Source organism: Desulfurobacterium atlanticum (assembly GCF_900188395.1).
Lineage (GTDB): Bacteria > Aquificota > Aquificia > Desulfurobacteriales > Desulfurobacteriaceae > Desulfurobacterium_A > Desulfurobacterium_A atlanticum.
The window spans coordinates 115344-173014 of the sequence record NZ_FZOB01000002.1; the positions used below are offsets into that span (position 1 = coordinate 115344).

A 57671-nucleotide genomic window follows, 5' to 3' on the forward strand; every position below is an offset into this window, starting at 1 on the left:
CTTTGTATTGGCAGACCTTATACGCTCTATCATCTTTTCAAGTCTGACACCAAGATGCCTTACATACTCAGGGTCTTTATCGGTCCTTATGGTAAATCTCCTGCCGGAGACAATTATATCTACAGTATTAGGCAAATTTGCCACTTTCCACTTCCTCTTATGCCCTTAAATGGATATTTTCTTTTTCAAGATTTTTTACAACTTTCTCTATTATACGTGAAACTTCTTCATCTGACAATGTTTTTTCCGAAGAACGGAAAGTCAGGGAAAACGCAAGGCTTTTCTTGCCTTCAGGTATATTTTCCCCTTCATATATATCAAAAAGCTTAATTTTTTCTAAAAGTTTACCGGCAGACTTAACAATTATCTTTTCAACATCTTTTGCAAAAACATCTTTATCCACAAGAACAGCAATATCCCTTGTAACAGGTGGAAACTTCGGAAGCTTTTTAAATTTAGCAACTTTCCCCTTTGCAAGTTCAAGGAGAAGTTCAAGGTCAATTTCAGCAATATAAACAGGTTGCTTTATCTCAAACTTTTCATCAATATCAGGATGGAGTCTTCCTAAAAACCCTGCATATTTTCCGTCAATAATCAATTTTGCTGCCTGTCCGGGATGGAGAAAAGATTTATCCTCTTCTCTCTCAAACTCAGGAGTAAGATTCAGAAAATCCACAAGTTCTTCAACAAATCCTTTCAGGTCATAGAAATCAACTTTTCTCTCTCTGAACATTCCTTCGGAAACTTTCCCAGAAAGAAGAATTGAAAGGTGCAACCTTTCTTCAGGTAAGTCTTTACCAGTATCTTCAAATGTCACAGCCGTTTCAAAAATCGCAATATCTTTTTCGTTTCTTTTGATATTTTGAACACAGTTATTTATAAGAGAAGGGAAAAGAACATCTCTCATACCAACCCACTCTTCTGAAAGCGGATTGGAAATTTTAACAAGGGAATCAAAATCAAGACCAAAAGTTTCATACAATTTTTTACTTATAAAACTGTAATTTATAACTTCTGTAAGACCTTTAGCTGCAAGAAACTCTTTTATCTCAACAATGTTAAAAAAGTCTCTGGGTCTTTCAACATCTGAATGCATAAGAGGATAGGTGCTCTTTACATTCTTCATTCCATAAATGCGAACAATCTCTTCTATAATATCAACTTCCCTTGAAATATCATATTTTCGCCAGGAAGGAACCTTAACAACAATATAATCCTGCTCTTTCTTAACAGGGAAACCAAGAGAAGCAAGAATCTCAAAAGATTTTCTTGGCGGAATATCAACACCTATAAGCTTTTTAACTTTATCCGGATTAAAGACTATAACCTTAGGAGTATAAGGTTTCGGGTAAAACTCAACTTTTCCAGATAAAATATTAGCATCAGCATATTTCTGTAAAAGGTGTAAAGCTCTTTCAGCGGCAAAAATTGTAGCTTCAATATCAGCACCCCTTTCAAACCTGTAAGACGCATCGGTTGAAAGACCAAGTCTTTTTGCCGTTTTCCTTATGGTAAATGGGTCAAAATGGGCACTTTCAAGAACAACATCTGTAGTATTATAAGTAACTCCTGAATCCTCTCCACCCATAATGCCTGCAAGAGCAAGAGGTTTTTCAGTATCAGCAATAACAAGGTCTGAAGATGTAAGAGTTCTCTCAACACCATCAAGAGTTACAATTTTTTCTCCATCTTTTGCCTTTCTAACAACAATCGTTTTATCTTTTATTTTACTTTCATCAAAAGCGTGTAAAGGCTGTCCAATCTCATACAAAACGTAGTTTGTAATATCAACAACGTTATTAATAGGCCTTAAACCCACAAGATAAAGTCTTATCTGCATAAAAAGTGGAGAGTGCTTTACTTTCACATCTTTGGCAACAAAACCATCATACCTTGGACATCCCTTTTCATCTTCAACAACAAGCTCAAGCTCTTCAGAAGCTTTCTTTTCAATGGTAGTGTAGGAAATTTCCGGAAGAACAATCTCCCTTCCGAGAACAGCTTTTAATTCCCTTGCTATTCCAAGGATACTGAGAGCATCTGGACGGTTTGTTGTTATTTCATACTCTATAATCCAGTCATCAAGACCAAGAGCCTTAACAGCATCAGCACCAAGCTCAAGATTGGCATCTTCAGGAAGAATCATTATCCCGTCTGAATGGGTAGTAAGACCCAGTTCCTCTTCAGAACAGAGCATTCCGTTTGATTCAACACCTCTTAACTTGCTCTTCTTTATTCTTATTCCTATTGGAAGCTTTGAGCCGTGAAGAGCAACAGGAACAACAGCTCCCTCAAAAATATTATCAGCACCTGTTACTATTTGTAAAACGGTATCTCCAATATCCACCTGACAGATTTTAAGCTTATCAGCATTTGGATGTTTCTCAATCGTAAGGATTTTACCTATAACAACCTTTTCAATATCTTTTCCAGCGTAGTAAACAGAATCAACTTCTATACCTATATCTGTAAGAATATCAGCTATCTCTTCAGCTGAGTAATCTTCAATGTTTATAAATTCTTTAAGCCAGTTATATGTTATCCTCATATTTCCAACCCTTTAAACTGTTTTATAAATCTTAAATCGTTTTCAAAGAACAATCTTAAATCATCAATACCGTATTTGAGCATCGTAAGCCTTTCAACACCCATTCCAAAGGCAAACCCCTGATATGTTTCCGGGTCTATATTAACAGAGCGGAAAACTGCAGGATCAACCATACCGCAACCAAGCACTTCAAGCCAACCTGTTCCTTTACAAACTTTACAGCCACTTCCACCGCAAATAACACACCCTATATCAACTTCAGCACTGGGCTCTGTAAAAGGGAAAAAACTCGGTCTGAACCTGACCTTTGTGTCAGAACCAAAAAACTCTTTAAGGAAAAGCTCAAGAACACCTTTAAGGTCGGCAAAAGTTACAGAAGTATCTACCATCAATCCTTCAACCTGATGAAACATTGGAGTGTGAGTAACATCAGCATCTTTTCTGTAAACTTTACCCGGTGCAATTATCTGAACAGGAGGTTGTGTTGATTCCATAACCCTTATCTGAACAGGAGAAGTGTGTGTTCTTAAAACAGTTTCTTCATTTATATAAAAAGTATCCTGCATCTCTCTTGCTGGATGTCCTTTAGGAATGTTTAAAGCTTCAAAGTTGTAAAAATCGGTTTCTATCTCAGGACCTTTAGCAACGGCAAAACCCATAGAAGTAAATATGTTAACAATTTCCGTTAACGTTTTTGTTATTGGATGAAGAGCACCCGAAGAAACTTTTCTGCCTGGAAGTGTTATATCTATATATTCCTGCCTTATTTTCCTTTGTTTTTCTATTTCCTTAAGCCTTTGAACCTTTTCTTCAATAAAAGACTCTATCTCTTTTTTTAGTTCATTACACGCCTTTCCAAAATCCTTTCTTTTTTCAGGAGGAAGTTCCGGTATTCTTTTCAAAAGAGAAGTTATCTCACCTTTTCTCCCAAGATACTTTACCCGCAGTTCTTCAACTGCTTTTAAAGAAGAAATTTTTGATAACTCTTCCTGAACTTTTTTCTTTATATCATTTAAAATTCCAATATCCATTTTCCCCTCTTAAAATTCACTTCCTTAAAATGAAAAAGGGGAGGCTTAACCTCCCCACAGATTATAGCAGTTTTAAATAACCGCCTTCACTCTTTCAACAATAGCTTTGAAACCTTCAGGGTCTCTTACAGCAATATCTGCAAGAACTTTTCTGTCAAGCTCAATTCCAGCTTTTTTAAGACCATTGATAAATCTGCTGTAATTGAGACCAAACTGCCTAACTGCCGCATTAATTCTTGCAATCCAGAGTCTTCTGAACTCTCTTTTTCTCTCTCTTCTATGCTTGTAAGCATAAAAGAGAGACTTCATTACCTGAATTTTCATAGTTCTGTAAAGCTTATGTTTTGCACCAAAGTAGCCTTTGGTCATCTTCTTCAATTTCTTTCTTCTGTACCTTCTTCTACTTGTTTTAACTCTCATCTTCTCTCCTCCTTTTTTGCGAGCTACGGGCGCCTTCTAAGGCTTTATGCCCGATTGCATCACTTACTTGTAAAGCACAAGTTCTCTGTAGTTTGCAGCCTGAGCACCTGAAAGATAGCCAGCTTTCCTGAGCCTTCTTTTTCTCTTTCTACTCTTTTTTGTAAGGATGTGACCTTTGTTAGGATGCCAGTGTTTCACCTTACCTGTAGCTGTAACCTTTACTCTCTTTGCTGCAGATCTGCGAGTCTTTATCTTTGGCATACCAATCGCCTCCTTCAAAAATTAAACGGTAGTAATTATATACTCTAAAAAGCATATTTCAAGGCTACAAAAGTTATCTTTTCGTTCCGCCTACAGTAATCTCTTTTATTCTAATAGTCGGAAGAGCATCAGAAACCGGCACACCCTGACCGTCTTTGCCGCACGTTCCTATTGCGAAACCAAGGTCATTACCAACAGCATCAATATTTTGTAGCACTGCAGGTCCGTTACCTATCAAAGAAGCTCCCTTAATCGGATAAGTAATCTTTCCGTTCTCTATCATATACCCTTCCGATATTTCAAAAACAAAATCTCCGTTTACAGTATTAACCTGTCCTCCACCCATCTTTACAACATATATTCCACGGTCGGTTCCTTCTATAATATCCTGAGGATTATCATTTCCTGGAGCTATAAATGTGTTTGTCATTCTTGGAATAGGAACATGCATGTATGATTGTCTTCTTCCGTTTCCTGTCAGGATAAACGTTCCAGACTGTTCAGATTGAAGCCTATCATACATAAAGCTTTTAAGGATACCGTTTTCTATAAGAACGGTTTTACCTGTAGGAACTCCCTCGTCATCATAACCTGAAGAACCGTATTTTCCTTTAAGAGTGCCATCATCTATAACAGTTACAAGTTCTGAAGCAACCTTCTCACCTAACTTACCAGAATAGACAGAAAGCCCCTGATTAGCAATGTCAGCTTCAAGTCCATGCCCCACAGCTTCATGAATCATAGTTCCGCCAGCTTTTGATGAGATAACAACTGTAAACGTTCCTGCCGGAGCAGGCTCTGCAGAAAGCATTTTTAGTGCTCTTTCCGCAGCATTTAAAGCTATATCTTCAGGTTGATATTCATTGAAAAGGGAGTAATCACCAAGGTGACCTACAGGTTCATAACCTGTCTGTAAAGATTTCCCGTCTGAAGCAACAACAAGAACGTAAAAAACAACCCGCGGCCGTATATCTTCAACTATATGACCAAGAGAGTTAACAATTACTACTTCCTGAATGGAATCTTTAAGAACAACCGTTACCTGCTTTATCCTGTCTCCACACTCCCTTGCCCTGTAATTTGCCCTTTTTAAAAGCATTATCTTATCTTCAGATGAAACGTTGAAATCAACACCACCGTCAACAACCTGCTGGTATCTTTTTTCTTTAGGTTCCCAGTTGATAGAGACCGGTTTATCACCATTTGCAGGAGCAAGGTTATTGATTACATTAAGAATCGCTTTTTGAGTTATATCGTTTGTAAAACCGTAAAAGGTCTTACCTCCCTTTATCATTCTTATACCGACACCTATCTCTATCCCGTTTGAAACACTTTCAACCTTGTTATCCTCAAGCTTGGCAGTAAATGTAAATTTCTTTTCAAAGAAAAGGTCAGCAAAATCAGCACCGCGCTTTATAAGCTCTTTAACACCAAATTCTCCAAGCTCTTTAAAATCAACAAGCATACTCAAATCCCCCAATCTCTAAAATAAAGGAAATCTTTATCCACCGTTCTCTGTGCTATCTTGCAAACTATCGGTAATTTCCTTTTATACTGACTTCTTTTAACCATTTTTAAAATCTTCTCAACAATAGAAGCATCAAAACCAAAACCTACAATTTCATCTTTTCTCATTTTAAAATCAACATAAGCAACAAGAATCTGGTCAAGAAGGTTATATGAAAATCCAAGCTCTCCCTCGTCTGTCTGGCCGGGCCACAAATCCGCAGAAGGTTTTTTTCTAACTATCTTTTCAGGAACTCCTATAAACTCTGCAATCTCCCAGACCTGTGTTTTATAAAGGTCGCCAAGAGGATTAATGTCATGAGCGTTATCTCCCCAGCGGGTGGAATAACCTATAAGAAGCTCACTTTTATTGCTCGTTCCTACAACAAGAGCTTTATTAGCGTAAGCAAAGTCGTAAAGTATGGACATCCTTTCCCTTGCCATCTTGTTTCCACGGCGAAGGTTTGAAGCATCTGGAAAGTTTCTGTAGTAAGCATCTATCTGCGGAGTTATATCTATCTCGTGAAACTCTGCTCCAAGCACCTCTCCAACAAGCCTTGCATCTTCTACAGATTCTCTTGAACTCTCTCTATACGGCATAGAAATTAAAATAACGTTTTCCCTTCCAAGAGCTTCAACAGCAAGAAAAGCTGAAAGGGCAGAATCAACTCCCCCGCTTACAGCTATAACAGCTTTTTCAAATCCAGCCTTTTCAATTTCTTGCTTTATAAAGTTTGTAAGAACATTAACAACAAAGTGCTTATCCTCTATTTTTAACAATTCTTTTAGTTTCTCTTTCATTTTCAGTTTCCTTTTAAAAATTTATCAAGCTCTCTCTGAAGAATGTGTGGTTTTTCATCTCTTAAAAGTGGAAGATTTATCCTTGCTGACCTTATAAGTGATTCTTCAATATCTGCAATTACTATCTCCTCGCCAAAGGTGGACCCTTCAGCAACAACATTTCCGTAAGGATCGCATATAAAGGAATTACCTGAAAAGACAAAACCGTCCTCAACGCCAACCCTGTTTGAATAGATAAAATAGGAACCGGTTAAACGGGAATAAAACTCTCCCATATTTTTCCAAACCTCTGTATTCCCGAACATTCCTTTATCTTTATAACCTCTCCCAGGGCTTGCAGACTGAGCAAATATCAGCTTTGCTCCTTTTAAAAAAGGAATATAAAGGGAAGAAAAGTGCCAGCAGTCCTCACATATTAAAACAGTTGATTTAAATCCGTTTGTAACAAAAGTTTCAAATCTATCTCCGGCACCTACAAACCTTGCCTCATCAAACATACCGTAAGTTGGAAGGTAAACTTTCCGATGAACAAATCTGACAACTCCACCTTCTATATAAAAAGCACTGTTGTAAAGTATATGCTCCTGAGATTCCTCAATACCGCCAACGATTATACCTATATGGTGACTCAATCTTTTCAAAGGAGCAAGCCTTTCATCATCAGGTGTTATAGCTATTTCAGAAGTGATATCCTGAAGATAGTATCCTGTTAAAGAAAGCTCTGGGAAGATGCAGACAGAAACTCCCCGCTCTATACACTTTTCAACAAATCCACAAATTTTTTCAATGTTTTTTTCAAGTTCGCCAAGAACCGTATTTATCTGAACAGCCGCTATTTTCATAACAAATAACCACCTGAAAGTAATAGTTTTTAAACCTAACTCTATTTTAGAAAAGAAATGACAGGTTTTCAAACTCCAGAAAAGCCGGCAGCAGCCGGCAGACAATTAATATAGCAGACAATTAATATATAGGAATCAACCAATGGGAATACTTATCAACGTTACCTTTAACTATATCAAAATAAAGCTCTTGAAGTTTTGAAGTAATTTTTCCTATCTCTCCCGTTCCTATAACCCTTCCATCTATCTCTGCAATAGGTGCAACCTGCGCTCCCGTTCCTGTAAAGAAGGCTTCATCAGCAATGTAAAGCTCACTTCTTAAAATAGGCCTTTCAACAACCTCAACTCCAAGCTCTTCCTTTAAAAGCTCTATAACGGCGTTTCTTGTTATACCTTCAAGAATATTACTGTAAGATGGTGTTGTTATAGCAACACCATTTCTTATAATGAAAAGGTTTTCTGCACTTCCTTCAGCAACAGTTCCATCTGTGTTAAGCATTATAGCTTCATCTGCCCCAGCTAATATCGCTTCTGTCTTTGCAAAAGCACTGTTTACATAAGCTCCTGCAACTTTACACCTTGCAGGTATCATTGAGTCGTTAATTCTGCGGAAAGAAGATGTAATAACTTTAAGTCCCTTTTTAGTATCAAGGTAATCTCCAAGTGGAACTGTATATATTGCAAGCTCTGTATCGTAACCGATGAGTTTCGGAGATATTTGAAGATTAGGGAAGTAAGCGATAGGTCTTATGTAAACGTTCTCTTTATGCTCACATCTCCTTAAAAGCTCAACCGTAATCTCTGTTAACTCATCAACCGTTTTATCCAGCTTCATATTTAAAATTTTGCAGTTTGCAACCATCCTTTCATAATGCTTTTTAAAGAAAAGACCAAAAAGCTGATTTTTCTCTTCATTCCAGTAAGCTCTTATACCTTCAAAAATAGCCGTGCCATAATGAAAAGAGTTTGTCTGAATATTTATGTTTGCTTCATCTATAGGAACAAATTTCCCTTCAAAATAGGCATAACGTTGAGCCATCTATAACCTCCTTCTATCGCCGTTTAAACTGGAATTATACCTTTTTATAAACTCTTCTTCTATAAATAACAATAGCTATCCCGAAAAGAACCATAAAGACACTCAAAATCTGATTATTACTAAGCATCCCGAAAAACTCTTTAGGTGTTGCTCTCCAGAATTCTATAAGAAAACGGAAAATCCCGTAAAAGATAAAATAAAATCCAAAAATCTCTCCAGGAGCTTTACGTCTTTTGTAAAGAAGATAAAGAATTCCAGCTATTAAAAAATTTGCAACAGCAGAAACCGGTTCTGTAGGATAGAGAGGAACATTTAAAGGAGCCGCAGAATGAGGGTCTTTAAAAACTATAGCAAAACGGGAATGACATTCCTTCCCGTAGCAACATCCAGCCATGGTGCAGCCTATTCTTCCAAAAGCAAGACCAACTTCTCCTGCAATAACCGCTATATCCGCCGTTTTCCATATCGGGATGTTCCACCTTTTAGCAAGAAAAAGGGCCGTAGCAAACCCGAACAGAAACCCTCCATACCAGACGAGTCCCCCTTCCCAGAAGTAAAAAATCTTCCAGAAACTCTTGAAATACTGTGGATTATAGAAAAAGAAGAAAACCCTTGCACCTATAAAACCTGAAACAATTGTCCATATCATAAGGTCTGAAAGGGCATTTTTATCTATTCCTTCCCTTTCTCCAAGCTTTATAAGGATGAAATAGGCACAGATAATTCCTATTGCAACCATAACCCCAAAAGTATAAACAGTAAAAGGACCTATTTTAAAAAGAATCGGATGCACTATACCCTCCTGCCGATTAACTTAAGAAGAATTCTATCTTTTGCTGTGTAAAGAGTGGCAAAGTAAAAAAGAGCGGCGAAAACTACAGTTAAAACAATAACAGCCACTTTTAAAACAGTCATTGAAACGTGAAAATAGGCTATACTACCTAAAAAAGCAACAGGAATTACAGGAACAGAAAGAAGAAAATACCTGAAAGTATCCTTTATCCATGCGCTTTTAAAAGAAACTCTCTTTTCAAGTTCTCTCACAAGGAACACAACATTTAAAAGAGACGTTAGCGAAGTGCCAAATGCAAGCCCTGCAGCTCCAAGTCCAAAAACAAAACAAAAAATAATATTTGCAACAACATTGAAAACAAGTGTTATAGCTCCAACTTTCACAGGATATTTATAATCATCAAGAGAATAAAAAGCGTTAACAACTATCTTCTCAAAAGAGTAAAAGAGAAGTCCCACACCGTATCCGCAGAGAACATAGTATGTTCCGTTTAAATCTTTCCATGTAAACTCTCCATGGTGGAAAACGACATCAATTAAAGGTTTTCCAAAAAATATAAGACCATACATTGAAGGAATTATTATCATAGAGCAAAGGATTAAACCCATAACAAGATTTTCTTTAAAACCTTTCTCACTGTCAAAGTTTTTAGCAAGGCGGGGAAGAAGAACCTGAGAGATACCTATGGCAAAAATCCCAAGCGGTAGCTGAACAAAACGGTTTGCATAGTAAAGATAAGAAATAGCTCCTGCATAAAGGAAAGAAGCTATAACAGTATCAGCAAGCATTGAAAGCTGACGAACTCCAAAGCCAAAAAGTCCAGGTATTATATTTCTAAGAGCTTTTTTCACCTCATCATCTATTTCAAAAATCGGCTTTGGAACAAAAGCAACTTTTTTAAGAAAAACTACCTGAAGAAGCAGTTGCAAAACTCCGCCTAAAACAACACCCAGAGCAAGAGCGTGAACAGAGATAACACTTTTGAGAGAAACAGCACAAACTATAAGAGAAATATTAAAAAGCACTGTAGAAAAAGCCGGAGCAAAAAAGTGCTCATAACCGTTAAGAATTCCTCCGAAAAAAGCAACAAGGCTAACAAGTAAAATATAGGGAAACATCTCCCTTGTAAGTGAAACAGCAAGAACTTTAGCATCACCTTTAAAACCGGGAGCTATGATTTTAATAATCAAAGGGGCAAAAATCTCACCAAAAAGAACAGTAATGATGAGGGAAACTAAAAGAACAGAGAAAAACTTTCCTGCGAAAAGTCTGGCATCTTCCTCACTTCCTTTCAGTTTTCTTGCAAAAGCTGGAGTAAAAACAGAACTGAAAGCACCTTCTGCAAAAATTCTTCTTAACATGTTTGGAACTCTAAAAGCAACGAAAAATATATCTGTTAGAATACCTGCACCAAAAGTTGACGCTATAACAACATCTCTAAGCAGACCAAATATCCTGCTTGAAAAGATTGATAGTGATACAATAATGAATGATTTTCCTATACTTTTATTTTCTGGCATAATAGGGCTAATTATATAAGATTTGAGGTGGCAGATGAAAAAAGTTTGTATTATAGGAGCCGGCGTTGTAGGAAGTTCCCTTGCGAGGAAACTAACCCATTCGGGATATGAAGTAGCTGTAATAGATTACAACAGCCCTAAAATAGAAGACCTTACCTCTACTCTTGATATTATGGGGATTGACTGTGATGCTACAGAGGTAAAATGCCTTGACAAGGTTAAAGATTTTGAACTTTTCATAGTTGTTACAGACAGTGATGAAAGGAATATTGCAATTGCCGCCATACTGAAAGCGTTCTTCAAAAAAGAGAAAATTATCATAAGAGTTAGTAAAAACGCTTTCGCCGCTCCACCTATCAAAGAGCTTTTAGGAGTTGAACCTGTAAATATTCTAACAGAGGTTATAACAAAAATCATAGACACGATACGTTTCCCATTTGCAATGTCTGTTGTAAGGTTTGAAAAGGGAAAGCTTATTCTCCTTAGCTATAAAGTATCTTCTGAAGATATTTTTGCAGGTAAACAGATAAAAGAACTTCAGGCGTTAAGACAGCTTATCCCTTTTACCATTGCTGCTCTTGAAAGAGACGGAGAAGTAATGGTGCCAAAAGGAGATACGATTGTTTACCCCGGAGATGTTATCTTCTTCGTCATAAAAGAGGAAGATGTAAAAATGTTTCAGGAGCACCTTCTAAGAAACGCTGAACCTGTTAAACTTCTCTTTATTCTCGGGTATTCAAAGTTCACAAATGAGCTTTTAAGAAGAATCGTTGACCTTGAGGGGCTTAAAATAAAACTTGTAGAAAAGGATCTACAAAAATGTGAAGAGATAGCTGGAGAGTTCCCGGAAATAGATGTTCTTCACGGAGAGGTAACAGATGTTGACCTTCTTAAATCGGAAGGTATAGACAAAGCCGGACTTGTTGTTGCAATTACAGAAGATGAAGAGGACAATGTTCTATCCTGTATTCTTGCAAAGAAATTAGGAGCCAAAAGAGCTGCCGCTTTGATAGCCCATACAGAGTATGAAAACATAATTGAATCTATCGGAATAGACACTCCCATTGTACCCAGAAAACTTCTTGCAAGCAGGGTTTATACCACTTTAAGCAGTAAAAGTCTCCTTGATGTGTTTGAATTAAGGGATAACCTTGAAATCGTGGAAATAGAGGTCCCTAAAGAGTGGGACGGCAAAAAAATAAGAGAGATTAAATGTAAAGAATGTCCTCTTGTTCTTGCGTTAAAAAGAGGTACAAGCATCCATGTTGTTGGCGGTGATGATACCGTCCAGGAAGGTGATATTCTCATCTGTATAAGGGAGAAATAGATATGAAGGTGAGAAGCATAGATATAGTTCTCGTTTTTAAAGTGGTTGTCTCTATTCTCTTTTTCATGTCCATCTCTCTTTTAATCCCCGCCACTTACTCCTTTTTCACAAAAGATGGGCAGGTGATGGACTTTATATATCCATTTCTCCTTGTAGCATCTCTCTACCTTATAGCGTATCAAATAGAGGTTAAAGATGACCTTACTTTAAAAGAAGCTATTTTATCTATATGCCTTATATGGCTTATATTCCCTGCAATTTCAGCGTTCGCATACTGGATTAACGGCGCAATTCCGGATTTTATAGAAGCTTACTTTGAATCAGTTTCTGGATTTACAACAACAGGAGCTTCAATTCTTACAAACGTTGAAGGGCTACCTAAAAGTCTGCTCTTATGGCGTTCAACCACAAACTGGGTCGGGGGTCTTGGATTTGTTGTCTTTGCCATCGCCCTTCTTCCTGCTCTTGGAACAGGCGGAATGCAGATGATGAAGTTTGAAGCATCAAAAGCGGTGGAAGAGAAATTTAAACCGAAGGTCAAAGAGGTCGCCAGGATAATCTTTATTATATACAACGGCCTTATTTTAGCTGAAATTCTGCTTCTTGTTGTAGGCGGAATGCCCCTTTTTGATGCTGTCAATCATGCATTCTGCACAATTGCCACAGGTGGGTTCTCTGTGAAAAACAACAGTATAGGTTCGTATAACAACGTTTTTATAGAGATGGTAGTGGCACTTTTCATGATTTTCGGTTCTGTTAACTTTCTCAACTGGTACCACATGTATAAAAGCAGAAACTGGAAAGTGTTTTTTAAGTCCGAAGAAAACAGGCTTTACTTTATAATTCTTGGAATTGCAATATTCCTTTGCACATTTATATTAACTGTTGATGGAGTTTACAATCCATTTCAAGCTTTAAGATACAGTATCTTTCAAGTTATAAACTCTGCATCAACTACAGGATTTTCTTCAACAGATTATACTTACTGGCCTTCTTTTGTCCTTGCAATACTCATAATCCTTGAGTTTCTTGGTGGTGTATCAGGTTCTACCGCCGGTGGTTTGAAGCAGTTCCGCCTTGTGGCTCTTGGAAAATCTATCTACGGAGAGATGAAGAAAACCGCACATCCAAAACTTGTTTACAGGATAAAGCTTGAAGGGAAAACCCTTGATTTTTCAGCATTAAACGCAATATGGGCTTTTGGTGCCGCATACACCTTTATAGTTGTAATAGTTGGAATCCTTTTATGTCTCACCGGCACAGACCTTGTAACTGCATTTTCATCTTCCATAGCATGTGCAAGCTGTTCAGGACCGGGACTTCTTAAAACAGGACCGGCTGGAAATTACCATTTCTTCGCAGACTGGCAGAAATTCTTACTTTCAATAGAGATGCTGCTTGGAAGACTTGAGATTTTTGCCCTTTTTGCCATATTTATGCCATCTTTCTGGAGAGATTGATAATTATTTTCAATTGACATTTTAAAAATTACAGCTTACTTTTTCAGTAAAAAGCTGTGAAGGAGGCAGAAGCTATGTGGGAAAAATTACTGATAGTAATAGTCATAACACTCATAATTAATATACCCTTCGGATGGTTGAGGCACAAAACGGAAAAATTCTCAAAAAAATGGTTCCTCTATATCCATCTACCGATACCGTTTATAGTTCTATGCAGGATTTTAATGGGAATAAGCATTAAGTTTGCACCTGCTTTGATTGCAACAGCTGTCGCAGGACAGTTTACAGGAAGTTCTATAAGAAGAAAAATGGAAGGAGAAACTGTATGAATCAAACTTTTCATGCAACAACAATATGTGCCGTACTTAAAGATGGTAAAGTTGCCATGGCAGGTGATGGTCAGGTAACTCTCGGAAACACCATATTTAAGAATGGAGCAAGGAAAGTAAGAAAAATATACAACGGGAGTGTCCTTGTTGGATTTGCCGGTTCTGTTGCCGATGCATTCTCTCTTCTTGAAAGGTTTGAGTCAAAACTGCAATCTTTTGGTGGAAATCTCTTAAAATCAGCTGTGGAACTTGCAAAAGACTGGAGAACTGACAGGGTTTTAAGAAGACTTGAAGCGATGCTACTTGTTGCAGATAAAACAAAAATACTCCTTATTTCAGGAAACGGAGATGTTATAGAACCGGATATTCCTGTAATGGCAATAGGTTCGGGAGGTGCATTTGCACAGGCTGCTGCAACTGCACTTTACAAAAACACCAGCCTATCTGCAAGAGAAATTGTTGAAGAAGCTTTGAAAATAGCAGGAGGAATTTGTATTTACACAAATACAAATATCGTCGTAGAAGAGTTGATTTAAATGGAGCTTAAAATGATAGACCTTCACACCCATACAGTTTTCAGCGACGGAGAACTTATACCAAGTGAACTGGTAAGAAGGGCAGAATCTTTAGGATATAAAGCTATCGGCATTACAGACCACGCGGATTTTTCAAACTATCAGTTTATCATTGAAAACCTTTTAAAAACAGCAGACCTCCTCACAAGAAACACAAACGTTATAGTTATTCCCGGAGTTGAAATAACCCATGTTCCACCAAGAAAAATTCCCTATCTGATAGAAAGATGTAGGGAAGAGGGAGCAAGACTCATAGTTGTTCACGGAGAAACGGTTGTAGAACCAGTAGCGAAAGGAACAAACATTGCAGCAATTGAAGGTGGAGTTGACATCCTTGCCCATCCTGGACTTATAGAACCTGAAACTCTTGAAAAAGCTGCAAAAGCAGGCATCTTTATTGAGATTACAGCAAGAAAAGGGCATAATATAACCAACGGCTATGTTGTAAGAGAGGGTAGAAAAGCCGGTGTTAAATTTGTTATAAACACAGATGCCCACTCTCCAGGTGACCTTTTACCTGTTGAATTTGCAAAAGTTGTGGGAATAGGAGCAGGATTAACGGAAGAGGAAGTGGGAGAAGCTTTTAAAAACTCTCTTGAAATAGTGAGGAGGAGTCTGGGTGAAAAAGCCGCCTTATAAAGCGTATAGAAAAAAGGAAAAAAAGAAAGAGGAGCCGCCGGTACACATTCCAGAAGCGATAGATACTCCTGAAGCGGAGATGATGGTTAGCGATTTCTACAAAATTATCGGTTTTTTAGAAAAGCATCTGCAAAAAATAGTTGTTGGTATTCTTTTAATAGCCACCATAGGCGGAGGAATCTTTGGCTATAAGCTATACAAAGAAAACCTTGAAATTAAAGCCGCCACGATTTTTGACAGGGGAATGTTTGCTATAGAAAACGGAAAAGAAAAAGAAGCTGAAAAATACTTTAAAGAAGTAGCTGAAAAATATCCAGATACACCTTCTGGAAAAGCGGGAACTTTCCTTTACGGAAAACTGACAAAAAATCTTTTTTTCCTTGAAAAAGCCGGAAAAAGTGAAAGCTTTACAATAAGCCCTGCGGGGAAACTTGATACGGGAGTGGTTCTTTTTGAAGAAAATAAAACAGATGCAGCCATAGGAAAATTCACCTCTTTATCAAGAGACAAAGACTGGACTCATCCTGCAGGCCTTTACTACACGGCAATTGTCTACCTGACAGACAAAAAGATTGGAAAAGCAAAAGAGATATACGAAATATTGAAAGGAGATTACCAGAACAGCTTCTACACCGCCATGCTCGGAGAGCTGCTTAAATGATAGTTTATGAAATAAAAAACAATTTTTGCCAGTTGCTCCTTGCAAAGCTAAGGGATAAGAAAAGATGTGTAGAGGAATTCAGGAAAGCATCTTTTAAGCTATCTCAAGTTTTAATATCAGAAGCCCTTTCATTACTTCCGTATGAAAAGAAAAAAATAGATACACCAGTAGAAAACAAAGTTGAAACTTTAACTTTTAATAGAGATATTGTGTTTCTTCCTATCTTAAGAGCAGGACTTTCAATGCTTCCCGCCGCAATAGATATGTATGAGAAGGGAAGAGTCGGTTTCATAGGAATAAAACGAAATGAGGAAACTTTAAAACCTGAACTTTACTATTTGAAAATCCCGGTTGTAAAAGATGGTTTTTATATTATTCTTGACCCGATGCTTGCAACAGGTGGAACAGCAACACTTACAGTTAAAAAACTTATAGATACGGGCATAAAACCTGAAAATGTGATTTTTGTTTCCCTGATTTCAGCACCTGAAGGAATTGAAAAACTGTCCCACTTTAAAAAGATAAAAATAGTTACAGCATCTATTGACAGAGAACTTAACAGTAAAGGCTACATACTTCCAGGACTCGGAGATGCAGGAGATAGATTCTGTTTTACAGAAGATGTGGAGGTAATTGAAAGCTATGGAGATTAGAACTATCAGGGGTGTTGAAGACATAATACCTCCAGAGAGTGAAAAATTTGAAAAGATAGTTGAAACATTCAAGAGTGTTGTTAGACTTTACGGGTTTAAAAAAGTGATACTGCCAACTTTTGAAGATGTAACACTTTTTACCAGAAGTGTCGGTGAAACAACAGATATTGTTCAAAAAGAGATGTATATTTTTGAAGATAGAGGCGGACGAAAAATAGCTTTAAGGCCCGAAGGAACAGCTTCTGCTGTAAGAGCCTATATACAACACGGAGTTCACGCTAAAGAACCTTTTACAAAGTGGTTTTACATAGGTCCTATGTTCAGATATGAAAGGCCTCAGGCAGGCAGAAACAGGCAGTTTTATCAGGCCGGATGCGAAATTTTCGGCATAGCTAACCCCGGAATAGACGCCGAACTTATAAAAATGGCAGAAACAATCCTTAAAAAACTAAACATCAAATACACACTTGAGATAAACAGTATCGGCTGTGAAAAGTGCCGTCCCGATTACAAAAAGAAACTGATTGAATATCTATCATCAAAAAGAGAATCCCTCTGTGAAGACTGTAAAAACAGACTTGAAAGAAACCCTTTAAGGGTTCTTGACTGTAAAAACGAAAATTGCAAAAAAGTTGCTGAAAACGCTCCTTTTATCACCGATTATTTATGTAATGAGTGTAAAACTCATTTTGAAAAAGTAAGGGAAATTTTAGAATCCTTAAATGTAAACTTCTCCGTCAATCCTTTTATGGTTCGCGGGCTTGATTATTACACAAAAACGGTGTTTGAATTTAAGTCAAAGGAGCTTGGCGCCCAAAGCACTGTTTTAGCAGGTGGGAGATACGACAATCTTATAAAGGAACTTGGCGGACCTAAAACACCAGCTCTTGGATTTGCAATGGGAATAGAAAGAGTAATGCTTTTGTTGAAAAACAATGAGAAAAATAGAAGCGGGGTTTTCATAGCCACATTCGGTGAGAAAGCTTATACTGAAGGACTTAAGATAGCCGAAATCTTAAGAGAAAAAGGAATATACACAGAGATAGACCACAGACAGGGAAGCTTTAAATCCCAGTTTAAAACAGCTAACAGATTAAACATGAGATATGTAATTATTATAGGTGATGAAGAAGTTGAAAACGGATTTTACTCATTTAAATGCCTTGAAACCGGAAAGCAGGAAAAAATTGAATCTCTCGCAGAACTTATAGCCAGAATATAGCGGAGTCAAAATGAAAAAAGTTCTGATACTGGGGTCAACCGGCTCTATCGGAGAAAGCACTTTAAACATTATCAGACAATTTCCCGAAAAATTCAAAGTTACAGGACTTGTTGCAGGAAAAAACAGTAGAAAACTTAAAGAACAGATAGATGAGTTCAAACCTGAAGCGGTAGCCACTCTTGATACCTCTTTTAAACCGGTGGTAAAAACCTACTACCAGGAAGAAGGAATCCTTCAGCTTATAAAAGAAATAGAATTTGATATAGTAGTAGCTGCAATTTCAGGAGCAGCAGGAATAGTTCCAACGTATGAAGCGGCAAAAAAAGCCAAAAGAGTTGCTCTTGCAAATAAAGAATCCCTTGTGTGTGCCGGAATGTTCATTAAAAAGGTAGCAAAAGAGATAATTCCTGTTGATAGTGAACACTCTGCAGTATTTCAAGCCCTTCTTGCAGGAAAAAAAGAGGAAGTTAAAGAGATAATTCTTACAGCCTCAGGAGGTCCTTTTAGAGGAAAAAAGAAAGAAGACCTGCAAAACATCACCCCCGAAAATGCATTAAACCATCCAAACTGGAATATGGGAAGTAAAGTTACTATAGATTCCGCAACTCTTATGAACAAAGGGCTTGAAGTTATAGAAGCGATGTGGCTCTTTGATATACCTGTTAAAAAAATAAAAGTAGTGATCCATCCACAAAGTATTGTTCACTCCATGGTAAGATTCAAAGATAATTCTTTCATAGCTCAAATGGGAAAACCTGATATGAGAATTCCTATTGCATACGCCTTATCCTACCCTGAAAGATTAAATCTTAATGAAGAGCTTTCAATGGATTACACCCAGATAAATCTTACATTTGAAAAACCGGACACAGAAACGTTTAAATGCCTTAACCTTGCTTATAAAAGCATAGAAAAAGGATATCCCTATCCAATAATATTAAATGCAGCAGACGAAATTGCAGTTGATTCATTTTTAAAAAGAGAAATTCCGTTCCTTTCAATACCTGAAATAGTAGAAAAAACCATGGAAATACTGAATCTTCAGCCGCCAGAAACGATTGAAGATGTTATAAGAATAGACAAAATAGCAAGAGAAACAGCAAAAAAACTGGTGGAAAACCACGCTAATTAATAAAGAAGGGGGCTTTCCCCCTTCTTCCAATTATTTTCTCTGGTGAGCCTTCGCCATAAACTCCTCAACCTTACCAACATCTTTTGTCATAAGACTCACAACGATAAACACAAGAAACGCAACAGGTACACTGTAAAGGGCAGGATTAACAAGAACCGGAATACCAAACAGCGTTTTAAGTTTAAAGAACCTTGCAAATGTGAACAGAAGAGAAACAAGAAGCCCTGCAGCCATACCAATAACAACTCCCTGCTTTGTAAGCCTCTTCCACCACACAGTAAGAACAATGGCGGGAGCAAACGTACTTGCAGCTATGCCAAAACTCATACCAACAAGCATTCCAACGTTCTGATTTTTAAGCCATATCGCAAGAAGAATTGATATGGCAGAAAGAACAAGAACCGCTTTCTTTGCAAAATTAACTCTTTCCTCATCACTACTATCAGGCTTAAATATGGAAGCGTAAAGGTCGTGAGCAATACTTGTTGTAGCCGTAATAAGAAGACCTGTACAGGTACTTAACATTGCAGCAAGAGCACCGGCTGCAATAAGACCAAGGAAAAGCTCACCACCTATCCTCTGACCAAGCATCGGAACAGCCATGTTCGTTGCGATACCGCGCTTTCCAGAAGCCACAAGGTCAACAAGTTCAGGATAGAGAATATACATAATTGCAAGACCGACAAAAAGAACAGCCGTATAAAAGATAGCAAGTCCCCAGATAGTAAATTCAATACTCTTTTGAGCTGCTTTAGCACTTCTAACAGTATAAAACCTTATAAGAATGTGAGGCAATCCAAGAACACCAACAAAAAGTCCAAGAACAAGACTTAAATGGTTTGCAAAGTCTCTAAGTCCTACACCGGGAGTTAAAGCTCCAGGAGCCCCCGGCATTGCACTTCTTACAGCCTCAACAGCTGCTTTTGCATCCGGTGCATTTTTAACAATATCAGCAGCCTCTTTAGCAGCTATAACAGTCGGCACAACTTTCTTGCCGGTTGTAATTATGCTAAAAATATTTCCGTTGTAATAGATAACAGCAGCAGAGATAAGAAGAAGAAGCATTGCACCAAGAAGAACAATACCCTGAATAGCCTGATTGAAAGTTGTACCTTTCATCCCCCCTATAATAACAAGAAGAGTAATAAGAACACCAGAAACTATAACTGTCAAAGTGTAATCCCATCCAAGTAAAAGTTTAAAAAGATGTCCTGCACCTACAATCTGAGGGACGAGATAGAGAGAAGAGAGAACAAGAGTTGTAATCATCGCAATCGTTCTTATATCTTTACCCTTTCCAAATCTTTCACTTATCACATCTCCAACTGTAAACTTTCCAGCATTCTTCAAAGGTCCGGCTACAAGAAACAGAACCGCCATCCATGTTGCAAAAAAACCAAGAGCAAGCCACCAGCCATCAATTCCTACAATTGCAATCGCACCTGCAACACCAAGGAAACTTGCAGCACTACAGTAATCTCCAAACATGGCAAGTCCGTTGATTTTCCACGGAATCTCTCCACCTGCAACGAAAAAGGAAGAAGTGGTTCTTGTCTGCTTTCTAAAATAAAAACTTATATAGATAGAAATAAAAACACTTACAGCCACAATTATAAAGGCTACCGGATAGGTCAAACTCATGCTCCTTCACCTCCAACTCTGTTTATATAAATTCTGGTAAGAACAATACCGGCAACAACAAGAAATAAACCGCACCATACAGCAAAAGGAAGACCTAAAATCTCATACGCAGCTATATCTTTAAACGGTTTTGAAGCTATAGTAGCAGCAAAAAAATAGACAACAGAAAGAATAAGAAAAAGCGTTCCGCTGAACTTGAAATTTTCCTTTATCACCTGAGGGTCATAAACAGGCTTTTCCTCCTCAACAATCTCTTCAGGCTTTTCCTCCACCTCTTTTGCAAGCTTAACAAGGTCTGAAATATTCATCCATCCCTTTTTAATTACCATAACAGGGCATTTTGCATTTTCCATAACACTTTGAGAAACACTGCCAAGATAAAGTTTCTCAAAACCACTTTTGCGGGAATCTCCAAGAATTATAAGATCAACTCCTTCTTCCTCCGCAGTTTCAAGGATGATACCTGCCACAGGCTCACCTACCTTTTTGATAACTTTAATCTCAATACCTGCCATTTTTCCGTACTCTTTAGCAACATCAAGAGGGCGGGAGGTAACAAGCTCATCAATATGAGCTTCCATCATCTTTTCCGCAGGAAGCAACGGAACATCTTCTTCAACTTGCAGAGCCACAACTTCTGCTCCGTAAGTTTTGGCAATTTCCACCGCCTTTTTAAAGGCTCCAAGAGATGCAGGATAGCCATCAAGTGCCACAAGAATTTTCCTAAAACCCATCTCTCCTCCTTTATAATAAAGATATTCTACTGAAAGTTGGATAAGAAATTTATTATCATGACAATTGTAAAATTAATGTAAAAATTTTTCAAGTATGTCAAAGAGGGTGTTTAAAAATTGCCAAAATCAACAAAAAAGCCTATCCTCTCCGGTATGAAAGCGAAAAGACTAAATTTCCACAAAGTACTCAACCTATCAAAAACATACATGAACCGGAGAGGACAGGCTGTACTGGTATATTTATATCCTTTTAGAACCAAAAGAGGAAGACCCAAAAAATACCCTGACGAGATAATTCTTACCCTTCTTTTCCTCCAAGTAGCCTGGAACCTATCATTCAGAGGCCTTGAATATTTGGCAGTTCAGATATTTGGAAGAGAGAATATTCCTGATTTTTCAACCTATTATTACCGACTCAAGCAACTACCTTCCATTCTCCTTATAGATTTTCTGAACTTTATCTCTCGAAGACTCTTAGGGAAGTATCATAAAGAACTAAGATTTCTGATAATAGATGGAACTGGTTTCAAATACAATGAGATTTATCCATTGAAAATTCTAAGAGGCAAAGAGATAAAGGAGCTAAAAAGCCACGTTAAAGTTGTTGTATTAAGTGTTCACCTAAAAGATGGAAAAAGGTTCATTCTTACTGTATCACCTGGAAAGAGTTACTCTTCGGAAGTGAAACTTGGAGAGAGAATAGTTAGGTGGTTAAACGAAAGGGGATTTATATGGAGAGCTTTGAAAGGAAAGCCATTTTTAGGAGACAAAGCTTATGACAGCATTAAGTTTATTGAACTTGTTCTGTTAGCAGGCTTAAAACCTTACATAAAGATGAAAGAAACATTAAGAAAGGGTATTAAATCTGAGATCAGGCTTAAATGCAAAGAGCTTTTAGAATCTGATGAAATTTACAGGTTTAGAGGACTGATAGAGAGTATTTTTTGAGAAGTTAAGCAGGATGTTGGTAGTTACGAGAGAACAAAGAGCTTTCATATAGCTCAACTGTTTGTCTTAGCTAAGTTTATCCTCTTTAATATGGGAGTTTTGTTTTTTGTCTGGATGATTTTTCAAACACTCTCTGGAGTTGTTTGCTAATCAAGCTATTAAGTGTATAATTCTAAATCATGGATTTTCTTTTTCTATTTTTGAAAAAAGTTGGGGAGAAAATGCCAAGAGGAGCTGAATATAGAATCTCAAAAGGAGAAAAGGGAGAGTATAAAGTAGCTGAAGCTATTAGAAGGCACTTATTTCTAAGAGAGAAAGAGGAAAATTTTATATTACTTGTTCGTACTGCTATTGGTGATATAAGTAGTTCGAGAGAAATAGATGTACTTCTAATTCATCCTGTTCTTGGTATTTACGTAGTAGAGGTAAAAGATTGGAAAAGCTTAGATCATTTTGAGAAAGATAATCCGTACCCAAGTGTTAGAAAAAAAAGAGATTTAATTATGGCTATGATTGAAGATGAACTTGGAAGAGTTCCTATAAATGTAGAGTTCAGAATTGTATTTCCCTCTACAACCTCTCAGGAAGCAGAAGCGCTCTTTAAAAGTAAGAAATTTTATCGAAACTATAGGAATCACATTTTCTTTAAAGATGAAATAGAAAACCCTAAAGCATTTAGTATGTTTTTTAACTCTACTGTGGGATATGTGCCAAAGTATGAAGATTTTTTGAAAATTTCTGAACTCTTAGCTCCTCCAAAAGAATATAGTGAGAAGAATATAGTAACTATTATCGGGAAGGAACAAATATTTTTCTTCGACCACAAACAGCTGTCGGCATTAAATGGATATACAGGTGACTTCTTGATTGTAAGAGGTGTAGCTGGAACAGGTAAAACAGCACTACTTATAAATTTCGTTCTAAATCGTTATAAGGCGAATCCAAGGAAAAAGTTTCTTGTACTTTGTTTCAATGCAAAGCTCAGAGATTATCTAAAGGAAGAAATTTCCGCTTCTATAGGAAAACTTCCCAAAAATATCTACATCTATTCTCTTATGGGACTATTAAAACGAATAGAGTTTGATTTTTCAAAATTAGGGGTTAAAAGAGGAAGGATAGATGAAAAATTGAACTCTTTGTATAACCAGGAAAAGAAAGCCATAGAAGAGTTCAGGAAAAAGTTTAGAAGGTTTTTACTTAAAAATCGTATAGATTACTTCCTATGCGATGAGACACAGGATATGCCTCCTGGTTTAATGAGAGTAATTTACGAGGAAATTAAAAACTGTATCTTCTTTGTTGATGAAGCTCAGTGTTTTTATGAATTCTCTATGCAGAGCATAGAGGAAATTTTTAGTGACAAATATGGAAAAAGGATAGAGATAACTACGGAAAAGGAGAGAAATCTTAGGAACGTTTATCGGACGCCATCTAATATATGTGAATGTGCTTTGAAAATTCTCTCAAGGGATAGCTCGATTAATGAATATTACAAGAATATACATTACCTTTCCAGAGATCTCTTATCAGATTTGAACCTCCTTTTAGAAGAAGGAGATTTAGTAGTTGACGATCTTCGTGACTTAGAGAAGATTGGAAACATAGTAAGCAAGTTACCAAGAAATGAAAAAGTCTTAATCTTAAGCTATGAATCAAATAGAGTAAAAGAGATAAGTGATTTCATTTCTTCAAAGTTCCCTAATGATCCTAATATAGAAGTTGCTACGTTACAGTCAATAAAAGGGTTGGAAGCTCCTTATGTGATTATAGATAGTTTCGGTAAATTTTTGTTGGGCAGATATGTAGATCAGGATCCTCTTTTTTACAGGAAAATCTATGTACTTTTGACAAGAGCTTCTAAAACTGTATGGCTGTCAATAGATAACTCTGATGAATTATTAAAATACAAAGAACTTAAGGAAGTATTTAACATCTTACAGGAATATGCTTTAAGAGAATCTAAGAAGCAAGAGCAAACGTCAAAAAAAGAGGGAGAACGAAGAAAGAGGATTCCTAAGCTTAAACCTAATTTCTTGGTTCTTAAGGAAGTTCTTGAAGGAGCTGATGCAGCAATTAATGTTGCAACTGCCATGTTACGATTGTTATCATCTGCGATGGGAATAGCAGGTTAATGTTAATGCTATTCCTGGCTTACACAAAATATCGTACACTACCAATATTGGGAGGATGATTCCAAAAGAAATATAGACAACCACACTGAGGACATTGAGAGAAGAGAGATTGTGGGAAAAGAGTTTAATTACAGAAAAACTTATAAGAAGCTTTTGAAAGGAAAAAAGAAATTAAAAAGATAAAACAGTTTCAAATTTTTTCTTCTCAGAAGGAAGTAGGAATTCCCAAAGAGTTTCTTTATGTTCTTCGTAAACCTTCTTCATAACTTCAAGTATGTGTTCAGGAATCTCCTCTATAGAAAATTCCTCATAGACGAACCAATCTATATTTCCATTTTCTTTGTTGTAAGAAAACTTGAAAAGCGTCTTTTCTCTATTTCCAACAATTGGCAGTAGATCGATAAAAATATCGACTTTTGAGAGTCTAATATTGGCTGCTTGTTTTTTGACCTCTTTTTCTACTACGTCTAAATAGTCAAAAATATGAGCAGTCCCAAAAGGAACTATCAAGATAAAGTCTTCCTGAGAACTTATATAAAACCCGTACCTCTTATTATCAGGATACCTTGTCTTCCGAATCCTCATAGCAATCCTGTGCCATTCAGTTTTCTTAACAAACCACAGATTCCGTCTAATATGTTCTGAGCATCCTCACGGCTCAACTCTGGCGATGCCATAAATTGGGCATGCTGAAATTTATGACGATTGTCAACTATAAAATTATAAGCCTCTTCTACTATAGGGATTTGATATGACTCAAAAACTGATTGGTAATCTGTTTTGAGAAAATACCTGTTGTTTCTTTTATTGAAATGTACAAACTCTTTTCTTTTATCCTCAAATCTAAACAATCTCCTTCTTACGAAAATCCTCTTTAAAACTCCTTCACTTAGCTTTAATATACCTGAAACTGCCGGATAAAAATCCGGCAAGTCTTTATGTAATGCCAACATATAGACCGAAGTTTTTATCCATTTCTTTTCTGCTTGATCTAACTTATCGTAAGCGGAAGTAATTTTTTCTCTTACTTTGGACTCTAAAATAGAATCTGGAAATTCTTCTATGGTTTTTTCTATTTCGGAAAAGCTTGAGAAAATTAACTTAATAGCTTCTTCCACTGTTTCCGATTTGCAATTTGCATACCATATAGTAATTTCGTCAAAAATTCTATTCTTCTTCCCTTGGACAAATAGTTTACATGTTGATGGATAATAATGCATAGTCAACTTCTGCCCAGAATGCCAAGTAAGAATGAAAAGCGTTTCATTAGTCTTTTTTTCTTTTAAGATTTGCATTCCCAAGTCTTCTAAAGAAAACAACAGTTCATCTAATAATTCAGAAGTTATTCCTTCAAAAGATTTAGCTACGTCTTCTAATTTTCCAGCCAGTTCGACAATTCTATCTGCAATTTGTTTTGACAGTTCCTGATTTTTACCCAACTTATATTGAATAGTCGCCCCGTCTGGTTTAAACCAAATCCTCAAAAGAGCTGGTTTTTGTCCTGGTATAGTAATTTGAAGCTGAATACTACCATCTCCTTGTTGTTTATTTGTTACTTTAATCCCCTTTTGACTCTCAAGCTCCTGTATTATTTCTTTAAGTTTATCTTCAGTTAGATTTATTTTCTTATAGGATCCCATATACTTACCTCCAAAATTTCCTGTTATTTTCTACCTCTCAAACTACTTTCTTAGTAGTAAAAGTTCAATAAGAAGTCTTCTCTATATCTATAAGTTTCTGTTCTGAATCTGAAAAAAGAGAAGCATCCGGATCTTTAAAATCCACCTTTAGCAAGTATGGTTTTTTATACTTTCCATAGAAAAATACAACAAATACTTGTTTAATTTTGGAAGAGCTGGAAAGACCTAATCCTTGTATTTTTGAATACAAGGAAGACGGTTTAGAAGCTTCTGCTTCTACGAATGGAGGCGGTAATATCCAGATATCCTTCTTGTCAATAACAGTACGTTGACTCCAATCTCTTACCTTCTCATAGGAAAATTGAAGCACAGAAGCTGAAGGTAGTATAACAGGATCCGTAAAATTTCCCCCTGATTCTTTAAGAAAATGAATAACGTCTCTTTCTTTTACATTCTCGGCAAGAATTATTGCATGTAAAGCAACATGGTGTTTTGACAGGTTGGTTACTCTTATCTTTCCAGAATCATTTCCTGTCTTTACGACAACTAAGGAAGGTTCATCTTTAGTTTCTTCTCTAAGTAATTTATTTTCATCAATTAGCCTTTTTGTTAAGCAAGCTATGGATATTGTAGCCATTGCAGTAATAAAACCCGAATGCCCATCAAGCCAATCAATAAGTTTCATAAATATTTCACACATATCTTTTGCCCTACATCTACAATTTCCAAGATTTACCTCTCAAACTTATCCTTCTCAGAAACTATTTCCAAAGCCCTTTTTCTTCTTCAATAGCCTTTTTAAAAGCTTTCCTCAATTCTTGCTCATATTCTGGTTCTAAAGGATACCGAGTAAACAGGTAAGCGTAGCCATCTTCCAACATTAACTTATTGATAAACTTTCCATCTGGAGTATAGACATAAGCTAAGATCCGTCCGTATCTATCTCTGTGGTTGTGGTAAGCATTGTTCTGGTCATAAACTAAACAAACCTGTTCGTATCGAGCAAGGAGCTCTTTAAGGTGTCTTTTAGCTTGCTTTCCTAAATAGACGATAGTTTCTACATCTTGATAATTTTTTCTTGCTTGATAGTAAGCTCTTCTATTCTTACGGGATTCTGGAGTATCAATTTCTGAAAGTCTTACAGATGTTTTCTTACCGTGATAGAGGATTTTTATAGTATCTCCATCAATAACATATAAGAGACGATAACAATCCTGAGAAAAGCTACTTGCCGTAGTCAAAAGCAGAAAAAGGAAAAATAAGAATACTTTCTTCATTTACACCTCTATTCCACTCTACATGCCTTATAGTTTCCAGCAACTTTGAGGGTTCCCGTGGCAATTGGTTTAAAGACTATGCAATCCTCTTCCTCTTTTATAGCTTCAAGCTTATTATCCAGATTTAAAATGTCATTGTTTTTGAAATGGAGAATTAAGTATTTTCCCTGTATTTCCCAAGTATAAACTACTGGATATGGTTTTGGCTTTGCTATATGAACAATACTTCCATCGGATTTAAACTCGAAAGTCAACTCTCTACCACTTATGTTCATTAAGTAAACAACAGAATTCCCTTCATTAGTATTCTCAAACTTCCAGGTTCCTACAAATTCCTCACGTGGCATAAAAGGTTTTTCAGCTTCTTTTTGCCCACAAGAAAAAAGAAAAGTGATTACGGCTATGAAAAAGAGGAAAATTTTTGGCATCCTAAATTTCCTCCCTAACCCCATTGATGGTGATATTCTATCACTTTACAGTTTCATCTGAAGATCCTTTGAAGAGCATTTCTGTAATCGGCTTTTTAGCGAAGTTTTTTAAATCTTTTACCTTAACAAAAGTTTCCAATTTTACAACTATATTCCTGTCCTTCATCCCTATTACCACATTTCCCCTAAACCCCTGCTGTTTTAGAGCCACTATGAAGGCAGCGACGGCGTTGATTTCTTCCATGTCTATGATTCCGCTTTTGTCTGTCACTTTCTACCTCGCTAATTGTTGATACTTTAAATTGTTCGTAAATGCTGTATTTAATTCAGAATCAGTGAATCCAATTCCTTTTAAAAGAAGAGCTTCTAAGAAAGTTCCTATCTTTTTGTTCACCCAGTAAAGTTCTAATCCTTTGAAAGCATCTTTTTCTAAATCTGGATTAAAATGAACATAATAATTCCGTGATACATAGACTCTACGTAAAAAGCTATTAACTTTCCTTTTGTTTCCACCAAATAATTGCTTAATGAAGTCGATATTTCTAAGTAATCTATATAGATCTTTGAGCCTTTTAAAAAGTGGAGGTTCGTTAAAATATTTAATACGTGAAATAAATCTTTCAACTTCATCGATTTCTCTTTTATTAAGCTTCTCTTCTTTTATTTTCAATCTAACACTTTTTTTGATTTCTTCCAAAAGTAACTCTATCAGCCACTCCGATAAGCTGTTTTCATTAAAACTTTTTCTATGATAAACCTCTAAAGCTCTTGCTATATTGATGAATTTATCCTCAACTATGGATTTCCTAAATCTATACTCGTAAAACAAATCATAAACAATTTGTAATTTTTCTAATGATTCAAAATATTCCTCAATTTTCTCTCCAAAGCTTTCTTGGAGTATTCTAAAGTTAAAGAGGAGTTCATGCCAAGAAATATCTTTATCATAATCTTCACCGATATTAAAGCTATATAGAACATCAACTACTTCTTCCCTTTCTGTCTTAGCACGTAGAAACTGGGGATAGAAATTCCAACCACTAATAAGAGAAAAGAAAATTTGAAGTTGATAAACGGTTATAAGAAGCTCTTGTAAATCCACTTCCTCATCAAAAGAAAATGACAACCCAGTTACTGATTTTGCCTCAAATTTTTGAGAAAAAGTATAGTTAGATTTCCAAGAGTTCCATAGGGTCAATTTGCCTTTATTGACAGGAAATTCATAACTTTCTGGATCGGGAAACAAGACATTTCTGATTTTTATGGAATTTTCATAGGTTACATTGAGAGCTTTTGGAACGAACCAATTATTAAGTAGATTAAAACTTGTATCAAAACGAGTAAATGTTAAAGAATTTTCATTTAAAAGACCTCCAATAAATCCATAGTTGACAATGTATTCTATACTACTGCCATTCCAAATCGGAATTTTTGTAGAAAAGCATTTATATAGTGTAATATGTTCCCCTGACTCTAAAGTACCATGGATTAATTCAGGTTCTATAAGTTTTTGATGCTCCTTGGTGGAAAGACTTTCTTTAAAGGAAACTAAGACATCAAGCTTAATTCCACTATTCGGAGAGTAAGTAATTATTCCGTCTAAAGAAACTTTATCTTTAAGCTCAGGTATATACCATTTTCCTTTTGCTGTAAATTGTTCCATAATACTTTATCCCCATTTTATTTTTCTCAATTCTACCAAAAGCCAATTTTTATTAATCCTTTTAGCATGCAACCATTCTTTTTGATTCTTAAGTGGTCTTACTCTCAAGTAACATTTGCAGTTACTAAGGCACTTTGTAGTTTCATCTCTTGGTACACAGGGAAGAGTCCACTTGGTATAAGGAGAATGCCTTTGAAGGGAAAGGCAACTTTCGCAATATTCCGCTTTTGTCATTACCCAGTCTATTACGTATTGAGCAGGAAGAGCTTCAATCTTTCCAGCCTAATAGACAAAATCAAGAGTGTTAACGTACATCTCCCAGCGTTTTCTGTAATCCATCTTGCCAGACTTCTTTTCAAGGTCTCTTAGGAAACCATTTAGATACTTGTATTCATGCTTTCTTGCTCCATCCAACCAGCTAATACCAACGGTTTCTTTTTTGACAAATGGTACCCCAAAGGATTCCATTCCAAGGTCATAAGCTTTGTGGTACGTTTCTTTAAAGAGCTTCTTTATCCTGAACCTTAACTGTCCTATGTTGATTTTGCTGTTTAGAAAATCTTATATTAACTGCCAGCCTTCTTCTTTGAACTTTTCCTTAAGCCTCTTGTATTTTTTAAAAGCCCTGTCTGTAACTCTCTTTTTCTCCTTGTAGTACTCATTTCCAAGAGCAGAGAACTAGAGAGAGCTTTCAGCATCCCTTTCTGGTTTCCTTGCTTTTCTCGTTCCAATGGTTTTACCTTCAACGATAGCTACGGGAAGAGGAAAGTCTTCTTTCATCTCACCCCCGTACCTCCAAAACCTCTCCTTCCTCTTGCCGATGAAAAAAATTCCTCAAATCTGTCAAAAATTTCTTTGTTGGCTCCGATGTAGATAGGGCATTCCTTGCTGAATACTGCCTGACAAATGTGGTCTCCATGATGGATTTCAAACTTTTCAAGAGAAAGATTTATAAGAAGTGCTTTAACAGTGTCTCGATAATCGTTATCTACAAATCCAGGGCTGTTAAGGACTGTGATGCCATTTTTCCAAGCTATTCCGCTTCTTGGTCTTATATCCATAAAGCAATTTGTTGGCATATAGACTTTAAAGCCGAGGGGAATTAAAGCTCTTTCCATGGAGAATATGAAGTCTCTTTTGCTTTCTTTGGAAGAATATTCCTCATTGTCTCTGTCTCTAAAAAGAATTCCCTCACTCAGATCTGCTTTACAATCAAGTCCGTTGGAGTTGTATTTAACAACCGGTAGGAGCTCTTCACTTTTAGCAACGATTACGATTCCCCATTCCCCTACTGTTCCAGCCTAGTGTCTAAATTCATTTATATTTCCCGGAATTGCTCTAAATTCCATCATAGCCCCCTTCCGTAAGTTTTCTTAAACTGTGTTGAAGTTCAGAAAGAAGGTGGACACCTTAAAATAACCTTTAAATCCCAAAAGGAGGTGTCCACCGATGAAACAATTAAAAAAATTCAAAGGAACATCCATCCATATATCAAGCGCAAATACAGCACTCAAAGAAACCCTGAAAAAAGGAAGAAAAGTAAAAAAGAAGCTTGACCAAATAAAAGACAGAAATGTTAAAAAGAGACTTAAATGGATAGAGTATTACCACAAAACAGGTAACGCCAGAAAAACATGTAGACACTTCGGCATCAGTCCAACAACCTTCTACAAGTGGAAGAAAAGATACGACAACTACGGAATAGAGGGACTCAAGGACAGAAATAAAAGACCCTACAGAACAAGAAAACCTGAAATAGAACCTGAAATAGAACATCTCATCATAACAATAAGAGAAAAATACCCAACCTGGAGCAAAGAAAAAATATCAGCCTTCATGAAAAAATACTTAAACCTGAAAATATCTCCCTCCACAGTTTACAGAGTTCTCAAAAGATACAGACTGATAGAAAGAACACAAAAATTAAAAAGTGTCTTCAAAAAGAGGAAACAGAAAGGAAAAAAGAACCGCACCAGGAGGGGATTGAGAGCAGACAAACCAGGAACAATTCTCATCGACGTCAAATACCTCTACTGGTGCGGTAAAACCTTTTACCAATTTACAGCAATAGACAAATTTACCCGAATAGCGTTTGCCAGGATTTATTCTACAAAAAGTAGTAGAAACGGAAGAAGGTTTTTCAAAGAACTTGAAAAGTTTCTTCCTTTCAAGATAGAGAAAGTCCAGACCGATAATGGAAGTGAATTTTTAGGGGAATTTGATGAATACCTTAAAAAAAGAGAAATAGAACACTATTTTAGTTATCCAAGGTCTCCAAAGACTAATGCACATGTAGAAAGGTTTATTCAGACGACAGAGAGTGAACTATGGATGATAGAGGGAACAGAACCAACAATTGATGAGATGAATAAAAAACTCTTGGAGTATTTAATGGTTTACAACTTCCTAAGACCTCATCAGTATTTAAATTATAAGACTCCAGATGAGAAATTTGAGGATTATATTAGAAGTTATCAGGGTGTCCACCATGTATTGAACTTGAACAAATCCTTGAAGAGAGGTTAGAGGTGTGATAGAATTTACGCAGTTTTATGGACACTCCCGTCTTATAAGCAAGTGCTTGATGTAACCTTTATTTACTGTAATACTCAATCCATTTCTTACTAAGTTATTTAACCTCCTTGGAAGAGCTAATTCATTGCAAATAGAAACATTCATACTTATAAGTCCTTAAAAAGCTTTCAACACAAATGTTGCCTCTGAAATCTTCTCTTCTAAAGTATTGAAAGAACATTCTTTGAATAGGCATCTATTTTAGCACATTCTATCTTCAGCCTATTTACAAGGTTTTCTGTTGATGGTATCTCCTTTGGTAGTATTGAGGTCTTAGGTTCTTGATATACTGCTTTGATTTCCATTTTTCTTATCAATCTCTTTTCTCTCTTTCTGTTTATCTCGTAACCTTTCTTGCTCAAATATGCCGTCATTCTCCTGATTCCATAAGTCGGATCATTTAAGTACTGCTCATTTATTAAAACCATAACCTTTCTGCTGAAATCACTCTCTCTCTTCAGCTTGTATAGCTTCTTCTTAGAACTGATAAAAGTTCACACTACCTCCGTATGCTCACATTCACATCCTTTTCTATCATCTGGAGCCTTTCTTGCTCAGAGTAATCCTAATTTTCTGGATAAGAAATCTTTTCCTATCTTCATCTGTCCTATTTGTTTATACAGTTCATCTATGGTTTTCTGCAATTCTTTTTCTTTATTTCTTTTAGATGAAAACACTGTGTGGAGGTTTTCAAAGAACTATTTGAACGCCAAATCACGAAACTATTTAGGAAATGGTCTTCTTTCCCTTGATAATTTCAATAGCTACCTTAGCTTTGAATTCTGGTGAGTAACTTTTTCTCTTTCCCATTGGACCTCCTCCTTAGCTGAAAATTTTAAGTAAAAATATATGGTACAATTTTTGGGACTCACTTCAAATGAAAAAATTTAAACCTTTTTAGACAGGAAATAACTTCCTGCAGAGAAAACAGCAGAACCAAGAAGCAAAAGTCCTAAAAGGTCATAAAAAACATCTTTTAAAGAAAGTCCTTTAATCAAAATGCCGAAAGCTCCATCTATATAATATTTAAGTGGAGAAAGATAGGAAAGATACTGTAAAACTTTAGGCATCGCTTCTATCGGCGTCCAGGAACCTGAAAGGTATAGAATTGGAACAAGAATCAAAATGGAAAGCTGGGAAACCTGAAGCATATTCTCAGAAATAGCAGCAATAAACATGGAAAGACCTGACACAGCAAAAACAAATATCAGAGTGAAAAAGGAAAATTCAAAAAGATTTCCTTTAACCTGAATACCTAAAACCCCTTTTAAAATAAACAGAATTGAAAAAATGGTGCAAAGAAGAATTACAATAGACATAGAAACAACTTTTGCAAGCATAAACGTGTAGTTATGCACAGGAGAAACCACAAGCATCTCAATGTTTCCCCTCTCCTTTTCTCTTATTATTGCTGAGGATGGAAGTATGAGAAGGAAAAGGGTTACAATCGTTAAAAGTTCGGAAATTCCCATAAAATCCTTACTTGAAGCATTTTGATTAAAGTAAAGTCTTCCTTCAGGTTCTATTAAGCCTACCTCCTTAATCGGAAAATGCTCCATTATGAAGTTATATGTTATCTGTGCAGCATAGGCTGAAAAAAGGTAGCTTGAAACTATCTCAGCACCGTTAATAATCAACCCTATCTCAGCTTTCCCCTTTTTAAAATCTCTCTCAAAATTATCAGGAATGCGGATAACTGCTATTGCCCTATCATCAACAAGGAGTTTCTCAATCTCTTTATCATCAAGAATATATCCTTGAAAGTTAAAATACGGTTTTTGAAACTTATAAACATACTCCCTTGAAACAGAACTCATATCCATATCCTGAACAAAAAACTTTGCATTTTTTAGAGTTAAAGAGATACCTGTAGCGGCAAAATAGATATCAAGAGTAAACGCATAAATTGCGAAAATTAGAAGTCCTTTACTCCTTATAAACTGAATGAGTTCTTTCCATACAAGAACTTTAAAGCGCTCAAAAAAATCTCTCATCTTTCTCTCTTCTTGAAAAGTTTTACATTAAGTCCAAAAAACAGCAGGAAAAACCCAGAAAGTGCAGTAATATACGGGAAAATAACTGTGAATCCCGTATTCTTAAAAAAGCACCCTTTTAAAATCTTCATATAGTAAAAGGTGGGTATCATATACGCCATAAAAAGACCACTTTTATTCATTGCACTTATGGGAGTCATATATCCAGAATAAAGCACCGAAGGAACAATTGTAAGAATGATAGAACCGACAAAAGCTGAAACCTGAGTTCTTAAAAAGGTTGAAAGAAAAAGCCCAAAAGCGGAAGACACAGCTATAAAAATGGAAGAAGCAAGAACAAACAGAAATATGTTTCCTTTAAACGGCACTTTAAATAGATACAGTGTCAAAAGAAAAATTATCAAGAAGTTGATAAAAGAGATACAAAAGGTGTATAAAAGCTTCCCCAAAAGATACTCAAGCGGTGTAATTGATGATGTGTAGATATTATAGATGGAACCTCTTTCCCTCTCTTTTGCAATTAAAAGAGAAGCAACTATCGCAGGAGACATAAAAAGAACAATCGCCATTGTGCCTGCTGCCATAAGGTATTCCTGCTTTAAGCTTTCATTGAACCAGTATCTTGTTTTAAGCTCAACAGGAACAGAAACTTTTCCGAGTTTACCTATCCTCTCAAGATTCAGTTGATTAACAACGGCAACAACATAACTTTTTGCCATCTCTCCCCTGTAGGGAAATGTAGCATCTATCAAAATAAGAATTTTTCTATTTTTACCCCTTTTTATATCTCTTTCAAAGTTTTCAGGAATAACAACGCCAAATCGGGCTTTATCCTTTAAAATCATCTCATCTATTACTTTTTCAGAAGAAACTTCACCAACAAATTTAAAATACTCTTTTGTAGCAGAAAGTCTGTATATAAGCTCCCTGCTCAAAGAGGAGTGATCCCTATCAACAACAACAAAAGGAATCTTGTCAACATCAAGTCTCATCCCGTAGCCGAAAATAAGCATTGTGGAAATGGGAACGATAAAAATAACAAGAGCACCTATCTTATCCTTAAGCATCTCCTTAAACTCTTTAAGAATTATCGTTTTAATCTTTTTAAAATTCATCACTCCCCACTGCATAAACAAAAACATCTTCCATTGTAACATCACCTTTTCTAAAAGAAATAATCTTAACACCAGCCTTCTCAAGAACAGCAGGAGAAAGCTCATCTTTTGAATAAATACGAATTTTCCTCCCGTAAAGAACAGCGTTAAATCCACTTTTTAAAAGTCTATCTACATCAGCAAAAGGATTTTCTGTTTTAATCTCATAAATTCTACCTATCTTCTTAAGAGTCTCATTTTTAAGAAAAGAAGGGGTGCCAAAAGCTATAGCTCTTCCCCTGTTCATAAGCAAAATTCTGTCACAGTATTCTGCCTCATCCATATAGTGAGTTGTTACTATAACCGTAACACCTATCTCTCTTACTAAAAATCTAATTATCTGCCAGAAAGCATCCCTTTCTGCAGGATCAACTCCTGAAGTTGGCTCATCAAGGAAAAGAACGGCAGGGCCGTGGATTACAGCACACATAAGTGCAAGCCGCTGTTTTATACCAAGAGGTAAAGACTCAACTATGTAATCTCTATATTTTTCAAGGTCAACAACCCTTAAAGCTTCCTCTATTCTATCCTTTAAAACATCTCCGTGAACGTTATATATCTTTCCCCATAAAACCATATTTTCATAAACGGTTAAATCGTTATAGAGAGAAAATTTCTGAGACATATAGCCTATCACTCGCTTTATTTTTTCACCTTTAAATCCTGCTATAAAACACTCTCCTGATGTAGGATTGTAAAGTCCTGTCATCATTTTTATAAGAGTGGTTTTTCCTGCACCGTTTGGCCCGAGAAGACCGAATATCTCTCCCCTTTTCACTGTAAAAGAAACACTATCAACAGCTGTAAAATCACCAAACTTTTTCACAACATTTTTTACAACTATTGCATCTTCAGGAATATCCAAATCTATCTTGAAAAAAGGCTCAAGCTTTACCCTTTTAAGTCCCGTTTTAAGAAGAAAAAGGTCCTCAACAGAAGGCTCAACCTTTTTTACAGAAAGAGAGAAGTTTTTAACAGGAGAAATATCATCTGCAACAAATCTTAAAACTTTTCCCTTTAACCTTGGAATCCTAAAGTATTTCCACGCAATCTCATACGCTTTCTCTACATCTTTCCCTTCGGCTTCATAAACATCTATTTTCTCTTCAAGAAGAGCTTCGGGAGAGGATGTTAATATGAGCTTTCCCGATTTCATTATTGAAAGTGTGGTGCTTCTTTCAGCTTCATCAAGATAGGAGGTTGAGATAAGAGCTGTGATTCCTTCCTCTTTAACAAACCTGTAAATAAGCTTCCAAAGCTCCCGCCTTGAAACAGGGTCAACTCCTGTAGTTGGCTCGTCAAGGATTATAAGTTCAGGTGTATGAATCAGGCTGCAACAGATACCAAGCTTTTGCATCATACCACCAGAAAGTTTACCCGCTTCCCTGTCCTTAAACGGCAAAAGTCCCGTTGCTTCAAGCAGAAGCTTTTTCCTTTTTTCCCTTACATCAACAGGAACATCATGTAAATTGGCAAAAAAATCTATATTTTCTTCCACAGATAAAGTGTGGTAAAGATTTAAACCAAGACCTTGAGGCATAAAAGCTATTTTATCTTTTAACTTTTCAACAACTCTATCACTTTTTATATCCTGACCAAAAAGTTCAACTTTTCCATCATCATAGTATAAAACGCCTGCCACAACCTTTAACGTTGAAGATTTACCAGCACCATCAGGACCAACAAAGATATATATCTCCTCTCTGTTAACAGAGAAGGATATACCATCAACTGCTACCACCTTCCCGCGATTATAGGTTTTTCTCAAATTTTCTACAGAAACAACTTTCATTTTGAAAGCTCTATATAACCGTCTGCAGGCATTCCCGGCTTTGAAATTCCGTCAGGATTCTTTTTAAGTTTTAGCTTAACAGCAAAAACCTCTTTTACCCTTTCCTCTTTCGTCTGCACCTCTTTCGGTGTGAACTCTGCTTTCTGAGAGATATAACTTACATAGGCAGGAAATTTTTTATCAGGATAAGCGTCCACAACAATATAAGCTGGCTGCCCTATTCTTATAAGCCCTATTTTTTTCTCCGGAATATACCCTTTAAGATAAACATCATTAAGATTGACCACAGAAACTATTCTAAAACCAGCAGGAACAACCTCACCGGTATTCACATACTTAACGGTAACAACACCATCTATAGGAGATTTAATAACCATATCTTCAAGATTTGCTTTAACTTCTTCAACAACAGCCTCAGCCTGTTTTACTTTTTCAAGAAACGTCTGATACTCTTTCCTTTTAGCTTCAACAATAGCTTTAAAAGACTGTATCTCGTTATTGATAGCATCTATTTCACTTCTTTTAGTTAAAGCTATTTTTATCCCGGCATCTGCTATCTTTACCGCCGTCTCAGCTTTCTTAAGGTTTTCTTTCGCACTTTCAAGGTCAGCTTTTGCCACTTCAAACGCCATCTTTGCTTTATCAAAATCAGCACGGGAAATAATTCTTTTTTCATAAAGGGTTTTAAATCTTTCAAAATCAGCCTTGGTTTTATCAAAAACAGCTTTAGCCTTATCATACGCCTTTCTCGCAAGAGAAACATCATTCTCAGCAAGAGCTTTTCTCTTCTTTGCTATTTTAATCTGTTCATCTATCTCTTTTTCAAGAGCCGTTTTTCTATTTTCAAGAGCTTTTACCCTGGCAACATAAACAGCTATCTCCTTTTCCTTGGCTAACGCCGCAGTTTTTGCTGTTTTCACGCCAGCCTTAGCCTGTTTCAGCTTTGCATCCACATCTTTAGCTTCAAGAACAGCTATAATCTGCCCCTTTTTTACACTATCTCCCTCATCAACATAGACCTTTCTTACTCTTCCGGGGAATTTTGTTCCAACATCTATCTCGTTACCTTCTATTCTTCCACTTACATAGATAGCTTTACTCTCTTTCTCAAAGTACTGGCAGGAAAAAAGGAAAAGAAAGACAGCAAGAATAGAAACAACTTTCTTCATATAACATCTCCCCTGTGAATGAAGATTCATAGTAGAACTTATTTTACCAGAAAAAGAAAAGGGGAGCTGTATGCTCCCCTGACTTTAGAAAAATCAGACTCTTAAATTATCTGCTTGAATCATCAAGAACAGGAAGAACTACAGCTTCCATAGGCACCTGTCCTGTAAGAGAATCAAGGAACTTTCTGATTCTATAGATTTCACTTCTTGTAAGCTTCACATTGAGCATCTTTTTAGCCATTATATCAATTGCTTCTTCAAGTGTTTTTGCAGAACCGTCGTGGAAATAAGGTGCTGTCTGTGAAACCATCCTGAGCTGAGCTGTTCTGAATTTATACATATCCTCTTTTCTTTTAGTAACTTCATACCTTCCTTTGTCGTCGTTAATCTTAAACTTGTGAAACATTCCATCTGAAAGAACAGGACCTCTATGACATGACACACATCCTTTATCAACAAACAGCTTCATACCCTCAATCTGAACCCTTGAAAGAGCTTTTTTATCACCTGAGAGATATCTGTCAAATGGAGAGTTCGGAGTTATAAGCGTCCTCTCGTAAGCTGCTATCGCCTTGGCAACATTATCAAATGTGATAGGATCAACTTCTCCTGGAAACGCTTTTTTAAACATTTCTCTGTATTCAGGAATAGCTTTTAGCTTTTTCACAACCATTTCAGGAGTCGCGTTCATCTCAACGTGAGCTGTAAGAGGCCCCTTAGCCTGCTCCTCAAGTGTAGCAGCCCTTCCGTCCCAGAACTGAACCTTTAAGAAAGCAGCATTGAAAACGGTAGGAGCGTTTCTTGGTCCTTTCTGCCATTTATCACCGATGGAAGTTTTCTGATTATCATCTCCACCTATTGATAGGTTGTGACATGTATTACACGAGATAAGATTGCTCCTTGAAAGTCTCGGGTCAAAATAGAGCATTTTACCAAGCTTAACCTTTGCAACAGTCATAGGATTATCTGCCGGAATTGGCGGAGTTGAAGGTAGAACTTCAAAAAATCTTGTGTATTTATCGGTTTTAGGTGGCATGTGAACACCTTTCATCTTTGGCATTCTACCGTAAAGCTCTTTGGCAGCAAGGCCAAACTGAAGACCTTTTGGCATAACACCAGCATTAACAAGCTCCCTTGCCCTTTTTACAAGGTCTTCTGGTGTTGCAAACTTTTCAAGAATCTGTGTTTTTGAAGGTGCAACTCTTCCGTGACAGTTTGAACATGTTGTTTCCCATACTCCCGCTTTCGCTGACACAGAAATCGCCAGCATCGCAGTTACAGACAATAATAACTTTTTCATCCCTTTCCTCCTTCAAAAGTTTTGGGGGTATTCTTACAGGTTTAAATTATATCTCATCTGATAATCATTTGCAAGTAGTGTCAATTTTCAATCAATCCAATAGAAATTTAACAAAAAACTAACAGAATTACTGGTATCTTTTTCCTGCCAGAACAGGAGAGGAAAACATGACTGAAGCAATGATAACTCTTGAAAACATAAATAAAAGCTTTGATAAAACAAAAGTTCTTAATGATATTAATTTTTCAATCCAAAGGTGAAGCTTTACAGTAATCCTTGGAGCTTCAGGTTCTGGAAAAACCACTCTTTTAAGATTAATTGCAGGACTTGATTATCCCACAAGTGGAAAAATTTTCATAAATGGAAAAGATGTAACACAAGAAGAACCTTCAAAGAGAAATATCTCAATGGTTTTTCAATCTTACGCTCTTTTCCCACACATGAATGTGAGAGAAAACATAGTGTTTGGGCTAAAGGTAAGAAAAGTTAAAAAGGAAGAGATTGAAAAAAGGCTATATACAGTCACAAAAATGTTAAAAATAGATAAACTTCTTGATAGAAAACCTTCACAGCTATCAGGAGGACAGCGACAGAGAGTCGCCCTTGCAAGAGCGATAATATCTGAAAGACCTGTATGCCTGATGGATGAACCACTTTCAAATCTTGATGCCAAACTCAGAAGCGCTATGAGAAAAGAACTTAAATCCCTTCAGCAAAAACTCAACCTTACGGTTATCTATGTTACCCACGATCAGATTGAAGCTATGAGTATGGCAGATGAAATTATCCTTATAAACAACGGAAAGATAGAGCAGCACGCCGAACCAACAACCATATATGAAAACCCAAAAACTACTTATGTAGCAGAGTTTATAGGAACTCCCCCGATGAATATTTTTGATGTGAAAACAATAGAAAGTTTCCCATTCAAAATACCAGAAAATGCTGTAAAAGTAGGAGTCAGACCTGAAGATATCTCCTTTAAAGAAGATGAAATAAAAATAGGGGAAGGAGAGGTCGTATTTTCCGAATACCATGGAAGTGAAATTATCTACTCTGTAAATGTGAAAGGAGATCTAATTAACGCCAAGCTGACAGAAAAAGAATTTTTATCCGGAAAGAAAGTTTCTCTCTACTGTAAGAAGAGTAAACTTCACTTTTTTGACGGGAAAGGAAAAAAACTTTAAAGGGAGGGAAGGTATGAAAAAAGTTCTCATGGCTCTTTTTGCAGTGCTGACGGCATTTTCATCAGCACTGGCTCAGGAAAAGATTCACATCACTTTCTGGCACGCGATGGGTGGGTCAAGAGCTGCATTTATTGACAGAATGGTGCAGGACTTTAACTACACACACCCGAACATTGAGGTAAAAGCTCAGTACAAAGGAAGCTACAGGGACACACTAAACTCAGCAATCCTTGCATACAAGCAGGGAAATGCTCCTCACATCGTTCAGATTTTTGAAGTTGGAAGCCAGCTTGCTCTTGATTCTGGAATATTTATGCCGTTCCAGGACCTTGTAAAACCGGGAGACTACGCACTTTTAAACGATTTCATAAAACCTGTTGCTAACTATTACAGGATAAAAGGAAAGTTTAACTCTGTTCCTTTTAACTCCTCAAACCCGATACTCTACTACAACAAAGACCTTTTCAGAAAAGCCGGACTGGACCCTGAAAATCCTCCAAAAACATTTGACGAAATCGTTGACGCCTGTGTAAAACTGAAAAAAGCAGGTGTTCGCTACTGTATAACATGGCCTCTCCACTCCTGGTTTGTTGAGCAGTGGATAGCAGAACAGGGAGCGCTTCTTGCCAACAATGAAAACGGTAGAAAAGCAAGAGCTACAAATATTTACATCAACTCAAAACCGATGTACAGAATTATGAATTGGTGGAAAAAACTATACGATAAAGGGTACTACGCCTACTCAGGAAAACCTGAAGATTGGGATGGAGCAAATAACCTTTTCGTATCTCAGCAAGCTGCAATGCTTATAACTTCAACATCAGATGTAACAATACTTGAAAACGCAGCTTATGAGCATGGATTTAAATTAGGCACTGGATTTCTTCCGGTACCTGACGGTATAAAAAGAAACGGTGTCGTTGTCGGCGGTGCAAGCCTATGGGTTACAAAAGGGCACCCAAAGAAAGAGCTTGAAGCAGCTAAAGAGTTTCTACTCTGGTTTACAAACACAGAGAATGAAGTTCGCTGGCACAAAGGAACAGGTTATTTCCCTGTAAGAGAAAGTGCCGTAAAAGTTTTAAAATTTGAAAAATGGTTTGATAAGCATCCGGCTTACAAAGCTGCCTTTGACCAGCTCCTTCAAACAATTCCAAACAGAGCAACCCAGGGAGCATTGATCGGAAACTTCCCTGAAATAAGGACAATAATTGAGAACGCTGTTCAGGATATTCTTGCTGGAAAACCTATAAGGGCAACACTGCAGGAAGCTGATAGAAAAGCTGATCAGGCACTTAAAAGATACAACATGAGCGTTAGGTAATCTATGGAGGGGATACTTCCCCTCCCTTTATGAGGACAGATATGAACAAACACAGCCTCTATAGAAGTAAAATAACTGCACTTTTGTTTATCCTCCCAACCTTGATCATTCTAACTCTATTCTTATACTATCCAACTATTGAAACATTCAAGATGTCAATGTATCGTGTTGCTTTTCTCGGTCTATCAAAACAGTTCGTAGGACTTGAAAATTACAGGGATATCTTTTTGTCAGCTGAATACAGGAAAATATTTGTTAATACTGGAATTTTTGTACTCATAAGCGTGGTGGTAAGTATAGTAATAGGACTTTTTCTTGCGGTTCTTGCCAATCAAAAACTGAAAGGAAAATCCCTATTCCGTATTCTGCTTATATGGCCATACTCTCTTCCTCCTGCTGTTGCCGGCGTCATATTCCTGTTCCTTTTTAATGAACAGTCCGGAATGGTAAACTATCTGTTAAAACATCTACTTGATATATCCCCTCCATGGCTTTCAAAAAGCACCCTTGCAATGGGAGTTGTAATAACCGCTTTTGTGTGGAAGATGATCGGTTACAATGTGGTATTTTACCTTGCTGCACTCCAAAACATACCAAAAGAGATAATTGAAGCGGCAAAAGTGGAAGGTGCATCCATCCTCCAGACGTTTTTCAAAGTAACTCTTCCTATGCTTTCTCCTATCACCCTGTTTTTAATCGTAACGAACACTATCGCAGCATTCTTTGAAAGTTTTACTTTCATAGATCTTATAACGAAAGGAGGTCCCTCCGACAGCACAACGGTAATAATATACAGCATTTACAGAGACGGTTTTGAGTACTTTAAAACAGGTCTTGCAGCAGCAGAATCTGTTATCCTTTTTACCTGTGTTGTAGTACTAACTCTTATCCAGATGAAAGTTTCTAAAAGGATGGTTCACTATGAAAGGTAAAAGTTTGAAACTCATTACCTACACCCTTCTGATAATAAGTATCTTAATCATAGCTCTACCTGTAATCACCGCCTTTATATTTTCAACACAGACACCGGCAGAAATTTTCTCATACCCTCCCAAATTCACAATAGGAAAAGCTTTAATATCAAATTACAAAACTGCATGGAGCATGTACCATCTTGGAAAGTATATGCTTAACACATTTTTCATCGCCATAGCTGTAACAGCAGGAAAAATAGTTATCTCTTTTCTTGCAGCGACAGTTCTTGTGTACTTTGACATCCCATTTAAAAGAGCACTTTTCATCTTTATCCTTCTAACATTAATGATGCCAACAGAGATAATGATAGTCGCCCTTTTTGACATAGTTACAAAACTCGGATGGTCAAACTCCTACCTTGCTCTTACCATCCCATTTCTTGCCTCTGCAACGGGAACTTTTCTTTTCCGCCAGCACTTCCTTCAGATATCCCCTGCAATTGTTGATGCTGCAAAAGTTGAAGGAGCAGGACCTCTCCAGTTCGCAGTCAAAATTCTATTTCCCATGTCTGCGAACGTAATAGCTGCTTTAACCGTAATAGAGTTCGTTTATGTCTGGAATCAATACCTGTGGCCACTGGTAATAATAAGAGATAATTCAAAACAGATGATACAGATAGGGCTTAGAATGATGATTACAGGACAGGATGCAACAAACTGGGGAATAGTAATGGCAGGAGCGGTAATTTCACTTCTTCCGGCTTTAGCGGTTTTCCTATTCCTGCAAAGATACCTGACAAAAGGACTGTTCCTCGGAAGTGAAAAATAAAATAGGTTTAAAAAAAACACTTGCCTTTTGCAAGGTAAAACTTAAATGATATTTTTTTGTTTAAACGTAGTAAACAATCTATAAAACTCCTCAGGTGAAACATCTTCCGGTCTTAAAGATAAAATATCGGAAATTTCTAACAGTTCAATTCCAAGGGTGTTTTTAAGTTTTTTTCTGCGACCTGAAAACGCTTTTTTCAGAAATTTTTCAAACTGTTCAAGCTCTTCTTTATCAAGTGAAAAGTCCTTTGGTATCATTTTAAAAACTGTTGACCAGACTTTTGGAGGAGGTGTAAAAACCTTAGGTGAAACATCAAAAAGTTTTTTTATCTCAAAGAAATTCTGTAAAAGAGCAGGAAGGTAACCATAATTTTTCCCTTTTCTGCTAATAAGCCTTTCAGCAACCTCTTTCTGCGTCATAAACACAGCTCTTTCAAGAATACTTTTATAATCAAGTAAATTTCTGATAATTGCCGTGGAAACATTGTAAGGAAGATTTCCTACAACTTTAATCCTGTTTCCACACTTTGAAAAGTCAAACTTTACAGCATCTCCTTTCACAATTTCAACAAAGCTACAATCTCTAAACGTTTCTTTTAAATAATCTATCATCTCATCATCTATCTCAACACATATTAACCTTTTTGGTTTCCTTTCTACAAGCTCTTTTGTTAAAGCACCTCCTCCCGGACCGATTTCAACAACAGTATCTCCTGCCTTTATGTCAAGAGAATCTACGATTTTCCTTATGATATTCCTATCCTTTAAAAAATGTTGTCCCAAATACTTTTTAAGCTTTAATCTCTCATTTTTCAACGATACCCTCTTTTTCAAACGCTTCAGCTATAATGTTTATAACTTTTTCTATAAGCTCCTCATTTTCAGCTTCAACCATTATTCTCACCTTTGGCTCTGTCCCAGAATACCTGACTAAAACTCTTCCATTATTTTCGAGAATCTCATTACCGCGGGAAATAGCCTCTTTAACGTATTTAAGACTTTCTATCGGTTTTTTCTCTGAAACCCTCAGATTAACAAGTTTTTGAGGATATTTCTTAAAAAGAGAAACAAGTTCACTGAAAGGCTTTCCCGATTTTTTAAGAATTGAAGCAAGAAGAACAGCTGTAAGAACGCCATCTCCAGTTTCCATCTCTTTTTTATAAATTATATGCCCTGACTGTTCCCCTCCTATTAAAGCACCAACTTCATCCATCTTTTCTGCAACATTTCTATCCCCAACTGATGTTCTGTAAAAATCTACCCCTTTTGATTTTATATAGTTTTCAAGTCCTAAATTGCTCATAACAGTCGCAACTACCGGTTTCCCATTCCCGTAAAAGTCTGAAAGCAAAGCGATAATCTGGTCTCCATCAACCACATTTCCATTTTCATCAACGGCGATACACCTATCCGCATCTCCATCAAAAGCAAAACCGATATCAGCCCTGATTTCCTGAACTTTTTTAGATATAAATTCTGGATAAGTAGCACCGCAATTATCGTTTATATTAAATCCGTCAGGTTCTGCATTATAAACAAACACTTTAGCTCCAAGGGAACGAAAAACCTCCGGAGCTATCATAAATGCAGCTCCATTGGCACAATCAATTGCAATTCTTAAACCTGCAAGATAAACTCCCGATTCTTCAAGAAACTTAATATAGGTTTCAAGATATCCCCTTCCATCAAACACCTGCCCTATCTCAAGGGACGCTGCTTTTGGTAGTTCATATTTGTTAAATATTACAAGCTCAAGAGAGGCTTCTTCCATATCTGAAAATTTTTTCCCAAGATTGTTAAAAAACTTAATTCCATTATACTCAGGAGGATTATGAGAGGCCGAAACCATAATTCCCATTGAAAGGGAATGATTTTTTACCATATATGAAATAGAAGGAGTTGTGGTAGTTCCAAGATAAACAACATCAACTCCCGTAGATAAAAGCCCTGAAATAAGGGCTGTAACTATCATATCTGAGGATAGCCTGGTATCTTTACCTATAACAACAGTATGTTTTGTTTCTGGATATTTGGCTTTAAGATAACATCCGGCTGAAATTCCTATTTTTTGACTCATTTCAGGTGTAAGGGGAAACTCATTTGCTATAGCCCGTATCCCATCTGTTCCAAAAAGTTTCTTTTTCGGCATCATCTCCTCCTTTCAATTACCACATTTATTTTTGCAGGAAAAACTTTGTAGGGAGAAACTATTTTTAGAACAACCCTTGCCCTGTTAGAAATACTATCAACATCAACAGGCTCTGTCTCTACAAATCTTACACTTTTAACCTCTGATTGAGGAAGATATACAGTAACATAATCTGGAGAAACAAAAATAGCTTTATATCTTTTTTTGAACTTTCCTGAAAAGATAACTTTAACAGGAAGAAGTTTTGCAACCAATTTTTCAAGTTTAATTTTTACTTTATCAGGATAAAATTTCTTTACAGTTACATCTTGAAGTTGGGGAAAAACTGTTACTGTATCCTGATTTAAAGGAACGGTTATCTCCCTATTTAAAGAAGCTAAAAAATTATCTGGAACTTTCAATACAGCTTTCCCTTCCTCTTTCAACATCGCAACTGACCTTTTTGCACCCTCAATTTCAACTTCAATCTCTGAAGGTGAGTAAGAAACCACATAAAAGTCTGATGAAACTTCAATTTTCAAAGGAAGAGAAATTCTGGAAACAACTGTTTCCTGTTTCACAGCAAGAAACCAGAGAAGAAAAGCGAAAACAATAGCCAGTAATTTATAATGAAAGTTGTAAAAAATATAATCAATTACTCTCTTCAACCTTTCCACCTTTTATAAAAGTAACAATAACATCTTTTATACTTTTCTTTTCGGTATCCTGAGCAAGTAGAGAAAGAAGCACTCTTTTTAATCTTTGTGGCTCAATGTTTTTTATAAGCTTCCCGTGATAAGCTATAGAAATTTTTCCGGTTTCTTCAGAAATTACAACGGCAATACAGTCTGTTTCCTCTGTTATCCCTATAGCCGCTCTATGCCTGGTTCCAACAGTCTGCGGAAGAGACGTATTCAGTGTAATAGGAAGAAAAACTCCAGCCTTTCTGATTCTATCCTCTTTTATTATCACAGCTCCATCGTGAAGCGGAGTTCCAGGCCAGAATATTGTTACAAGAAGCTCTTTTGATACTTTCGCATCAATAACTGTGCCTGCTTCAGTATAAGCATCTGTCTTCACTTTCCTTTCAAAAACTATAAGCCCACCTATCTTATCCTTTCCCATTGTTACAACAGCTCTTGTAACCTCATCAACAACTCTTTGAGCTTCATAATTTTTTGAAAAAACTCCTAACTGTCCTTCACCAAGCCTTGCTAAAAGCTTTCTTATCTCAGGCTGAAATATCACTATAATGGCAAAAATCCCTATGGTTAAAACACTGTTAACAAGAAAAGAAAGTGTATAAAGATTTAAAAGCTTGGAAACAACGCTTATAAGAATAATCGTCATTATTCCAAACAGTATCTGTATAGCCCGGGTTTTAGAAAGATAAACAAGAACTCTATAAATCAGGAAGGCAACTATAAGAATATCAACAATATCCCTTATTGTTATCTGCGGAACAAAATCAAACATTTAAGCCTCTTCCACAGCAAAAAGAATATCTATAAACTGCCTTGTTTCTTTTACATCATGCACCCTTACGATTTTAACACCGTTTAAAACACCTCTAACAATAGAAGCAAGAGAACCGGCAACCCGATTTTCAGGGTCTTTTTCACCGGTTATAAATCCGATAAAACTTTTTCTTGAAGTGCCAAGAAGAAGCGGCAAACCGAATCTTTTAAACTCATTTATCCTTTTCAAAATCTCAAGGTTATCTTCCACCCTTTTTCCAAAACCGATACCCGGGTCAAGGATAATCTGCTCTCTTTTCACCCCTTTAGCAACAGCAGAATCTACGGTTTTTTCAAAATATTCACATATCTCCTTAACAACATCTTTATAGTAAGGATTCTTCTGCATATTTTTAGGTGTGCCTTTTATATGCATCAGAACAGCAGGAACACCCCTTTCTGCAACAAGCCCGGCCATCTTCTCATCAAAATGAAACCCGCTTATATCGTTAACAATATCAGCACCAGCATCAAGGGCTTCTTTTGCAACTTCAGATTTATACGTATCAACAGAGATAAAAATTTCCGGAAACCGTCTTCTTATAGCATCTATTATAGGAACAACCCTTCTTTTCTCCTCATCAATGGGAACAGGTTCAGAACCTGGACGTGTTGATTCTCCTCCAACATCTATTATTTCAGCCCCTTCCTCTATCATCTCTTCAACACGGAAAAGGGCTTTGTCAACACTGTTCCATTTTCCCCCATCAGAAAACGAATCAGGAGTAACATTGAGAATTCCCATAATCACCGGTTTATCAAGAACCAGCTTTTTACCATTAACATCAAATTCGAACTGGCTTTTTCTTTCAGCAGCAACTAACTTTTCTATCTCCTTACCAAGAAACTTCAAGCCAAACGGCTGTTTTTTCAATCTTTCAAGCAGTTTTTCAAGAGACCTTAAAGAAACTATCAAAACCGCCGTGCAAGTGGTACATTTAAACGATGAAGCCTCCCGTGGAAGGGCACAATCTCCTCCAGAAGCTATCGCATCCTGTTTTAAGATATTTGCCGCTCTTGTATCTATTTCCTCAATCACAAAAGTGTAAACATTTCCTTTTTTTGAAAGAATTTCTGCACCAGCAGGAGTATTTCCTATATTTAACAGGAAATTTTTAAGCTCTTCTTCCCTAAAAATTCTTCTTGTTATAAACATACAGGCCTCTTTTAAGTTAAAATAGATATGAAGATTATACCTGTTAATTTAGTTCCATAGAAAGAGGATATATGGCAAAAATCATAACAACTCACAAAAACATGGACCTTGATGCTCTTGGAGCTGTAATCGCCGCAAAAAAGCTCTATCCTGAAGCAACCGTTATTCTTCCCGGAACAAAGGGAAAGGATGTAATTAAAGTCCTTCAAGAAAATCCTTCACTTATAGAATATGTAGATGAAACGGGATTTGAAAAAAGCGAAAAAATTGAAACAGTAATAGTGGTTGATACTCCAGATATAAACAGAATTCCACAGGTAGTGAAAAAGATAATAGAAGCAGAAAACTGCAGGGTAATAATATACGATCACCACACAAAGGATGTTTCAGGTTTTGAAAACAGTGAGCTTTATTTTAAAGAAACAGGAGCTGTTACATCGCTTTTAACAATGATTTTAAAAAGCCGTAAAATAATTCCATCTCCACTTGAAGCATCAATAATGGCACTTGGCATCTATTCTGATACGGGAAGTTTTCTTTTTCCTGGAACAACATCCCTTGACCTTATGGCATGTTCATACCTTTTTTCAATAGGAGCAAACCCGGAAACCATTAAATATTACCTGCCAAAAGAGCTATCGCCAGAAGAGATAGATATTTTAAAAATACTGAAAGATAATATTGAAATCAAAGAGATAAACGGAAACACAGTTGCAATAACAACAGCTCAATTTGACAGATACGTAGGTGATATAGCCCACCTTATAAGTAAACTACTTGATATAAATAATTATCCAGCTTTGATAGCAATCATCTCAGTAGAAGGCACCATCTTTGTAATTTGCCGCTCCAAGACACCTCTTGTGGATGTTTCAAAAGTTGCAGAAAAACTTGGAGGAGGCGGACACAAAGAAGCAGCATCTGCTGTTATAAGAGACAAAACTCTTTATGAAGCAAAAGAACTTGTTTTAAAGCTTTTAAAAGAAACTGTGCAACCTGCAAAAGTTGCAAGAGACATAATGTCCACACCAGCTCAAGTTTTAAAGGAAACGGTAAGTGTAAAAGACGCACTTTCCTTTTTGATGAAGCAGGGAATAAACGCCGCTCCTGTAGTTGACGAAGATGGTAATATTGTTGGTTTAATAAACAGGAACCTTACAGACAAAGCGATTCACATGGGAATAGAGTCTGAACCTGTTTTTCTCATAATGGAAAGAGATTTTGAATATGTGACACCTGAAACTCCTGTAGGAGTTGTGGAGAAAATAGTAATAGATAACCAACAAACACTGGTTCCTGTGATAGAGAACGGCAAAGTAGTCGGAGTTATAACAAGAACAGATATTCTTACAAACCTTTACAGGAACATTATTGATGAGTCGGAAAAATTTTACAGGAAGAGAACTCTTTCATCTCCAGGATACAAAAACGTAAAACAGATAATGAAAGAGAGACTTCCTGAAAAGGTATTTAATTTACTGAAAAAAATAGGCGAAATAGCAGACAGAGAAAAAATCAACGCTTATGTGATAGGTGGATTTGTAAGAGACCTTATCATTGGAAGAAGAAATCTTGATGTTGACATTGTGGTTGAAGGTGATGCACCTTCTTTTGCAAAAAAAGTAGCGAAAGAACTTAACGGGAAACTCCACTCTTTTGAAAAGTTTAAAACAGCAACGGTTACACTGCCGGACGGTTTTAGAATAGACTTTGCTTCTGCAAGGACAGAAATTTACCGTGCACCAGGTGCCCTTCCTGAAGTTGATACAGCTCCGCTGAAAAAAGACCTTTTCAGAAGGGATTTTACAATAAACACATTGGCAATAAAGATAAACGGAAAAGAGTTTGGAAAACTGATAGACTTTTTCAACGGTTTAAAGGACATAAAAGAGAAAAAAATTCGCGTTCTTCACGCTTTAAGTTTTGTTGAAGACCCGACAAGGATTTTAAGAGCTTTAAGGTTTGCAGTAAGGTACAGATTTGACCTTGGAAAACATACAGAAAAGCTTTTAAGAATAGCTGTAAAGAAAAACCTTTTCAGAACAGTTGAAGGTAAAAGAGTTTATCTTGAGCTAAAACATATTTTTGAAGAGGAGAATCCATTAAGAATTGTTAACAGAATGAAAGAATATGGAATTTTAAAATCTATAAGTTCTGGAATAATCTGGGATAAGAGAAAGAAAGATTTCTTTGAAAGGATAAGAAAAGTTATAAACTGGCACAAGTTAACTTTTGGAAACAGAAAAAAAGTTAACTATCCAATAATATACTTTGCAGCGTTTCTTGAAGGAATACATGGAAAAGAGCTTGAAAAACTTTTAAAAGACTTTTCAATTCCTGAAAAGGAGGTTGATCTTATAAAAAACCTTATATATAGAGGAAAACAACTTCTTAAAACACTTGAAAAGGAAAAACTAAAAAACAGCGAAATTTACAATCTTCTCAAAAGTGAACCTGACGAGCTTACCCTTTATATAGCCGCAAAAACAGATAAAGAGAAATTAAGATTAAAGCTACTTGACTTTTTAGGAGAATGGAAAGAAATGAAACTCGCAATCACCGGAAGAGACCTTAAAGAGACGGGATTAAAGCCGGGGCCGGTGTTCAAAAAAATTCTGAAAACATTAAAAGATAAAGTTATAGATGGAGAGATAGACAATGTTTACGATGAGCTTAAAACTGAAGCACAGAAACAAATAGAAACCATACACTCAAAGAACTGAAAATCGTTTATAAATAAGAGAAATCAATCTTAATATGGTTTTTATCAGTGTTACAAAAATAATTTTTTTGCTAAAATTAGCAACACATTAAAATATTAAAAGTTAAAACAAAAAATTTCCTAATTGAAAGTAAAAGGAGGAATTATGGCAAGAGGAAGAAAACCTGGAAAAAGAACAAATAAAGTTGTAAAAATCTCTCTCCCTAAAAAGATTTACTACATCCTTTACGGAATAGCCGGAAATAACGAGCAAAAGCTTAACAAACTCATAAAAACAATCATTGAAGAGAAACTTGATAACTCTACAATGGCAGATCTAACAAAACTTCTTGAAAACGCAAAAAAAGAGAAAGAAGAAGTTGAAGAGTAAATTCAATTTAAATTAAAGTCGGAGGAACAGCACCTCCGACTTCTTATAAAATATCAATTCCTGCTACGGTTAGAAAAGCTTTTCCCTTGTTTATAGTTTCTTTATACTCAAGGTCAGGGACAGAATCCCATACTATTCCAGCACCAACCTGAAGATATGCACGGTTTTCTTTTATAAGCAATGTTCTTATAACAATATTAAAATCAAGGTTTCCTTCAAAAGAGAAATAACCGACAGAACCGGTATAAAGAGCCCTTCTTGTTGGTTCAAGCTCCTCAATAATCTCCATAGTTCTCACTTTAGGGGCTCCTGTTATAGTTCCCCCGGGAAACATTGCTTTTACAATATCCACAGGATGAACGTTGCTATCAACTTCTCCTTTTACATTGGAAACTATATGAATAACATGGGAGTAGCTTTCAAGCACCATCAGTTCATCAACCTCAACAGTGCCATAACGGGCAACTTTCCCGATATCGTTTCTCTCAAGATCAACAAGCATTATATGCTCAGCACGCTCCTTCTCAGAAAGAAGAAGCTCCCTTGAAAGATGTAAATCTTCTTCCTTATTTTTTCCTCTTCTTCTTGTGCCGGCTATCGGCCGTGTCTCAATAACATTTTTCTCTTTTTTTATCAGCCTTTCTGGAGAACAGGAAACAGCCTCAAATCCATCAATGTCAAAATAAAATGAAAACGGTGATGGATTTATTTTTCTTAAACTGTCGTAGAAAGATAAACTGGAACCTTCAATTTCAAAATCAAGTCTCTGAGAAAAATTAACCTGAAATGTATCACCTGAAGCTATATACTCTTTTATTTTTTCAACAGCATAAACAAAATAATCTTTTGACATATTAAAACCTTTAAACTTAATATTAAACGGAGGAAACTGTTTGAAGCTAAATCCACTACCTGAAATTTCAACCTCATCACCGTAAATTTTTATCTCTTTTTTTAGATTATCAAAGACAAAAGTTGTTTCAGGAAGAAAGAAAAGAATATCAGGCATACCGATGTCATCAGTAGCAATATCAGGCAGTTTTTCTATGTCTCTAACAGCATCGTATGATAGATAACCAAAAATACCAAAATCTTCAGGATATTTTTTCTTTAAAGAATCGTAAAACTTTTTCAGCTTTTCAAATCCATCAAAATCTCCTGTCTTAAGAAGAAGTTTCTCTTTTTCCCCAACACAGATAAAAGAAAATCTTCCTGTTTTACCGTTCACAGTAGCCGAATCAAGAAACAGTTTTACAGGAAAACCTTTTGATACTAAATATTTAAACAATTCATAAGGTTCTATCCAATCAACATTCCTTACCACAGACACTCTCCTTGCTTTAGCTTCAAAAGTTTGAAATTCTTCGGTTGCAAAGCAACCTCGGAAATACTTTTCTGTTTAGAACAAAGTCTATAGAATCCTTCAATCCCATAGTTGTTTTTTTAAACATCCTCGCTATAAAGGTTGTATGTAAACTCTAAAAATTTTATGATATTATTCAGCTTTATCAACTGTGCTAATCTCCCGCCCTAAGATTTAGGAGGCAAATATGAAACTATCAGGAGCGGAAATACTTTTAGAAGCGTTAAAGCTTGAAGGTGTAGAGTATATATTCGGATATCCAGGAGGAGCTGTTCTGGATATTTATGATAGACTAACCTATACTCCTTTAAAACATATTTTGACAAGACACGAACAGGGAGCAGCCCATGCAGCTGACGGATATGCAAGAACAACAGGCAAAGTAGGTGTATGCTTTGCAACATCAGGTCCCGGAGCTACAAATCTTGTAACAGGAATCGCTACTGCTCAAATAGACTCTGTCCCGATAGTTGCATTTACAGGAAACGTCCCAACATTTATGATAGGAAATGATGCTTTCCAGGAAGTTGATACAGTCGGAATAACAAGACCTATAACTAAACATAACTTCCTTGTTAAAGATGTTAACAACCTTGCAGACACCATCAAAAAAGCCTTTTACATAGCAAAAACCGGAAGGCCGGGCGTTGTACTGGTTGACCTGCCTAAAGATGTTATGAGAAGTATTGCTGATTTCTTTGAGCAGGAATACCGATCTCCTGTTCAGATAAGAAGTTATAAACCTGTTAAAAAAGGACATCCGGGGCAGATAAAAAGAGCGGCAAAAGCTATCGCACAGGCCAAAAGGCCCGTTCTTTACGTAGGTGGAGGAATCATAAAAGCTGATGCTTCAGACCTTATAGTCAAACTTGCAGAACTTGTAACGATACCTGTTACAACAACATTAATGGGACTTGGTGCCATTCCTGGAACTCATCCCTACTTTCTTGGAATGCTCGGAATGCACGGAACATACGCTGCAAACATGGCAGTTACAGAGTGCGACCTTTTAATAGCTGTAGGTGCAAGATTTGATGACAGGGTTACTGGCAAAGTGGCTGAATTTGCACCTAACGCAAAGATTATTCACATAGATGTTGATAGCGCTGAAATCGGCAAAGTTAAAGATGCTCACATTCCTATAGTTGGAGATGCAAAACTTGTTCTTGAAGAGCTGCTGCCGGAAGTTGAAAAGCAGATTATGAAAAACAGAGAAGTCTCCCTTGAAAGGGACAGGTGGATGGATCTTGTTCAACACTGGAAGGTAAGATACCCTCTTTATTATGAACCAAGTGATGTGGTAATAAAACCGCAGTTTGTAATAGAGAAAATATACGAAATTACAGATGGAGACGCAATAATATCAACTGACGTCGGTCAGCATCAGATGTGGACGGCTCAGTATTACAAATTCAAAAGGCCAAAGCAACTTGCAACGTCAGGCGGACTTGGAACTATGGGATACGGTGTTCCGGCGGCGATAGGAGCACAGATAGGAAATCCTGATAAAACGGTTTTCTGTATATCAGGAGACGGAAGCTTTCAGATGAACATGCAGGAAATAGTTACAGCTGCTAATTACAAAATACCTGTTAAAATTGCCATCCTGAACAACCGTTATCTTGGAATGGTTCGTCAGTGGCAGGGTATTTTTTATGATAGAAACTACTCTGAGGTTGATATTGCATTCCAGCCTGACTTCGTTAAACTAACGGAAAGCATGGGAGGAATCGGCCTACGAGCTGAGAAACCTGAAGATGTTGAAAAAGTTTTGAAAGAGGCAATGGCAATTAACGACAGACCGGTAGTTATAGATTTTGTTGTTAACAGAGAAGAGGATGTTTTCCCGATGGTTCCTCCTGGTGCTGCTGTCAGCGAGATGATACTTCCTGATTATGGAAAGAAAAAATCAAGAAAAGCTGTTAGCTAAGAGGTAGCTATGGGTAAAAAAGAGAGGAAACATATAATAAGCGTGTTGGTTGAGAACCATCCCGGAGCACTGGCGAGAATAGTTGAGCTTTTCAGTGCGAGAGGCTATAACATAGAAAGCCTTAATGTGGGACATACAGAAGACCCTACAATTTCAAGATTAACGATGGTAGCTCAGGGTGATGAAAAAACGATTGAGCAGATAGTCAAACAGCTAAGAAGAATTGTTGATGTTTTTAAAGTAAGAGACCTTACAGATAAAAAGAAACTTGACAGAGAGCTTCTAATAGTGAGACTTAACGCCGATAACTCAGAGAAGAAAGAAGAACTTATGAGAATAACAACAATATTTGGAGCACAGATAATAGACATTTCTCAGGACACCTACACTCTTGAGCTTACAGGAGATGAAGACCAGATTGACGCATTTATAGAACTTATAAAGCCGATGGGAATAAAAGAGATGGCAAGAACAGGAAGAGTTGCCATGGTAAGAGCACTACATGGAGAAACTTTTAACTAAAATACGGAGGTAGTAATATGGCAAAAGTATATTACGAGCAGGATGCTTCTCTTGCACCGCTTGAAGGAAAAACTGTAGCTATTTTAGGTTACGGAAGTCAGGGACATGCTCACGCCCTTAACCTTAGAGATAGTGGAATTAATGTTGTAATCGGTTTAAGGCCTGGAAACTCAGCAGAAAAAGCAAAGGCAGACGGATTTGAAGTTCTATCTCCAGCAGAAGCTGCTGCAAAAGCGGACGTGATAATGTTTCTCCTTCCAGACCCTATCCAGAAAAAAGTATATGAAGAGGCAGTAAAGCCAAATCTGAAACCGGGAATGGCACTTGCTTTTGCCCACGGGTTTAATATCCACTTTAATCAGATTGTTCCTCCGTCTGATGTTGATGTTTTCATGGTAGCTCCAAAGGGACCGGGACATCTTGTTAGGTGGACATATCAGGAAGGAGCAGGCGTTCCGGCACTTGTTGCTGTTCATCAGGATGCAACAGGAAAAGCACTTGAAGTTGCCCTTGCTTACGCAAAAGGAATAGGTGCAACAAGAGCCGGTGTTATTGAAACAACATTTAAAGAAGAAACAGAAACCGACCTTTTTGGCGAACAGGCGGTTCTTTGCGGTGGAACAGCAGCACTTGTAAAAGCCGGATTTGAAACACTTGTAGAAGCAGGTTATCAGCCAGAAGTTGCATATTTTGAGTGTCTCCATGAGCTTAAACTTATAGTTGACCTTATGTATCAGCACGGTCTTGCAGGAATGAGATACTCAATCTCAACAACTGCAGAGTATGGTGACTACACAAGAGGCCCGAGAGTTGTAACAGAAGAAACAAAGAAAGCGATGAAAAAGATTCTTGAAGAGATACAGAAGGGAGAATTTGCAAAAGAATTTGTTCTTGAAGACCAGGCAAACTATCCTGTTTTAAACGCTTACAGAAGAATAGAGGCTGAACATCCGATTGAAAAGGTTGGAAAGAAATTAAGAGAGATGATGCCATTCCTTAAAACCCAGAAAAAAGATTTAAAATAATTCAGGGGGCTCTGCCCCCTTTACTATTTGTCAATGGACAATTATAAAATTATTCCTAAATTTTCTATCCATGAAAGATAAAATCATTATAAAAGGTGCAAGGCAGCACAATTTAAAAAATATTGATCTTGAAATTCCGAAAAATAAACTTGTTGTAATCACCGGGCTTTCAGGTTCAGGGAAATCCTCCCTTGCCTTTGATACCCTTTATGCTGAAGGACAGAGAAGATATGTTGAATCTCTCTCTTCTTACGCAAGGCAGTTTCTTCAACTTATGGAAAAGCCAGATGTTGACTTTATAGAAGGATTATCTCCGGCAATCTCCATAGAGCAGAAAACAGTATCAAAAAACCCCCGTTCAACAGTGGGAACAACAACAGAGATACACGACTATTTAAGACTTCTTTTTGCAAGAGCTGGAACTCCATACTGTCCGAACTGTGATATTCCCATTCAACCACAAACTATTCAGGAGATAGTTGACAGAATATTAAAATTTGAAGGTAAAAGAATCCTGATTCTCTCTCCGGTAGTAAGAGAACAGAAAGGAGAACACAAAAAACTTATAGAGAGACTTGAAAAGCAGGGATTTAGAAGAGTCAGAATAGACGGAAAAATATACACTATAGATGAAGCAAGAGAACTAAAACTTGAAAAGAGGGTGAAACACTCCATAGATGTTATTGTTGACAGAATTAAAGTAAAATCCTCTGATAAAACAAGAATAGCAGACTCTGTGGAGATAGCTGTTAACCTTTCTGAAGGCCTTGTAGTTGTTTTAGACTATGACACAGGAAATGAGGAAACCTTCAGCACAAAAGGTGCGTGTCCTGAATGTGGATTCAGTTTCAAAGAAATTTCTCCAAGACTTTTCTCCTTCAACAGCCCGATAGGTGCATGCACCACCTGCGGAGGTATAGGTTTCAAACTTAAAATAGACCCTGACCTTCTCATAGACTGGGATAAACCGGCAATAATGGCTTTTAATATAGCGGAAAACAGTAAATTTGAATACATAAAAGACATGGTAGCAACTGCCTGTGAATATCTTGATATTCCGATTATAAAACCTATAGGAGAGCTCAGTGAAGAAGAGCTTGATTTTATTCTCTTTGCGGAAAAAGGTCTTGTAAGGGTAATAAATACGATAGGCTGGAGCAGGGGGAAATATAAACCTTACTACTTTGAAGGGATTATAAAACATCTTGAGAGAAGATATGCAGAAACCGAATCGGAAACGGTAAGAGAGTATATAGAAGAATATATGAGAGAAGTTCCCTGTGATACATGTAAAGGAGCCCGTTTAAACAGAGAAGCTCTTTCTATAAAAATAGAAGGACTAAACATAGCTGAAATTGAGAAGATGAGCATAGCAGAGGCGTTTAAATTTTTTGAAAATTTAAACTTTGAAGGTAAAAGAAAGATTATTGCTGAAAGAGTTTTAAAAGAGATAAAAAACCGTCTTAAATTTCTACTTGATGTA

Annotated in this window: 55 protein-coding genes and 1 pseudogene (2 of these 56 cut by a window edge); 22 read left to right on the forward strand and 34 right to left on the reverse strand. The window is 36.7% G+C overall.

Annotation, left to right across the window (positions count from 1 at the left end; genetic code table 11):
• From CHB58_RS02145 to murJ, 11 genes are all read right to left on the reverse strand, one after another.
• On the reverse strand, positions 1–144 hold the beginning of the coding sequence (locus CHB58_RS02145) for a cell division protein ZapA (protein ID WP_089322464.1). 159 nt of this gene lie to the left of the window's left edge; 144 of the gene's 303 nt are visible here — the first part of the coding sequence; the start codon lies at positions 142–144; its stop codon lies beyond the left edge, outside the window.
• 13 nt (positions 145–157) lie between these two features.
• Positions 158–2548 (reverse strand): phenylalanine--tRNA ligase subunit beta, encoded by a 2391-nt coding sequence (pheT, locus tag CHB58_RS02150; protein WP_089322465.1) that lies wholly within the window; start codon positions 2546–2548, stop codon positions 158–160.
• Positions 2545–3579: a phenylalanine--tRNA ligase subunit alpha gene (pheS, locus tag CHB58_RS02155; protein WP_089322466.1), complete on the reverse strand. Its 1035-nt coding sequence runs from the start codon at positions 3577–3579 to the stop codon at positions 2545–2547. The genes pheT and pheS overlap by 4 nt, the downstream gene beginning before the upstream one ends.
• A gap of 72 nt (positions 3580–3651) precedes the next feature.
• Positions 3652–3999, reverse strand: a complete 348-nt coding sequence (rplT, locus tag CHB58_RS02160) for a 50S ribosomal protein L20 (protein WP_089322467.1) — start codon at positions 3997–3999, stop codon at positions 3652–3654.
• Positions 4000–4062: 63 nt separating this feature from the next.
• Entirely contained in the window at positions 4063–4260 is a 198-nt protein-coding gene (gene rpmI / locus CHB58_RS02165; protein ID WP_089322468.1) for a 50S ribosomal protein L35, read from the reverse strand.
• A gap of 73 nt (positions 4261–4333) precedes the next feature.
• A complete protein-coding gene (locus tag CHB58_RS02170) occupies positions 4334–5725 on the reverse strand; it encodes a TldD/PmbA family protein (RefSeq protein WP_089322469.1) in 1392 nt (463 codons plus the stop codon).
• Between the two features lie 2 nt (positions 5726–5727).
• Positions 5728–6567: an NAD+ synthase gene (locus tag CHB58_RS02175; protein WP_089322470.1), complete on the reverse strand. Its 840-nt coding sequence runs from the start codon at positions 6565–6567 to the stop codon at positions 5728–5730.
• A gap of 2 nt (positions 6568–6569) precedes the next feature.
• On the reverse strand, positions 6570–7409 hold the full coding sequence (locus CHB58_RS02180) for a nitrilase-related carbon-nitrogen hydrolase (RefSeq protein WP_089322471.1): 840 nt from the start codon (positions 7407–7409) through the stop codon (positions 6570–6572).
• Positions 7410–7530: 121 nt separating this feature from the next.
• Positions 7531–8448 (reverse strand): branched-chain amino acid transaminase, encoded by a 918-nt coding sequence (locus tag CHB58_RS02185; protein WP_089322472.1) that lies wholly within the window; start codon positions 8446–8448, stop codon positions 7531–7533.
• 34 nt (positions 8449–8482) lie between these two features.
• The gene (lgt, locus tag CHB58_RS02190) at positions 8483–9241 is read right to left on the reverse strand and encodes a prolipoprotein diacylglyceryl transferase (protein ID WP_089322473.1); all 759 of its coding nucleotides are present in this window, start codon (positions 9239–9241) and stop codon (positions 8483–8485) included.
• On the reverse strand, positions 9241–10761 hold the full coding sequence (gene murJ, locus CHB58_RS02195) for a murein biosynthesis integral membrane protein MurJ (protein ID WP_089322474.1): 1521 nt from the start codon (positions 10759–10761) through the stop codon (positions 9241–9243). Before murJ ends, lgt begins: the two co-directional genes overlap by 1 nt.
• Before the next feature lie 34 nt (positions 10762–10795).
• On the opposite strand from murJ, the gene trkA reads away from it, so the two are divergent.
• The 9 genes from trkA (at position 10796) to dxr (ending at position 18759) form a co-directional block, all read left to right on the forward strand.
• Positions 10796–12088, forward strand: a complete 1293-nt coding sequence (trkA, locus tag CHB58_RS02200; protein ID WP_089322475.1) for a Trk system potassium transporter TrkA — start codon at positions 10796–10798, stop codon at positions 12086–12088.
• A gap of 2 nt (positions 12089–12090) precedes the next feature.
• Positions 12091–13548: a TrkH family potassium uptake protein gene (locus tag CHB58_RS02205; RefSeq protein WP_245807313.1), complete on the forward strand. Its 1458-nt coding sequence runs from the start codon at positions 12091–12093 to the stop codon at positions 13546–13548.
• Between the two features lie 74 nt (positions 13549–13622).
• A complete protein-coding gene (locus CHB58_RS02210; RefSeq protein ID WP_089322476.1) occupies positions 13623–13877 on the forward strand; it encodes a hypothetical protein in 255 nt (84 codons plus the stop codon).
• Positions 13874–14413, forward strand: a complete 540-nt coding sequence (gene hslV / locus CHB58_RS02215; RefSeq protein ID WP_089322477.1) for an ATP-dependent protease subunit HslV — start codon at positions 13874–13876, stop codon at positions 14411–14413. The genes CHB58_RS02210 and hslV overlap by 4 nt, the downstream gene beginning before the upstream one ends.
• Before the next feature lie 12 nt (positions 14414–14425).
• The gene (locus tag CHB58_RS02220) at positions 14426–15091 is read left to right on the forward strand and encodes a histidinol phosphate phosphatase domain-containing protein (RefSeq protein WP_089322552.1); all 666 of its coding nucleotides are present in this window, start codon (positions 14426–14428) and stop codon (positions 15089–15091) included.
• Complete coding sequence (locus tag CHB58_RS02225) at positions 15072–15752, forward strand: tetratricopeptide repeat protein (protein ID WP_089322478.1); 681 nt, start codon at positions 15072–15074, stop codon at positions 15750–15752. Before CHB58_RS02220 ends, CHB58_RS02225 begins: the two co-directional genes overlap by 20 nt.
• Complete coding sequence (gene upp, locus CHB58_RS02230; protein ID WP_089322479.1) at positions 15749–16405, forward strand: uracil phosphoribosyltransferase; 657 nt, start codon at positions 15749–15751, stop codon at positions 16403–16405. The genes CHB58_RS02225 and upp overlap by 4 nt, the downstream gene beginning before the upstream one ends.
• On the forward strand, positions 16395–17627 hold the full coding sequence (gene hisS, locus CHB58_RS02235; RefSeq protein WP_089322553.1) for a histidine--tRNA ligase: 1233 nt from the start codon (positions 16395–16397) through the stop codon (positions 17625–17627). Before upp ends, hisS begins: the two co-directional genes overlap by 11 nt.
• A 10-nt stretch (positions 17628–17637) precedes the next feature.
• Positions 17638–18759, forward strand: a complete 1122-nt coding sequence (dxr, locus tag CHB58_RS02240; protein WP_089322480.1) for a 1-deoxy-D-xylulose-5-phosphate reductoisomerase — start codon at positions 17638–17640, stop codon at positions 18757–18759.
• A 30-nt stretch (positions 18760–18789) separates the two neighbouring features.
• Here dxr and CHB58_RS02245 read toward each other — a convergent pair whose 3' ends face one another.
• Together CHB58_RS02245 and CHB58_RS02250 are read right to left on the reverse strand one after the other, a co-directional pair.
• The gene (locus tag CHB58_RS02245; RefSeq protein ID WP_219350057.1) at positions 18790–20400 is read right to left on the reverse strand and encodes a sodium/solute symporter; all 1611 of its coding nucleotides are present in this window, start codon (positions 20398–20400) and stop codon (positions 18790–18792) included.
• Positions 20397–21134 (reverse strand): universal stress protein, encoded by a 738-nt coding sequence (locus CHB58_RS02250; RefSeq protein ID WP_089322481.1) that lies wholly within the window; start codon positions 21132–21134, stop codon positions 20397–20399. Before CHB58_RS02250 ends, CHB58_RS02245 begins: the two co-directional genes overlap by 4 nt.
• Positions 21135–21251: 117 nt before the next feature.
• Between CHB58_RS02250 and CHB58_RS02255 the strand changes: the two are divergent.
• A pseudogene (locus CHB58_RS02255) lies at positions 21252–22232 on the forward strand (IS5 family transposase).
• Positions 22233–22282: 50 nt separating this feature from the next.
• A complete protein-coding gene (locus tag CHB58_RS02260; RefSeq protein WP_180706399.1) occupies positions 22283–24214 on the forward strand; it encodes a nuclease-related domain-containing DEAD/DEAH box helicase in 1932 nt (643 codons plus the stop codon).
• A 171-nt stretch (positions 24215–24385) separates the two neighbouring features.
• On the opposite strand, the gene CHB58_RS02265 is transcribed toward CHB58_RS02260, so the two are convergent.
• The 9 genes from CHB58_RS02265 to CHB58_RS02305 all read right to left on the reverse strand — a co-directional run bounded on the left by CHB58_RS02265 (position 24386) and on the right by CHB58_RS02305 (position 30340).
• The gene (locus tag CHB58_RS02265; RefSeq protein WP_219350058.1) at positions 24386–24724 is read right to left on the reverse strand and encodes a hypothetical protein; all 339 of its coding nucleotides are present in this window, start codon (positions 24722–24724) and stop codon (positions 24386–24388) included.
• A gap of 71 nt (positions 24725–24795) precedes the next feature.
• On the reverse strand, positions 24796–25854 hold the full coding sequence (locus tag CHB58_RS02270) for a type II toxin-antitoxin system RnlA family toxin (RefSeq protein ID WP_089322484.1): 1059 nt from the start codon (positions 25852–25854) through the stop codon (positions 24796–24798).
• 64 nt (positions 25855–25918) lie between these two features.
• Entirely contained in the window at positions 25919–26539 is a 621-nt protein-coding gene (locus CHB58_RS02275; protein WP_143340991.1) for a hypothetical protein, read from the reverse strand.
• Between the two features lie 76 nt (positions 26540–26615).
• Entirely contained in the window at positions 26616–27131 is a 516-nt protein-coding gene (locus CHB58_RS02280; protein ID WP_089322486.1) for a thermonuclease family protein, read from the reverse strand.
• Between the two features lie 8 nt (positions 27132–27139).
• Positions 27140–27559, reverse strand: a complete 420-nt coding sequence (locus tag CHB58_RS02285) for a hypothetical protein (RefSeq protein WP_089322487.1) — start codon at positions 27557–27559, stop codon at positions 27140–27142.
• A 40-nt stretch (positions 27560–27599) separates the two neighbouring features.
• Positions 27600–27830, reverse strand: a complete 231-nt coding sequence (locus tag CHB58_RS02290) for a hypothetical protein (RefSeq protein WP_089322488.1) — start codon at positions 27828–27830, stop codon at positions 27600–27602.
• 3 nt (positions 27831–27833) lie between these two features.
• Positions 27834–29222, reverse strand: coding sequence for an ApeA N-terminal domain 1-containing protein (locus CHB58_RS02295; protein ID WP_089322489.1), 1389 nt, complete (start codon positions 29220–29222; stop codon positions 27834–27836).
• A gap of 282 nt (positions 29223–29504) precedes the next feature.
• Entirely contained in the window at positions 29505–29690 is a 186-nt protein-coding gene (locus CHB58_RS02300) for a hypothetical protein (RefSeq protein WP_089322490.1), read from the reverse strand.
• A 308-nt stretch (positions 29691–29998) separates the two neighbouring features.
• Positions 29999–30340 carry a dUTP diphosphatase gene (locus tag CHB58_RS02305; RefSeq protein ID WP_089322491.1) on the reverse strand — a complete coding sequence of 114 codons (342 nt, stop codon included), beginning with the start codon at positions 30338–30340 and terminating at the stop codon, positions 29999–30001.
• Positions 30341–30671: 331 nt separating this feature from the next.
• Here CHB58_RS02305 and CHB58_RS02310 point away from each other — a divergent pair, with 331 nt between their 5' ends.
• A complete protein-coding gene (locus tag CHB58_RS02310) occupies positions 30672–31748 on the forward strand; it encodes an IS481 family transposase (RefSeq protein ID WP_089322492.1) in 1077 nt (358 codons plus the stop codon).
• A gap of 209 nt (positions 31749–31957) precedes the next feature.
• On the opposite strand, the gene CHB58_RS02315 is transcribed toward CHB58_RS02310, so the two are convergent.
• From CHB58_RS02315 to CHB58_RS02340, 6 genes are all read right to left on the reverse strand, one after another.
• Positions 31958–32224 carry an IS3 family transposase gene (locus CHB58_RS02315; RefSeq protein WP_089322493.1) on the reverse strand — a complete coding sequence of 89 codons (267 nt, stop codon included), beginning with the start codon at positions 32222–32224 and terminating at the stop codon, positions 31958–31960.
• A 459-nt stretch (positions 32225–32683) separates the two neighbouring features.
• Complete coding sequence (locus CHB58_RS02320; protein ID WP_089322494.1) at positions 32684–33790, reverse strand: ABC transporter permease; 1107 nt, start codon at positions 33788–33790, stop codon at positions 32684–32686.
• Complete coding sequence (locus CHB58_RS02325) at positions 33787–34905, reverse strand: ABC transporter permease (RefSeq protein WP_180706400.1); 1119 nt, start codon at positions 34903–34905, stop codon at positions 33787–33789. Before CHB58_RS02325 ends, CHB58_RS02320 begins: the two co-directional genes overlap by 4 nt.
• Positions 34895–36736, reverse strand: coding sequence for an ATP-binding cassette domain-containing protein (locus tag CHB58_RS02330; RefSeq protein WP_089322496.1), 1842 nt, complete (start codon positions 36734–36736; stop codon positions 34895–34897). The genes CHB58_RS02325 and CHB58_RS02330 overlap by 11 nt, the downstream gene beginning before the upstream one ends.
• Entirely contained in the window at positions 36733–37905 is a 1173-nt protein-coding gene (locus tag CHB58_RS02335; RefSeq protein ID WP_180706401.1) for an HlyD family secretion protein, read from the reverse strand. The genes CHB58_RS02330 and CHB58_RS02335 overlap by 4 nt, the downstream gene beginning before the upstream one ends.
• A gap of 106 nt (positions 37906–38011) precedes the next feature.
• The gene (locus tag CHB58_RS02340; protein ID WP_089322498.1) at positions 38012–39205 is read right to left on the reverse strand and encodes a cytochrome-c peroxidase; all 1194 of its coding nucleotides are present in this window, start codon (positions 39203–39205) and stop codon (positions 38012–38014) included.
• A 272-nt stretch (positions 39206–39477) separates the two neighbouring features.
• Here CHB58_RS02340 and CHB58_RS02345 point away from each other — a divergent pair, with 272 nt between their 5' ends.
• Genes CHB58_RS02345 through CHB58_RS02360 form a run of 4 tightly spaced genes read left to right on the forward strand, consistent with a single transcriptional unit; the run spans position 39478 to position 43456 of the window.
• Positions 39478–40392, forward strand: coding sequence for an ABC transporter ATP-binding protein (locus CHB58_RS02345; RefSeq protein ID WP_219350059.1), 915 nt, complete (start codon positions 39478–39480; stop codon positions 40390–40392).
• Between the two features lie 13 nt (positions 40393–40405).
• Positions 40406–41713, forward strand: coding sequence for an ABC transporter substrate-binding protein (locus CHB58_RS02350; protein WP_089322499.1), 1308 nt, complete (start codon positions 40406–40408; stop codon positions 41711–41713).
• Positions 41714–41754: 41 nt separating this feature from the next.
• Positions 41755–42645: a carbohydrate ABC transporter permease gene (locus tag CHB58_RS02355; RefSeq protein WP_089322555.1), complete on the forward strand. Its 891-nt coding sequence runs from the start codon at positions 41755–41757 to the stop codon at positions 42643–42645.
• Positions 42635–43456, forward strand: coding sequence for a carbohydrate ABC transporter permease (locus tag CHB58_RS02360; RefSeq protein WP_089322500.1), 822 nt, complete (start codon positions 42635–42637; stop codon positions 43454–43456). The genes CHB58_RS02355 and CHB58_RS02360 overlap by 11 nt, the downstream gene beginning before the upstream one ends.
• A gap of 41 nt (positions 43457–43497) precedes the next feature.
• Here CHB58_RS02360 and rsmA read toward each other — a convergent pair whose 3' ends face one another.
• From rsmA to folP, 5 genes are read right to left on the reverse strand one after another with little or no spacing between them, the layout of a single operon-like run.
• A complete protein-coding gene (gene rsmA, locus CHB58_RS02365; RefSeq protein WP_089322501.1) occupies positions 43498–44271 on the reverse strand; it encodes a 16S rRNA (adenine(1518)-N(6)/adenine(1519)-N(6))-dimethyltransferase RsmA in 774 nt (257 codons plus the stop codon).
• Positions 44261–45604, reverse strand: a complete 1344-nt coding sequence (glmM, locus tag CHB58_RS02370) for a phosphoglucosamine mutase (RefSeq protein WP_245807316.1) — start codon at positions 45602–45604, stop codon at positions 44261–44263. Before glmM ends, rsmA begins: the two co-directional genes overlap by 11 nt.
• Positions 45604–46251, reverse strand: a complete 648-nt coding sequence (locus CHB58_RS02375; protein ID WP_089322503.1) for a CdaR family protein — start codon at positions 46249–46251, stop codon at positions 45604–45606. Before CHB58_RS02375 ends, glmM begins: the two co-directional genes overlap by 1 nt.
• Positions 46235–47059 (reverse strand): diadenylate cyclase CdaA, encoded by an 825-nt coding sequence (gene cdaA, locus CHB58_RS02380; protein ID WP_089322504.1) that lies wholly within the window; start codon positions 47057–47059, stop codon positions 46235–46237. The genes CHB58_RS02375 and cdaA overlap by 17 nt, the downstream gene beginning before the upstream one ends.
• Complete coding sequence (gene folP, locus CHB58_RS02385; RefSeq protein ID WP_089322505.1) at positions 47060–48256, reverse strand: dihydropteroate synthase; 1197 nt, start codon at positions 48254–48256, stop codon at positions 47060–47062.
• 71 nt (positions 48257–48327) lie between these two features.
• On the opposite strand from folP, the gene CHB58_RS02390 reads away from it, so the two are divergent.
• Entirely contained in the window at positions 48328–50979 is a 2652-nt protein-coding gene (locus CHB58_RS02390) for a CBS domain-containing protein (RefSeq protein WP_089322506.1), read from the forward strand.
• Positions 50980–51123: 144 nt separating this feature from the next.
• The gene (locus CHB58_RS02395; protein ID WP_180706402.1) at positions 51124–51348 is read left to right on the forward strand and encodes a hypothetical protein; all 225 of its coding nucleotides are present in this window, start codon (positions 51124–51126) and stop codon (positions 51346–51348) included.
• A gap of 43 nt (positions 51349–51391) precedes the next feature.
• Here the strand turns inward: CHB58_RS02395 and CHB58_RS02400 are convergent, their stop codons facing one another.
• The gene (locus tag CHB58_RS02400) at positions 51392–52678 is read right to left on the reverse strand and encodes an anthranilate synthase component I family protein (protein ID WP_245807317.1); all 1287 of its coding nucleotides are present in this window, start codon (positions 52676–52678) and stop codon (positions 51392–51394) included.
• 220 nt (positions 52679–52898) lie between these two features.
• Here CHB58_RS02400 and ilvB point away from each other — a divergent pair, with 220 nt between their 5' ends.
• The 4 genes from ilvB to uvrA form a co-directional block, all read left to right on the forward strand.
• Positions 52899–54641: a biosynthetic-type acetolactate synthase large subunit gene (ilvB, locus tag CHB58_RS02405; protein WP_089322508.1), complete on the forward strand. Its 1743-nt coding sequence runs from the start codon at positions 52899–52901 to the stop codon at positions 54639–54641.
• 9 nt (positions 54642–54650) lie between these two features.
• Positions 54651–55163, forward strand: coding sequence for an acetolactate synthase small subunit (ilvN, locus tag CHB58_RS02410; RefSeq protein ID WP_089322509.1), 513 nt, complete (start codon positions 54651–54653; stop codon positions 55161–55163).
• Between the two features lie 17 nt (positions 55164–55180).
• On the forward strand, positions 55181–56188 hold the full coding sequence (ilvC, locus tag CHB58_RS02415) for a ketol-acid reductoisomerase (RefSeq protein WP_089322510.1): 1008 nt from the start codon (positions 55181–55183) through the stop codon (positions 56186–56188).
• Between the two features lie 70 nt (positions 56189–56258).
• On the forward strand, positions 56259–57671 hold the 5' portion of the coding sequence (gene uvrA / locus CHB58_RS02420) for an excinuclease ABC subunit UvrA (RefSeq protein ID WP_089322511.1). 1398 nt of this gene lie beyond the right edge of the window; only the first 1413 of its 2811 coding nucleotides appear in the window; its start codon is at positions 56259–56261; its stop codon lies off the right edge, out of view.

Bases quoted from the DNA above. Each gene is read 5' to 3' on its own strand.
- CHB58_RS02340 (WP_089322498.1), bottom strand. From the start codon at position 39,205: ATGAAAAAGTTATTATTGTCTGTAACTGCGATGCTGGCGATTTCTGTG.
- rpmI (WP_089322468.1), bottom strand. From the start codon at position 4,260: ATGCCAAAGATAAAGACTCGCAGATCTGCAGCAAAGAGAGTAAAGGTT.
- ilvC (WP_089322510.1), top strand. From the start codon at position 55,181: ATGGCAAAAGTATATTACGAGCAGGATGCTTCTCTTGCACCGCTTGAA.
- CHB58_RS02315 (WP_089322493.1), bottom strand. From the start codon at position 32,224: ATGGTTTTAATAAATGAGCAGTACTTAAATGATCCGACTTATGGAATC.
- CHB58_RS02300 (WP_089322490.1), bottom strand. From the start codon at position 29,690: ATGGAATCCTTTGGGGTACCATTTGTCAAAAAAGAAACCGTTGGTATT.
- CHB58_RS02270 (WP_089322484.1), bottom strand. From the start codon at position 25,854: ATGGGATCCTATAAGAAAATAAATCTAACTGAAGATAAACTTAAAGAA.
- CHB58_RS02335 (WP_180706401.1), bottom strand. From the start codon at position 37,905: ATGAAGAAAGTTGTTTCTATTCTTGCTGTCTTTCTTTTCCTTTTTTCC.
- CHB58_RS02325 (WP_180706400.1), bottom strand. From the start codon at position 34,905: ATGAATTTTAAAAAGATTAAAACGATAATTCTTAAAGAGTTTAAGGAG.
- CHB58_RS02295 (WP_089322489.1), bottom strand. From the start codon at position 29,222: ATGGAACAATTTACAGCAAAAGGAAAATGGTATATACCTGAGCTTAAA.
- CHB58_RS02250 (WP_089322481.1), bottom strand. From the start codon at position 21,134: ATGGGTTTTAGGAAAATTCTTGTGGCACTTGATGGCTATCCTGCATCT.
- pheT (WP_089322465.1), bottom strand. From the start codon at position 2,548: ATGAGGATAACATATAACTGGCTTAAAGAATTTATAAACATTGAAGAT.
- CHB58_RS02350 (WP_089322499.1), top strand. From the start codon at position 40,406: ATGAAAAAAGTTCTCATGGCTCTTTTTGCAGTGCTGACGGCATTTTCA.
- hslV (WP_089322477.1), top strand. From the start codon at position 13,874: ATGAATCAAACTTTTCATGCAACAACAATATGTGCCGTACTTAAAGAT.
- CHB58_RS02180 (WP_089322471.1), bottom strand. From the start codon at position 7,409: ATGAAAATAGCGGCTGTTCAGATAAATACGGTTCTTGGCGAACTTGAA.
- murJ (WP_089322474.1), bottom strand. From the start codon at position 10,761: ATGCCAGAAAATAAAAGTATAGGAAAATCATTCATTATTGTATCACTA.
- CHB58_RS02360 (WP_089322500.1), top strand. From the start codon at position 42,635: ATGAAAGGTAAAAGTTTGAAACTCATTACCTACACCCTTCTGATAATA.
- CHB58_RS02310 (WP_089322492.1), top strand. From the start codon at position 30,672: ATGAAACAATTAAAAAAATTCAAAGGAACATCCATCCATATATCAAGC.
- CHB58_RS02305 (WP_089322491.1), bottom strand. From the start codon at position 30,340: ATGGAAAGAGCTTTAATTCCCCTCGGCTTTAAAGTCTATATGCCAACA.
- glmM (WP_245807316.1), bottom strand. From the start codon at position 45,604: ATGCCGAAAAAGAAACTTTTTGGAACAGATGGGATACGGGCTATAGCA.
- CHB58_RS02210 (WP_089322476.1), top strand. From the start codon at position 13,623: ATGTGGGAAAAATTACTGATAGTAATAGTCATAACACTCATAATTAAT.
- CHB58_RS02285 (WP_089322487.1), bottom strand. From the start codon at position 27,559: ATGCCAAAAATTTTCCTCTTTTTCATAGCCGTAATCACTTTTCTTTTT.
- rplT (WP_089322467.1), bottom strand. From the start codon at position 3,999: ATGAGAGTTAAAACAAGTAGAAGAAGGTACAGAAGAAAGAAATTGAAG.
- dxr (WP_089322480.1), top strand. From the start codon at position 17,638: ATGAAAAAAGTTCTGATACTGGGGTCAACCGGCTCTATCGGAGAAAGC.
- folP (WP_089322505.1), bottom strand. From the start codon at position 48,256: ATGTTTATAACAAGAAGAATTTTTAGGGAAGAAGAGCTTAAAAATTTC.
- CHB58_RS02275 (WP_143340991.1), bottom strand. From the start codon at position 26,539: ATGAAACTTATTGATTGGCTTGATGGGCATTCGGGTTTTATTACTGCA.
- cdaA (WP_089322504.1), bottom strand. From the start codon at position 47,059: ATGTTTGATTTTGTTCCGCAGATAACAATAAGGGATATTGTTGATATT.
- CHB58_RS02220 (WP_089322552.1), top strand. From the start codon at position 14,426: ATGATAGACCTTCACACCCATACAGTTTTCAGCGACGGAGAACTTATA.
- trkA (WP_089322475.1), top strand. From the start codon at position 10,796: ATGAAAAAAGTTTGTATTATAGGAGCCGGCGTTGTAGGAAGTTCCCTT.
- ilvB (WP_089322508.1), top strand. From the start codon at position 52,899: ATGAAACTATCAGGAGCGGAAATACTTTTAGAAGCGTTAAAGCTTGAA.
- CHB58_RS02205 (WP_245807313.1), top strand. From the start codon at position 12,091: ATGAAGGTGAGAAGCATAGATATAGTTCTCGTTTTTAAAGTGGTTGTC.
- CHB58_RS02175 (WP_089322470.1), bottom strand. From the start codon at position 6,567: ATGAAAGAGAAACTAAAAGAATTGTTAAAAATAGAGGATAAGCACTTT.
- CHB58_RS02355 (WP_089322555.1), top strand. From the start codon at position 41,755: ATGAACAAACACAGCCTCTATAGAAGTAAAATAACTGCACTTTTGTTT.
- pheS (WP_089322466.1), bottom strand. From the start codon at position 3,579: ATGGATATTGGAATTTTAAATGATATAAAGAAAAAAGTTCAGGAAGAG.
- CHB58_RS02330 (WP_089322496.1), bottom strand. From the start codon at position 36,736: ATGAAAGTTGTTTCTGTAGAAAATTTGAGAAAAACCTATAATCGCGGG.
- CHB58_RS02320 (WP_089322494.1), bottom strand. From the start codon at position 33,790: ATGAGAGATTTTTTTGAGCGCTTTAAAGTTCTTGTATGGAAAGAACTC.
- CHB58_RS02245 (WP_219350057.1), bottom strand. From the start codon at position 20,400: ATGAGTTTGACCTATCCGGTAGCCTTTATAATTGTGGCTGTAAGTGTT.
- ilvN (WP_089322509.1), top strand. From the start codon at position 54,651: ATGGGTAAAAAAGAGAGGAAACATATAATAAGCGTGTTGGTTGAGAAC.
- CHB58_RS02395 (WP_180706402.1), top strand. From the start codon at position 51,124: ATGGCAAGAGGAAGAAAACCTGGAAAAAGAACAAATAAAGTTGTAAAA.
- CHB58_RS02185 (WP_089322472.1), bottom strand. From the start codon at position 8,448: ATGGCTCAACGTTATGCCTATTTTGAAGGGAAATTTGTTCCTATAGAT.
- CHB58_RS02280 (WP_089322486.1), bottom strand. From the start codon at position 27,131: ATGAAGAAAGTATTCTTATTTTTCCTTTTTCTGCTTTTGACTACGGCA.
- CHB58_RS02170 (WP_089322469.1), bottom strand. From the start codon at position 5,725: ATGCTTGTTGATTTTAAAGAGCTTGGAGAATTTGGTGTTAAAGAGCTT.
- hisS (WP_089322553.1), top strand. From the start codon at position 16,395: ATGGAGATTAGAACTATCAGGGGTGTTGAAGACATAATACCTCCAGAG.
- CHB58_RS02390 (WP_089322506.1), top strand. From the start codon at position 48,328: ATGGCAAAAATCATAACAACTCACAAAAACATGGACCTTGATGCTCTT.
- upp (WP_089322479.1), top strand. From the start codon at position 15,749: ATGATAGTTTATGAAATAAAAAACAATTTTTGCCAGTTGCTCCTTGCA.